Genomic DNA, 44,805 nt, shown 5'->3' on the forward strand with positions numbered 1-44,805 from the left:
CAGTACCGCCCCGACATCCTCGACGGATTCCTCGCCGGGACCGGCCTCTCCCTCGACCTCCCGCCGCCATCACCCTGAAGCGCCAATGTCAGTACTGGTGCTGCTCGGGCTGCTCGCGGCGATCCGGGTCTACCAGGCCCTCCGGTTCGGCAGCGCGCTGCCGGCGGCCGGACTCGTCCTGCCGCTGCTGGCCTACGGGCGGCTGCGCAAACCTGCGGTCCGCCGCTGGCTGGAGCAGGGCGCCGCGGACGGGCCCGCGACACAGCGCACAGCAGCCGGTCGGGCGCCGCTGCTGCGCCGATGGGTGGGGGCGCTGGGCGTGCTGGGTGTCACCGTCGCCGCGCTGGGCGTGCTGACCGGTGCGGGCGCCGCCGCCGCGCTGATGCCCTGCGCCTTCCCCACGCCCGCGGTGGGCGGATTGCAGCAGGACCAGACCACCGCAGCCACGAACGCCGACCCGACCGGGCGGGTCGCCGCGACCGACGGGGTGCCGCTCGCGTACCACGCGTACCTCCCCGCCGACCCGGTCGCGAGCCTGGTGTTCTACCACGGCTCGGGCGCCAACAGCGCGGCCGGGTACCTCCCGCTCGGCCGCGAACTCGCCGACGACCACCACATCGCGACGTACCTGGTGGACATTCGGGGCCACGGCGCCTCCGGCGGCCCGCGCGGTGACGCGCCGACGCCGGAACAGGTCTGGCAGGACACCCGGACCATGGTCGACTTCGTGCACCGGCAGCAGCCGAAACTGCCGCTCTTCGTCGGCGGCCACTCGGCCGGCGCCGGCCTGGTACTCAACAGCCTCGACCGGATCGACGACCAGGTAGCCGGCTACGTCCTCCTCGCCCCGGACTTCGGCCTGCACTCCGACACCGAACAGGTGAGCGGCGGCTCGAACTTCGCCACCGTCTGCCAGCGCGCCTTCGTGGTCAACGCGGTCAGCAACCACGTGCTCGACGGACACACCCCGGCGCTCGGGTTCGCGTACACGTCCCGGGAGGTCCAGTCAGCGAAGCTGGTCCCGCGCTACACGGTGAACATGGCACTGGCGCAGAACGCCGACGACAGCGCCGCCGTGCTGCGCGGCCTGACCAAGCCGCTCGGCGTGTGGATCGGCGCCCAGGACGAGGTGTTCAACCCGGCCCGGGTGATCGCCTACGCGGCACAAGCCGGCCGCCCGGCCGACGACACCTTCCAGACCGTGGCACATGACAACCACCTCGGCGTCCTGACGGACGGTGCCGCCTCGATCGGCCCGTGGATCGACCATCAGGCCGGCCTCCGCCAGCGGTGATCCCTCGACGGCGGGTCAGGGCCTCGGCAGACCGGCAGCAGAGGAACTCCGCCTCGCTGCCCGGGAGTTGCGATGACCCGCCGTCAGTCGTCGCGCCGGTCACCGGGGACCTCAGGACAACCCACGGCTTCGGGCGCCGACACCGCCCGAACAGCTGCCGCCCCACCGGCCGGTTCGCCACCTGGCCACCGCCGGGTGCTCGGACCGGACCAGCCGAGACGGGACGTCCCGGAAACATCGAATTCGCACACCTCATCGCCCCCGGACGGGCAGAGTGGGAACCCGATCTACCGAACAGTCGACCTGGAGGCTCCCGTGCTCGACCTCTCCCGCGAGGAACTACCGGAACGGCACCAGGAGTTGCTGGACGTCCTGGTGACACGGCATGACCTGGCCACCGAGCGCCACCGTAACACCTCGTTCGTACTCCTCGACCACGACGGACGTCGCTTCGCCGTCTGTGAGTACGGAGCGCACTGGTACGAGGAAGGCGTACCGGTGCACCTGGCAGTCGACCTGACCACGGGCAGCCATGTGTCGATCACCGCCTACCGCGCCTCCGCCATGTGGCCGGGAACGTTCTGGTCGTTCTTCGAACCCGGCCGCGTCCCCTCCGACGACCCGGTGCGGGCCTGGCTGGCGACCCCGGCGGCTGCCCCCGGGCCGCGCCCGAGCGTCGCCGTGGCGTGGCCGGACCAACTCGAACGGTTCTGCGCTGCGGAGCTGGTCCGCACCGACCAACCCGAACTGCTCGCACAGGCAGAGCTGGTCGCGGACCCGGAACTTCCCGAGGACCAGACCACACTGGTCCGACGGCACTCGGCGGCGGCACTGCCGTACGCCGTGCTGTTCCGCCACGAGGACGCGCTGAGCATCGTCAACAAGCTGATCGGCAGCGGCCGGGGCTGCCCGCTCCCCGAGCTCTGAGCTTGGCGTTCGTCGTCGCAGGTCGAGTGACCTGCGACGATAAACGCCAAGCTCAGAGCGGGAGCGGAACTCAGGGTCTACCAGTCGGTGCCGATGTTGGTGCGGTTGCCGAAGGTGCTCTGGCCGGTGCCGGGGTAGAAGTACATGTCACCCGTCGATCCCTGGGGGGCCTGGACGGCGGCGAGGTCGGTCCTGCCGTCGGCGTTGAAGTCACCGCCGATGAGGTCGCGCATGATGTTCCAGCCGGTACCGGCGTTGATCGGCGCCGCGAAGGAACCGGCGCCGTTGCCCGGATAGACGTACAGATTCCCGTCGCCAGTACCGACCGCCGCGATGTCCGACTTACCGTCACCATTGAAGTCACCGCCGGCGAACTTGCCCAGGGTGTTCCAGCCGGTACCGGCGTTGATCGGCGCCGCGAAGGAACCGGCGCCGTTGCCCGGATAGACGTACAGATTCCCGTCGCCAGTGCCGACCGCGGCGATATCCGACTTACCGTCACCATTGAAGTCACCTCCGATGAGGTGGTCCAGGTTGTTCCAGCCGGTACCTGCCGACCACGGCGCGCCGAACGCGCCGGCGCCATTGCCCGGATAGACGTACAGATTCCCGTTGGCGGTGTTCACCGCGGCGAGGTCGATCTTCCCGTCACCGTTGAAGTCACCCGGTGTCACATTGCTGACCGTGTCCCAACCGGTACCGATCAGACTCCGCTCACCGAACGTACCGACACCGGTCCCCGGGTACAGATACATCTTCCCCGTCGCCGCGTCCACCGCCGCCAGATCGGTCTTCCCGTCACCATTGAAGTCAGCCGACGCAAAACCCGTCATCCCCACCGGAGTAGCCGGCGGAGGCGTGGTGTTGTCTTCAACGACCTTGTTGAGACGGAGGGCCACGTAGCTGCTTGCCGGGTAGCTTGAGATGTTTCCGCTGTAGACGTTCCCGTTCCCATAGGTCACGTCGGTCCTCGGGTTCGACTGGTGGATGTAGGTGAAGTCCCCGGTCGCCTGGTTGTTCCACCTCACGAAGAGCACGACGTGGTCGCTGATGTTGTCCAGCGCGTCGCCGGGGCGGAGTTCACTCTTGTTGATGCGCGTGCTCAGCGATCGGCTGTCGAGGGTATTGGTGGTCGGCGAACCGAGCCCGGTGGCCGACAGGTGCCAAGCCATCGAGATGAATCCTGAACAGTCGGTGCGGTAGGTATGGCCGTCGCCGTCCCCGTACGTCGCGCCCTGGTTGTACTGGACGTTCTGGGCGTCCCAGTACTGGGCGCGCTGCAAGATCTCGGATCGGTTGACGGGGCCTCCGAGGGAGGAGCCGGCCTGGGCGGGCGGCGCGGTCAGGCCCGCGGCGGCCACGGCGGCGATTAACGGAACGAGAACGGACACGCGGCGGAAGCGGCTGTTCTTGGGCATGGCTGTCTACCTCGATCTGGTGAATGGTGTGTGCAGGCGACTGGGTTGGGGGGCGGCTACCAGCCGGTGCCGATGTTGGTGCGGTTGCCGAAGGTGCTCTGGCCGGTGCCGGGGTAGAAGTACATGTCACCCGTCGATCCCTGGGGGGCCTGGACGGCGGCGAGGTCGGTCCTGCCATCGGCGTTGAAGTCACCGCCGATGAGGTCGCGCATGATGTTCCAGCCGGTACCGGCGTTGATCGGCGCCGCGAAGGAACCGGCGCCGTTGCCCGGATAGACGTACAGATTCCCGTCAGCAGTGCCGACCGCGGCGATGTCCGACTTACCGTCACCATTGAAGTCACCGCCGGCGAACTTGCCCAGGGTGTTCCAGCCGGTACCGGCGTTGATCGGCGCCGCGAAGGAACCGGCGCCGTTGCCCGGATAGACGTACAGATTCCCGTCGCCAGTGCCGACCGCGGCGATATCCGACTTACCGTCACCATTGAAGTCACCTCCGATGAGGTGGTCCAGGTTGTTCCAGCCGGTACCTGCCGACCACGGCGCGCCGAACGCGCCGGCGCCATTGCCCGGATAGACGTACAGATTCCCGTTGGCGGTGTTCACCGCGGCGAGGTCGATCTTCCCGTCACCGTTGAAGTCACCCGGTGTCACGTTGCTGACCGTGTCCCAACCGGTACCGATCAGACTCCGCTCACCGAACGTACCGACACCGGTGCCCGGGTACAGATACATCTTCCCCGTCGCCGCGTCCACCGCCGCCAGGTCGGTCTTCCCGTCACCATTGAAGTCAGCCGACGCAAAACCCGTCATCCCCACCGGAGTTGCGGGGCTCTGGCCGATGGCGTTGACGATCTTCTGCGCGTCGGCCGCCTGAACCTGGTAGAGGTCGGGATAGGCCGACTGCTGGACGCCTTGGCAGACCTCGCCGATCGGCTTGCTCTGCCAAGTGTTGTTCGGATACGTCGAGAGCATCGCGCTGATGAACTTGCGGGTCGTCGTCGCCGGATCGAGCCGCTGCGCGGTGGTGCCCCACGAGGCCCGCTGCTGGAACAGGCCGACACTGTCGTGGTCCTCCATGTTCGGGTTGTTCCGCAGGGTGGATTCCACGATCGCCGTGGTGATCGCGATGACCTCGGCCTGCTGCGGTAGTCCGTTGGCCCGCACGGTGTTGACGATGGCCCGGGCGCAGGACATCCGGTACGCGTTCATCGCGTTCCGCAGGCTGCCGGTGAGCTGTTGGTTCAGTTGGGCGGCGGCGGTGGTGTCGGCGGAGGTGATCGTGCCGCAGGACACATCGGGCAGGGTCGCGTGCGCGGGGCTCGTCGCGGCCATCGCCCCGCCGGCCAGCACCGCACTCACCACGAGGAGTTGCAGGGCATTGCGCACAGCCTTCTTCATCGTGAAATGTTTCCTTCGTTCGCGGGTCGGATGTGTCGTCGCCAGAGATCCGGGCCACGACAGGTCTCGAGGGCACTGAGGGAATTCGCCTCGACCGTGCGCCGGACAGGGCATGGACGAGCCCGGTGTGCAACACGTGAGAGCAGAGTGAGAACGCCCCGGTCCGGCGACCGCCCCGGCCGCGCGGCGCCGTCACGGCGACGGACGCGGCGCCCGGGCCGGTGACGTGCGGGTGGGCCCGAAGTGGGCTGCTACTGCCGGCCCATGGTGTCGATGCTCACAAGGGGCGGCGTCGGAAGCGGGGTGGCGGTGACGAGCGGGGTGACGAGGGCGGCGACCGCGGCGGCCTTCGCGATGCGGGTGCGGATCATGGCAGGGCTCCTTCGGAACACACGCGCAACAGGAGGTGGTCCGGATCCGGTGCGTCCCGCGGTGACGCTGCCCCGGTTCCTTTCGGCTGCTTGTCGCTGCCGTTGGGTACGATCCTGCCCTCTGGCCAGTGGCCCAACTAGGGGTCCGCGCTGGCCTGAACCGGCATTGGCCCAAGCCGTCCACCGTGGTCGGATGCGGACGCCCAGTGCCTCGGGCCGGCGCATACGACGGCAGGGCGATCGACGTTCCGGAATGCGGCCGGTGACGGTTCGGAATGTGGCCTTGAACGTTCGATCGTCAGGCTCGGCAAGCTATCTGACTGTTCATCAGCTCCATGCGCGGGTGCTCGCGGCCAAGGCGTTGACACCCGCGCTGCGCGGCGAAGGCTGGGACGTGCAGACATGGGTCAGCAGCTTGTCCGGGTCCCGCTCGACGGCGGTGGATCCATCCTCGTCGAGGCCGTGGACGGAGCGGCCGACCCGGTGAAGGCGGGCCGGGCCGGTGCCGCGATCTACCGGTGGGGCTGTCCACGGTGCTGGGCCCGGTCACCGCGACGGCGAGCACCGTGCTGGCCCGGTTGCGCGAGGCGGAGCCGGCCGAGGTGGAGGTCGAGTTCGGCATCGATCTCGCGACCGAGGCCGGGGTCGTGATCTCCAGGGCCGCGGCCGACCGCCATCTGACGGTGAGGATGGTGTGGTGCCGGGGGCGACAACGGCCCTGCGGCTGTCGGGCGTCGGCGGACTGACCCGTGGACGCCGAACGCACCGCCTACGGGGTCGGATCCGGGCCGGGCCGGCCCGTGGCGGTCGCCCGGGAGCTCGGCCACGACGTCACCGATCCCCTTCGCGTCACCCGTCGGCTCGGGGGCCGACCCGTCGGTGTACCGCTCGACGGCCTTCCTGAGGTACGAGGGGCTCCAGGCCCCGACGGCCCCGCTGACGTCGACGGCCGCCACCCCACCGACGGCACGCTTGAGCGGCGGCAGGACCTCGTCCGAGTGGTTCGCCCGCTTCGGCCGGGTTCTCCGTTCGTGCCATGTCGCGTCGTGTCATGTCGCGCACTGGAGCTGCCGTCCCGGCCGAAGGGCTCGGGCGGGTGGGCGGTTTCTGACCGTCCGGGCCCCGCCCGAGCCGTTCGGGGTCAACGGCCGGCGGTCTCCGGCTCCAACACGAAGACAGGGATCACCCGGTCCGTCTTCGTCTGGTATTCGGCGTAGTCCGGCCAGACCTCGACCGCGCGGGACCACCACAGCTCCCGCTCCGCGCCCTCGACCTCGCGGGCCGTCATGTCCTGGCGCACGCCGCCGTCCTGGAGCTCGACCCGCGGATGCGCGACCAGGTTGTGGTACCAGGTCGGATTCTTGGGCGCGCCGCCCTGCGAGGCCACCAGGGCGTACGTCCCCTCGTGTTCCACCCGCATCAGCGGGTTCTTGCGGATCTTCCCGCTCTTGGCCCCCAGGCTGGTGAGGACGACCACCGGCACGCCCCGGAGCGTCGTGCCCTCGGTGCCCCCGGAGCCCTCGTACAACGCGACCTGGTCGCTGACCCACTTCTCCGGGCTCGGCTGGTATTCGCCGCTAAGAGGCATGCTGTTCCCATCCCACTCGATGAGGACCCCCGACGGCCGACCTGGTGCCGTCCGCCCGAGGCCCTCGCTCCGTTCGGCCGCCTCCATGATTCACCACGAGGCCGCCGCCCGATAGGAGGCGACGCAACGGCGGGGCGCAACGGCGGGGCGCAACGGCGGGGCGCGCCGCCGCGGACCGGACGGGTGGTGATCGACGGTCAACGGCGCGGCTGCGGCCGTGTGCGGTCAGGTGGCGGGCGATGGCCTGTCGTCGTCGAGGAGGGCCAAGCGGGCGATGACGTCGTCGGCCAGCCTCGCGAGCAATCGGCCCAGGTCCCCGCGGTCCTGGTCCGACCAGTGCGCCGTCGCGTCCGTGAACCAGCCGATCATGGACGTCGCGTAGGCGTTCGCGGCCCTCGTCCCTTCAGCGGTCGCCTCGATGAGGCTGGCACGCCGGTCGTGCGGGTCGCCGACGCGATGGACGAGGCCGCGCCGCTCCAGCGCCTGGACCTGTCGCGTGACGTGCGGGCCGACCACCTGCATCCGTTCGGCGATCTCCCCGATGCGCAGCGGCCGGTCCGCCATGTGCAGGGTCATGAGCGCGCTCAGTGCGGGGCGGTCCAGGGCGAGTCCCGCCGCCTCGGCCGCCCGTTCGGCCAGGCGGCCGCGGGTCATGGCGTTGCTCAGCTGGGCCAGCCGGGGCAGGGCCGCCCAGACGGCTGCCGCCTGCTCGTCCGCGCCGGGGTTGTCCGGCGAGTCCGCGGTCATCGGACCACCACCTCCACTTGAATACCTAACTTAGGTATCTATATCCTGGGGCTGCGCCCGCTCTCGCGGGTGCGCTGTGCCGTCCACAAAGATACCTAAGGTACGCATCTTCGGCGTGGCCGCCAGGATGCGACCGCCAGGAGGAGAGCACACCGTGAACAACCACTCCGCGAACCGCAAGGTCCTCATCTCGGGCGCGAGCATCGCCGGCCCGGCCCTCGCCTACTGGCTCGACCGCTACGGCTTCGACGTCACCGTCGTCGAGCGGGCGTCAGCCGTCCGGGGCGGCGGGTACGCCATCGACATCCGCGGCGCCGCCCGCGAGGTCGTCGACCGCATGGGGCTGCTCCCGCAACTGCGCGAGGCCCACGTGGACACGCGCAAGCTCTCGTTCGTGGACGCCGACGGGGCGCCCATCGGCTCCGTCGCCCCCGAAACCGTCAACGGAGGCGCCGCAGGCCTGGACCTGGAAGTACGGCGTGGCGACCTGGCGAGCGCCCTCTACGCTCCGCTCCGCCACCGGGTCGAATTCCTCTTCGGCGACTCCATCGCCACCCTGGACGACCGGGCGGACCGCGTCGACGTCACCTTCGACAGCGGCGCCCACCGCACCTTCGACCTGGTGATCGGTACGGACGGGCTGCACTCCAACACCCGCGGGCTGGTCTTCGGCCCCGAGGACGCGTTCCACCACTACCTCGGCCACGTCTTCGCCGGTTTCACCCTCGCGAACGACCTGGGCCTCGCCCACGAAGGGATCGTCTGGAACACGCCAGGCCGGGCGGCCGTCCTCTACGCCCACGAACCCGCCGACCGCGTACACGGGTTCCTCGTCCTCAAGCGGGAGGACGCCCCCGTCGACGCCTTCCGGGACCCGCAGGCGCAGCGCGAACTCGTCGCCGCCGCCTTCCCCGAGCGCGGCTGGCACATCCCGCGCCTGGTGAACGCGATGCGCGAGGCCGACGACCTGTTCTTCGACGTCGTCAGCCAGATCCACATGCCCACCTGGTCCCGCGGCCGCGTCGCCCTCGCCGGTGACGCGGCCCACGCGACCTCGTTCCTGTCCGGCCAGGGCTCCAGCGTCTCGCTCGTCGGCGCCTACCTCCTGGCCGGAGAACTGGCCGGCCACACCGACCACGCGGCCGCCTTCGCGGCCTACGAGCGCAAGGCACGCCCCTTCGTGGAGCGGAACCAGGCGCTGGCCGCCTCCGGCGGCACCACCCTCGTCCCCGGCACCCAGGACCTGCTCGACACCCGCAACGCGACCCTGCGCAACCCCACCAACCCGGCGGGCGCCGAGGGACGCGCCGCCCACAACGGCGTGATCCTGCCGGACTACGACCACGCCGGATGAGCGCGCCCGCGTGCCGGGCTCAGCGAGTTGGACGCGGTTCTGCCGCCCGGCGGCCACACCCTGCTTCGACGGTGCCGACCAGGTCGCCGTCCAGGTCGATGCCGAGCACGTCCTGGGTGAGGGGTGCGCCTGGTTGCTGGTGGCGCTAGAGGGTCACCCCTTGCAGGGACAGCACGATGGCCGCGCCGATGCCGCCCATCCCCAGGGCGACGGCCGCACTCCACCACCCGCCCTGGCCCCACCGGAACGAACGGTCCAGCGCCAGGCGTCCGGGTCCGATGGCGGAGACCGCGATCGCGATCAGCGCCAGGCACAGCGGGTACTCCATGCCGCCCTTGTCGGCCCACAGGCCGCCGCCCGAGCTGACGGACATCGCGTTGATCATCACCCCGATCACGGCGGCGGCGGCCAGCGGGGTGAACAGCCCGAGGGCGAGGCCCAGGCCGCCACCCAGCTCCGAGGCGCCGCCCAGCGCGGCGAAGAGCACACCGGGCCGGTAGCCCAGGGCCTCGAAGCCCTTGCCGGTCGCGCTCAGGCCGGCGCCGCCGAACAGTCCGAAGAGTTTCTGGGCACCGTGGCCGGCCAGCAGCAGGCCGGCGAGCCGGAGTACCAGCAGGCCGACGTCGGCGGCGGACACCGGCGGCGGATGCGTGGAGGTCGGAGCGGCACTGCGGACGGAGGTCCGCAGCCGCTCGGCGGTCAGTTTCATGGCGAAGGTCTCCTCCCGCGCGCCGCAACCGCCGCGAGCAGGATCGCCTCTCCCGAGACGAGGCGCCGACGCGCAGATCAGATCGGCCGGGCGCAACTCGCGCCGCCGTCGACCAAGTCCAGGAACGGCCGGACCGGCACCGCCTCACCGGAGGCATCCGTGCGTCTCACCGATGACCCTCCGAAAAGGGAAGCCGTGATCCAGCACTCTCTGTGTCCACTCTACGCGGCGGCAACCGGCGGCAGGACTCCTCGTGGCGGCTGATGCGGAGCTCAGCGGAGCTCAGCGGCTGCCGCGCGGAGTTGGTCGAACGCGGCTCGCGTGTGAGGCGCCAGCTCGCCGGGGTCCTCGTCGCGGCTGGGGTCGGCCCACCGGGCGTAGCCGAGCCTGAACGCGAGGACGCCGAGTTCGGCGGCCACCTGCGCCGTGGGTTCCGCGACGTTCCGTCGCTTCAGCGCGTCGACCATCGCCGTGGCCATGCCGATGCACTTCAGCACGTTGCGCGCCTGCAACTCCGCGTTCGCCTCGATCGCCGCGTGCAGCAGCGGGCTGAGCTCGCGGTTGAACGACGTCATCTCGCCCGATGCGCGTTCGAGTCCGGCCGCGACGGCCGTCATCGGCGTCGCGTCCGCAGGGGCGCCGTCGATGCCCTCGGCCAGCAGGCGGCTGAGCGCCGTCTGTCCCATGGTGAGGATCTCGCGCTTGTCGGTGAAGTGGCGGAAGAAGGTGCTCCGCGTGAGCCCTGCCCGCTCGGTGATCTGAGCGACGGTCGTTTCGTCGTAGCCCTGCTCGGCGAACAGGCCGAGCGCAGCCACGACCAGGCGTTGTCGGGCATCGGGTTTCCATCGCGGCATAGTGCCAGTCTAGATGACGGGACAAGTGTCGCATCGCGTCGTACAGTGATGGGACAACAGTCGCATCACTCCTCGGAGCTCACCATGCGCGTCTTCATCACCGGCGGCACAGGCCTGATCGGCTCCGCCGTCGTCGCCGAACTGCTCACCGCAGGCCACCTGGTCACCGCCCTCGCCCGATCCGACGCCTCCGCGGCCACCGCGAAAGCCGCCGGCGCCGACGTGCTCCGTGGCGGGCTCGCCGACCTCGACGTGCTGCGGACCGGCGCGGAACAGGCGGACGGCGTCATCCACCTCGCCTTCAGCAACGACTTCAGCTCGCCCGACGCACTCGCGCGAGGGATCGCCGAGGAGAGCGCCGCACTCGCGGCCCTCGGCGACACCCTCGTCGGCACGAACAGGCCGCTCGTCACCGCGTCCGGCACGCCCCTCGTGGTGGGACGCGCCTCGACCGAGGAAGACCCGCTGCCGCTGGACGGACCTGTCAGCGGACGCAGCCTGTCGGTGAACCGCACACTCGCACTCGCCTCACGAGGCGTACGCAGTTCGGCGGTACGACTGCCGCGCACGGTCCACAACCGGGGCCAGGGCGGGTTCGCCGGGCTGCTCACCGACATCGCCCGCGGCACCGGCGTCGCCGGCTACCCCGGAGACGGCGCGCAGCGCTGGCCCGCCGTCCACGCGCTCGACGCCGCCGTCCTGTTCCGGCTCGCCCTGGAGAAGGCCCCGGCCGGAAGCGCGTGGCACGCCGTCGCCGACGAAGGCGACGCGGTACGCGACATCGCCGCGGTCATCGGACGGCGGCTCGACCTTCCCGTCGAGCCGGTGCCGCAGGAGAGCTTCGGTCCCCTCGGCCCGATCTTCGCGGCCGACCAGCCTGCCTCCAGCGCTCACACCCGCACCGCCCTCCGCTGGGAGCCGACGCACCCGGGCCTGCTCGCGGACCTGGAGAACATCGAAGCCTGAGCTGTCTGCCTGTCTGTCTGCCTGCCTGCCTGCCGGACCGGCGGCCGCCAGGGGACCGGGCCCCGCTCGCCCGCCGAGCGGGGCCCGGGCCCGCTCCTCGATCCCGCTGAGCACTGTGCGGCCGCCACGCGGACCGGCCCGCGACCGGAGACCGGCTCTGCGGTGAACGGTGCTCTGCGACGGTTGGTGCTCAGCGGCGGAGCTCGGGCCAGCCGTCCGCGTTCGAGCAGGACTCGTAGTCGTAGCGGGTGAGGCGGTCCCACTCCGTCCCGGTCACAAGCTCGAACGCCTCCTCGTGCACGTAGAGCAGCGGTTCGCACTGTCGCGCGGTGAACGGAGCGAACCGTTCGGGATCGTGGAACACGCTCTCGTACACGTCGCGGCCCGCAGCCACGGCCGCAGCTTGCGCGTACAGGAAGTGGTCGCTCGACTGAGGGAACGGCGAGCCGTCGGGCAACACCGCCCCGGTGATCGGCAGCGTTCCGAACTGCTCCTGGTCCAGGCGGTGGAGCGCCTCGGCGAGACGCTCACCGAAGCCGATGCTCCGGCCCAGCGGCTCGCGTGCGAGAACTTCGGTCAGGCGGCGGACGGTCCGGCACTGCCCGCCTCCCCTCCGCCCGGCCCGTCCGCGTCCTCGAACGGCTCGTCACTCCACCGGAACCAAGCCCTGTCGTCCTGGATGTGCAGCAGGAACTCGGCGACCGGGCCCGAGGGCGAGAGCATCGACACGGTGCTCGCGATCTCGTCGTACGCGTCGTCGAAGGCCTCCCAGTCCTCCGCCTCGGACAGCGCGAGCGAACGGGCGAAGAGCGGCTGGACGGCGGGGAACGCCGTTCCCGGCACGAAGCGCCCGTGGAGCCATGGGAAGTCCGTCTCCTCGACCACGATCTCGCCCACCGGCTCTTCCCGGCGCACCAGACGCCAGACCCCGCCCTCAAAACCCATCGCACACAGCTCTTGCCACCCGTTGCCGTCCTCTTCCGTCCGGCAGCATGCCAGCTGGCACTGACAGGCGACGGGCGACGGGCGAGGCGCATCCCCCCGTGGGGTGGGTCGGTGACGGCCGGATCAGCTGAGTACGCCGGCCGTTACGCGGGGCGGGCGGCCGCCGAGATCTGGCCGACCAGGACGGCGAAGGGCATGTCGAGGGCGGCGTAGAGGTCGCCGGCCTCGGGGGCGGCGTTGTCGGCCAGGGCCTCGACCATGAGGGTGGCGTAGTCGGAGACGGTGACGCCCGCCTGCTGCATGCGCAGCAGTCCCGCCTCGCGCTTGGCCTGGCTGAAGGTGCCGGAGGCGTCCACGGCGACGTACGCGTGGTGCCCGGCGGCCGTCGCGGCGATCGCGGGCAGCGCCGCGCACACCTCCAGGGACACTCCGGCGAAGATCAGTTTCTGCCGCCCGGTGGCCTCGATGGCCTCGCGGACCCGGCCGTCGTGCCAGGCGTTGACCGTGCTGCGGTCGATGATCCGCTGTCCGGCCGGCAGGCCCTGGACCAGTTCCGGGGCGGTCGGCCCCCACATGCTGTCGGCCGCGGTGGTGGTGACGACCAGCGGGATGCCGAGCACGGTCGCCGCGCGCGCCAGCGCGACCACGTTGTGCTTCAGCTCGCCGAGCGGGATGTCCCGGACGCCGGACAGCAGGCCCACCTGGTGGTCGACCAGGACCACGGCGGCGTTCTCCCGGGTGACCGGCTCCAGGAACTTGCTGTGCTCGCTCATCGTGCGCTCCTTCGGGTTGAGCCACGGCTCCATTGGCCACTAGTAGTCACCGATATTGATAGTCAAGATTAGTGACTACTTTGACGCTATACCCCTGTCCCCCGGGGCGCAAGCACTGGTCAGGGCGGGGCGCCGAAACGCCTGGGGTGTCGCCCGAGCCCACCGGGCGGGCGACTAAAGTTGCTGGTCACAGGGCGGAGCGCGGGGCGGGCCCAGAGACGGCGGAAGCGGGAGACGCGTTGAGCGGACACCAGGCGGCGGAACCGGACCTCGGCGTGCTCGCCGCCCGGGTGCTCTTCTCCGTCCAGCGCGAGCTGTTCACCGTGCTCGCCGAGCAGGGCTTCGACGACATCCAGCCCCGCGCCGGCGCCGTGCTCGCCTACCTGCGTACCGACGGCATCCGCGCCAGCGAACTCGCCCGCGCCTCCGGACAGCACAAGCAGGTCATCGGGACCCTCGTCGACGACCTCGAACGCCTGGGTTACGTCGAACGCAGACCCGACCCCGCGGACCGCCGCGCCAAACTGATCCACCCCACCGAACGCGGCCTGCTCCAGATGGAGGCGGCCGCCGCCATCATGCGCTCGATCGAGGAGCGCCACGCGAAGGCGCTGGGCGCGCGGGAGTACGCCGCCTTCAAGACCGCCCTCCACCACGTGGCCGACCTCCAGCGCGAGACCCGGCGTGAGACCCGGCGCGAAAACTAGGCAGTGCCGCGCCCTGTCGATCGGCGCGACCTGACGCCTCCATGGTCACGGACTTCCGCGCCAGGAAAGGGATTCACGGAGCGGCCTGTCAGGAGGTGAGGACGGAGATCCCGTCTCCGAACAGTTTCAATCCGAGGACGAAGAACAGGACCGCCATCACGGCGACGTTGTGCTGGGCTGCCCAGTCCTTCCAGTTACCGAGCGTGGTCTGGGCTCGCTCTCCCCCGAGCACGAAGACTCCCAGGGGGGCCAACAGGCCGAGGGTGGCGATCACGACGAAGACCGCCAGTGAGGCGATCTGCTGCCCTACCGGCAGTCCGGCCGAGCCGATCGCGGCGCCCGCGGCGATGGTCAGCGGGGCGTTCTTGGCGTTGAGCGCGGACAGGGCCAGTCCGAGTGCGAGGACCTTGACCGGCGTGAGGCGGTCGATCGCGCTCATCCACTTCGGCAGCTGGGCCTGCGACGGATCCTTCGGGCGCCGGTGCCACTGCCGGGCGCCGAAGAGGACGAGGAGCAGGCCCAGAACGAGCTTGAGGACTCCCACCCAGGTGGCCGGGTGATCGTGGGCAGAGGCGCCTGCGGGGGAAGCGACCGCCAGCATCACCGCGCCCAGCGCCGAGAGCCCCAGGATCCAGCCGACGGCGAAGAGGACTCCGTTGAGGCGTCCCCGAGGCGTGGCGAGGATGAGGATGATGGCGATGATCGGCAGTGGGCTGATCGCGACGCCGGCTGCGAGACCCAGGACGTCACCGAGAACTTTGCCCATGATTGCCTCCAGACGGGAGTCAGAGCGCGTGACGACGAACCCGGCAGGCCCATGTTCCATGATCCTGCGCTCTGACGAAGCTGTCCTCGTGAGCTTCTCGGAGCTCTGAGGGCCTCGGCCTGCTCGTTGCCCGGTGGTGCCCCCGTCGCGCTCGGGTCAGGATGAAGAGGTGAGGGCGATGGCGCCTCATGTTCGGGCGGTTGGCGACCCTCGCACCGACCATGGCAGGAGGACGTCATGATGACCGCGACGACAGGCGCAACGCCATCGGCTCACCCCGAACGCCCGGGCAGGTCGGATGGGGTCTGCAGCGAGTTCACCGTCTTCACCAGGATCAAGCCGGGCCACGCGGATGCGCTGCGTGAGGACCTGGCCACGCTCGCCGACTCGGCGGACGACGAGAAGGTCCATGCGGCAGTGCGCCAGATCGGCACCTTGCACGACGCACGGCACGTGATCTTCGACAACGACACCCGGTTCATGTTCGCCAGCGTTTTCGACGGCTCCTGGGACACCTACATCGACGACTTCGCCCAGACGGTGGTCGGGTCCCGCTTCGACAGGATCTTCTCGCACAGCGAAGGGTTCCCCGGCGTCACCGATCCGGGGGCGAAGGACTGGTTCGTCGCCCACCAGGAGCCCGCGGGGGTCTTCGTCAGCGCCTATCCCGACCTCACCGTTCAGCAGATCTACAAGGACCACCGCGTGGACGACGCGTTCCAGGAGGTGCTGGACACCCCCCAGTTCCGGGCGGCGCTGGACAACCCGGCCAACGCGGAGTTGGTGGCCACGCCGGCGTTCCGGAAGCTGCTGGAGGAAGCCTCGGCATAGAACCCGGGCACGGCCGACGGTCGGAGCCCACCCACCATCGGTGGACCAACTCGGCCGGTGCGAGTCGGCCGTTGCCGGGCTGTCCAGGCAGAGACAGATGCAGAGACAGGTGTGGAGACAGGTATGGAGAGGCACAAGCGACCATGAACACAGCGGACGGCAGCAGCGCGGCGGGCGTGCGCGTCGAGATCGACGACGTCCAGAGCGGGGCCCTGCGTCCACGGCCCGTGCCCTACGAGGGAAGGTTCGTCTTCCTGCGCGTGGATGACCGCCACGTCGGGCGCGCCCTGCTGCGCCGGCTGCTCCCGTTGACCTCGGGCGGTCTGCCCAGCGTGGACCCGAGCCGGGATGCCTGGGTGACCGTGGCGTTCACCTACCAGGGGCTGAGGGCCCTGGGGGTGCCCCGGGAGTCGCTGGACAGCTTTCCGCGGGCGTTCCGCGAGGGCATGGCCGCTCGGGCCGGGCTGATCGGCGACGCGGGCGAGAGTGCACCGGCCCACTGGGAGGCACCGTTCGGAACCGGTGAGGTCCACATCGCGTTGAGCGCCCTCTCCTCCGACGCGGCGCAGCTGGAGAGGGAGCTGGCGCGGGCCCGTGTCGCCTACGAGGACACACCCGGTGTCCAGGTGATCTGGCAGCAGGAGGTCCACCAGCTCCCGACCGGGCGTACCACCTTCGGCTTCCGTGACGGCATCAGCCATCCGAACATCGAGGGCGTCGGGCTGCCCGGCTCCAACCCGCAGGAAGTTCCCATCAAGGCCGGCGAGTTCATCCTCGGCTACGCCGACGAAACCGGCAGCCTGCCGCCCATGCCGAGCCCCGACGTCCTGGGACGCAACGGGACCTACGTGGCCGTGCGCAAGATCCACACCAACGTGGCGGCCTGGCGCCGGTACCTGCGCGCGAACAGCTCCAGCGCCGAGGAGGAGGCACTGCTGGCGGCGAAGATGGTCGGGCGCTGGCCGAGCGGGGCGCCGCTGACGCTGGCGCCGGAGCACGATGATCCGGAGCTGGCGGCCGATCCGCGCCGCGTCAACGACTTCCTGTACCGGGAGAACGACGACCGCGGCTTCCGGTGCCCGGCCGGTGCGCACATCCGGCGCACCAACCCCCGTGATTCCACCATCATCGGCGACGCGCGGATGCACCGGCTCATCCGGCGCGGCACGACCTACGGCCCGCCGCTGCCCGAGGGCGTGCTGGAGGACGACGGCGCCGACCGCGGCCTGGTCGGAGTGTTCATGGGGGCCCATCTGGAACGGCAGTTCGAGTTCATCAAGGCCGAGTGGGTCAACGACGGCAACTTCATCGGCTACCCCGGCGAGAAGGACCCGGTGGCCGGGCATCACGGCGGAACCGGCAGCGTCACCATCCCCGAGAAGCCGGTCCGGCGTCGTCTGAGGAACCTGCCCAGCTTCGTGGTCACCCGCGGCGGCGAGTACTGCTTCCTGCCGGGTCTGCGCGCCCTGCGCTGGCTCGCCGAGCTGGAGGGCTGAGGGCGATTCCCACCCCCTGAGGTCCGGTCGCACTCTCCGAGGAGAGGTCGGAGTCATGACAGCACAGTTCGTCCGCTACACGCCCGACGTCGAAGACGACGACCCCCACTTCGACCGCGACGTGCAGACCGTGATCGAGAAGACCGAGAGCTACATCGCCGAGTCGGTCAAGGCCGGTGGCACCGGACGGGCCCTGCGCGACGCCCACGCCAAGGGCTACGGGCTGGTCCGAGGGGAAGTGGAGATCCTGGACGGGCTGCCCCCCGAGTACGCCCAGGGAATCTACGCGACTGCGGGAACCCACGACGCGCTGATCCGCTTCTCCAACGGCTCGCCCCACGCCGGAGCCGACGCGCGTCTGGGCGCCGCCACCGGACTGGCGCTGAAGATGTTCGACATCCCCGGCCCGACCCTGCTGGAGGACGAACCGGACACGGGCACGTTCGACTACGCCAACATCAACGGGCCGGTCTTCTTCTGCAACACGGTCGAGCACTACCTGTTCATCCAGGAACTGTTCCTGAACGCGCCGGCGTACTTCTCCCAGGGCCGACCCGGCGCACATCGGTTCTTCACCGAGTTCGTGACCGGAAAAGGAACGCTGGACCAGGACGACTGGGCCTGGGACGAGTTCCTGGCCTTCCTCCGCCTGTCGAAGACGCCTCCGGCGAACCTGCTGCTGTCCAGCTACTGGACGATGGGCGCGGTCCGGCACGGGGACTACATCGCCAAGGTGCGCATCACCCCCGACCCGGCCTTCGCCGCGGCGGTGGTCCGGCGCACCATCGACCCGGCCTCGGGGGCGGAGGTCTTCCGGCCGGCCCTGCAAGCCGAGCTCCAGGAGCGGCCCTACGCCTTCGACATCCAGGTCCAGCTCTGCACCGACCTGGAGCGCATGCCGGTGGAGGACACCACCGTGGAGTGGCCCGAGCAGCTCTCGCCGTCCGTCACCGTGGCCAAGCTGCGGCTGCCGCAGCAGGACATCTCCGGCCCCGGGAACCTGGAGAGGATGGACTCGCTGTCCTTCACGCCCTGGCGGGTCACCGCCGAGCACGCGCCCCTGGGCAACATCATGCGGGCCCGCAAGGAGGTCTACCGGCGGTCCTCCATCGCGCGCCACAAGCTCAACCAGCAGCCGCGCACGGAACCCCGCAGCGCCGACGACGTGCTCGGCGCCTGACCCGGCCCGCCATCGCGAAGATGCGCCGACCGGGGCGGTCGGCCCTGGCAGCCCGCTGCCGCCGGCGTGCCAGGGCCCGGCCGGTCACTTCAGGGTGACGATCTTGCGCATGCCCAGGCCGGCGTTCGGGACGCCCGTCCGCTCGTCGGGAATCATGCAGAGCAGGACGTACCGTCCGGGCTGCAGGCCGTGGGCCTGCACGGAGGCGGTGCGGTCGCCGGACATGGCGCCGAGGCCGGTGGCCGGCCCGGTGAACGGGGACCGGGCCGGCAGGCCGCCCAGCGCGACGTCCCTCAGGTACTCCCCGATCTGCTCGTCGGTGGTGTCCGCACCGATCGGCCGCAGCTGCATCTCGTGGATCTGCTCGGACCCGTCGTGCACCAGGTAGGCCAGGTGCGCGTGGTCGACGTCCTCGGTCTGGAAACGCGGGCCCTCGGCCGTGTCCTTCTCGATCACGATGCCGTCGTCGAAGCGGACCTGGTTGTCGTTCTGACCGTTCGTACCGACCAGGTTCAGCAGCCTGGAGACCGGGTGGGCCGGGTCCGCCCGGAACGCGGTGAGGTCCAGCAGGTAGACCGGCCCGGGGCTGACCTCCTCGGTGAACTGCTCGTGCACCTGCGAGGTGACCAGCGCCCCGCCCAGCAGGTCCGCCTCACCGTTCACCGCCCGGATCCCGGCGCTCGCGGTGGCCGGCGACGGGCTGACCGCGGCGGCGAGGTCCCGGATGACCTGGTCGATGGTCACTCCCCCGTGCGGACGCAGCAGCTGTAGCTGCCGGCCGTTCGGGTCGTCCGTCTTGACCCGGAAACTGACCAGGCCGCCCTTCGCGGTGTCCGGTGCTTGCAGACCGGAGGCTCCGATGCTCACCTCGACGGGGTGGTCCTCCGGCGAGGCGGCGCCGGCCGTACCACTCGCACCGACGCTCGTCGCCAGGGCGAGGGCCGAGACGGTCACCGTCCGTACCACGCGCGCGAACACGTGCTCCACCATGAAGAATCCTTTCTGTTGGTCGCCTCCGGCGCGGAACATCCCCCACCGCGCGCGGCAGACCACGCCCCGCGCCGGAAGGCGACCGGTTCGGACCATCGGGCAGCGGGGTCCGGTCACCGATGGCAACGGTGCCAGCCGGCGCGAAGGGGCGCCCGCAGCTCCGACCGGGCTCGGTTCGGCGGGTGCCGGGCGGATCGTTGCGGTCCTGTTGCGCGGGCAGTGGCGCAGCTCATAGTCGTTCCGGGTGGTTCGTGATCGCATCGGCTGATGCATCAGTTCGAGAACGCCGGGAATCACCTGACGGCCCGCCGGCCGGCTGCCGCGGTTGTGGTGGTCGCGGCCTGCGCGGCCCTGCTCGTGGGCTGCGCGGACGGGGCGACGGGGATTCCGGCGGCCTCCGGCAGTGCCGGGCCGTGCGGGGCGCCGTCGCCGTCGTCGTCCCGCGATGCGCAGGCGTCGCCCGGGCCCGCACAGGGCGGGGTGCGGATCACGGCCGCCAGTGCGGCCTGCGCCGAGTACGAGGTCACCAATCCGGAGGACCAGGCCTCTGATGTCACAGCGGTGTTCAGCCGGCTCTCGGCGGCCGGGGGTGCGCTGGACAACGTGACGCAGGTCGTCACCTCGCTCGCTCCGGGGGCCACCGCGAAGGGTCGGATCGAGCTGGACGGGCACGGGCAGGCGCGGCCGGGCGCCGGACCGCTGGTGAAGATCGTCCAGGTCCGCAGTGTGCCCAGCGCCGAGGCCTCGCGGCCGGGCGGCCCCTGCCCGGCCTCGGGCCTGCGGCTGTACGCGGATGACGGCGACGCCGCGATGGGCCTGCGCGCGGTCGGCCTGCACCTGCGCAACTGCGGGACGTCCGCGGTGTCCGTCAACGGCTACCCGAAGCTGCAACTGCTCGACGTGGGGCACCGGCCGGTCGACGGGGTCCGCTTCCTGTCCGGCGGCGCCGGGATCGCCGGCGGCACCGGCGCGGACGACCCGCCGCAGGAGATCGTGCTGCGCCCCGGAGAGGGCGCCCGTTCCACGCTGGTGTGGCGCAACACCGTGGAGGCGGGCAGCCCGGTGAACGCCCCGTACGTGCGGGTCCGAGCCACCCCCGACGCGGCCCCGGTGATGGTCGTCCCGGAGATCGACCTGGGTACCACGGGACGGCTCGGCGTCGGCGCCTGGACCAGGGAGGACAGCCGTCTGTGAGCGGGGTGTCTGAGCGGGGCGCCGGTGGTTCTCCCCGGCGTGCTCTCGTGCTGGGAGAATTTTCCACGGAAAATTCCGGTCTCCGACCGCACTGCCCGAGAGTGCCTCCACTCCCCCGGCAGGCCCCCGCAGCGGAGCCGGCCCGGCGCTGACCCGGTCATCGGCCCTCTCGGCCGGGTCAGCCGCCGGTCGGCCAGTCCGCCCGGTCAGCCCGGCCGGTCCGTCAGGTGCCGGGCCAGGTCGTTCACCAGGGTGTCGAGCCAGGAGCGCACGGTGTCCGGGTCGAACAGGTCGGCGTCGTACTCGGCCAGGCCCTCGTAGCCGTCCGCGTCCGGGGTGAGGAGCAGCAGGAGGTCGGAGCGGGCCGAGGGGCCCGGCACGTCCTCGACCTCGGCGGTCAGGCCGGGGAGGTCGAGGACGGCGGGCGGGGTGCTCTGCACGGTGAGCAGGACCTGCGGGTAGGCGTCCGGCAGCCGGACGCCGCGTTCGCGCAGCGGTTCGACCAGCAGGCCGAAGGGGACGGTGGCGTGGTCGAGGGCGGTGGCGATCGCCGTCGCGGCCGTGTCGACCGACGCCCCGAACCCGCCCGGGGAGCGGGTGGGCAGCCGGATCGGGAGGCCGAAGGTGAGCAGGCCGACGACCCCTTCGTCGGCCGGCCGGGTGCGGTTGGCGTGGGAGAGCACCACCAGGGTCTCCGCCGCGCCGCTCAGCTCGCCCAGCAGCCGCGCGTAGGCGGCGAGCAGGACGGCCGAGGCGGTGGTGGAGCGGGCGGCGGCGTAGCGGCCCACCGCCTCGGCCAGTGCCGAGGGGAGGCGGAAGGCGGCCGTGGCGCCCCGCCCGGAGCGCTGTGCGGGGCGGGGGCGGGCGGTGGGCAGGTCCACCGCCGACGCGACGCCGTCCAGGGTCTTGGCCCAGTGGTCGGCGGCCTCGGCGACAGCGGCGCGGGTGACCACGGTCCGCTCCCAGCAGGCGTGGTCGGTCATCCGGCCCGGGTCCTCCGGCAGCCGCCCGTCCGGGCGGTACAACGTGCCCAGATCGGCCAGCAGAGTGGCCAACGACCAGCCGTCGACCGCGATGTGATGGAGTGTCAGCAGCAGCACCCACGCGTCATCGGCGGGCCGCAGCAGCCGGGCGCGCAGCAGCGGGGCCGTGGCCAGGTCGAAGGGGCGGTCGCTCTCGGCCCGGGCGGCCTCGGCGAGCGCCGCGTCCCGCGCACCGGGCGTGAGCGTGCGCAGGTCGGCGACCGGGAGCCGCACCGGGGCGTTCGGCAGCACCTGCTGGAGCAGACCCAGGTCGGTGTCCCGGTAGCTGGTGCGCAGGCTCTCGTGGCGCCCGGTCAGCGCCGTCAGCGCGGCGGCCAGCCGCTCGGGCTCCAGCGGCCCGCGCAGGGCGATCCGCTGGGTGATGTTCCACACCGCCGGGTCCGCCGCCCGGTCGTGCGCCCGGTGCATCCGGCGCTGTGCCACCCCGGCGGGCGCGGCGGCGAGGGCCGTGCCGGCGCCGGTCAGGGTGGTCAGCAGCCGTTCCCGGTGGGCCCGGACGAGCCCGGTGGCCTCCTCGTCGAGCGCGCCGGGCGGGGCGAGGTAGCCGAGCCGGTCGCCGGTGGTGCGCAGGACGATCTCGCGCTCGTCGAGCAGCCGGACGAGCCGGTGCCAGCCATCGTCGATAGGGGTCGTCACAGCGTGCCCTCCTCGTAGGCCGGGGCCTGGCGGTCCTCGGTCTGCGGCTGCTGGGCGGCCATGGCCCGGATGGTCGGGCGGCGGAAGAAGTCCAGGACGCCGGTCCGGATCCCGGTGGCCTCGCGGACCCGGTTCAGCAGCCGGGTGGCGGCCAGCGAGTGCCCGCCGAGGTCGAAGAAGGAGGTCTCCACGCCTGCGGGGCGGCCGAGTTCCTCCTCCCACAGCCGTTGCACGGTGCGTTCCAGTTCGGTGGCCGGGGCGACGGCGGCCCGGCCCGCACCCAGCGGCAGCGGCTCCGGCAGGGCGGCGGCGTCCAGCTTGCCGTGCGCGGTGAAGGGCAGCGCCGCCACCGCGGCCCAGAGCCCCGGCACCATGTGCTCGGGCAGCAGGTCGGCCAGGTGGTCGCGGACCCGGGGCAGTTCGGCGGCGGCGCACTGCACGTACCCGGCCAGCGTGGTGCCCGTCTCGGTGCGGCGGGCCGTCACGGCCGCGCCGCGCACGCCCGGGACGGACTGCAGCACGGTCTCGACCTCGCCCGGCTCGATCCGGTAGCCGCGCACCTTGACCTGGCGGTCGGCGCGGCCGAGGTACTCCAGGGTGCCGTCGGGCCGCCAGCGGCCGAGGTCGCCGGTGCGGTAGCGGCGGCCGTCCGGGGTGTCGGTGAAGACGGCGGCGCTCTCCTGCTCCCGGCCGGGGTAGCCGAGCCCGACCTGGACGCCGAGCGCGTGGATCTCGCCGACCGCCCCGGGCGGGACGGGGCGCCCGGCGGCGTCCAGCAGCAGGATGCGGGTGCCCGGCACCGGGCGGCCGATCGCCGCGTGGTCCGGTCCGTCCGGGGCGACCTCGCCGGCCGTGACGGCGTGGGTCTCGGTGGGGCCGTAGTGGTTGATCAGCCGGCAGCCGGGGTTGCGGGCGAGGAAGGCCCGCAGCCCGGGGGTGAGCAGCAACTGCTCGCCGCCCGTGATCAGTTCGCGCAGGTGGGGCACCGGTTCGCCGCCGAGGGCGTCGACCAGCGCGGCCAGCGGGGTGTACGGCAGGTGCAGCCGCTCGGCCCGGGTCGCGCGGACCACGGCGGCCAGCGCCGTCACGTCGTAGCGGGTCTCCTCCTCGATCAGCAGCAGGGTGCCGCCGCCGGCCAGCGTGGTGAGCACCTCCTGGACGCTGACGTCGAACCCGCAGGAGGCGTACTGCAGCGTGCGGGCGGCCGGGTGCTCGGCGACGTTCCAGGCCAGCAGCGCGGACAGGCCGAGGGTGTGCATCAGCACGCCCTTGGGGCGGCCGGTGGAGCCGGAGGTGTACAGCAGGTACGCGGGGGCCTGCGCGGAGGGGGCGGGCAGCGGCGGCAGTTCGGCGGCGACGGCGACATCGGCCTCGGCATCGGAGTCCGTCAGGACCGTCGGCAGGGACAGGCCCATCAGGTCCGTGTCCGAGGCGGTGAGCAGCACGGCCGGTGCGCTGTCCGCGGCGATCAGCCGGCAGCGCTCCGGGCCCTGCAGCGGATCGATCGGCACGTGGACGGCGCCGAGGCGCAGCACGGCCAGCAGCGCGGCCACCTGGTCCACCGAGCGCGGCAGCAGCACGCCCACCCGGCTGCCCTCCCGCACCCCGGCGCCCAGCAGCCGGCCGGCCAGCTCGCCGGCCCGGGCGTGCAGCGTCCGGTAGTCGGTCCCGGTGCCGTCGGCGGCGACCACCGCGAGGGCGTCAGGACGGGCGGCCGCGACGGCGGCCACCGCCGCCAGCGGGTGCGCGGGCGCCGGCTGCGCCTCGGGCCCGCACTCCAGGGCGGGGTCGGCCGGGGTGGCCGTCAGTTCGGCGAGCGGGCGGGCCGGGTCGGCGACGGCGGCGGTGAGCAGCCGCTGGAAGGCGTCGAACAGCCGGTCCACCGTGGCCCGGTCGAACAGGGCCTCGGCGTACTCGACGTGGCAGCGGATGCCGTCCGGCAGGTTGGTGAGGAAGAGCGACAGGTCGAAGGCGGAGCGGTCCACCACGTGGTCCAGCGGGCGGGCCGTCACCCCGGGCAGGTCGAGTTCGAAGACGGCGTGGTTCTCGAACTCGACGAGGACCTGGAAGAGCGGGTTGCGGCTGGTGTCCCGCTGCGGGTTGAGCTCCTGGACCAGGACCTCGAAGGGCAGCTGCTGGTGCTCGTAGGCGTCCAGCGCGCTGGAGCGGACCCGGTCCAGCGCCTCGGCGAAGTCCGGCTCCCCGGACAGGTCCAGCCGCAGCGCCAGCGAGTTGACGAAGAATCCGACCAGGTCCTCGGTGCCCTCGGTCCGGTTGGCCACCGGGGTGCCCAGCACCACCTCGTCCTGGCCGCCGTAGCGCTGCAGCACCCCGGCGAAGGCGGTGAGCAGCACCATGAACAGGGTCGAGCGGCGGCTGCGGGCCAAGTCCCGCAGGCCGTCGGAGAGTTCGGCGGGAAGTTGGCGGACGTGGGAGCGGCCCCGGCCGTCCGGCACCGCCGGGCGCGGCCGGTCGGTCGGCAGGGCCAGCACCGGCAGGTCGCCGCCGAGCACCTTGCGCCAGTACGCGAGGCTCTCGTCGTACGCCCCGGCGGCCACCGCGGCCCGCTCCCGGGCGGCTTCGGCGGCCGGGGTGGTGGTGAGCACCGGCAGCCGGGCGGGGCGCTGCTCCCGGGCGGCCCGGTACAGCTCGCCCAGTTCCCGGGTGATCACCACGGTGGACAGGGTGTCGATCACGATGTGGTGCATCGACAGCACCAGGACCTGCCGGTCGGGCCCCGTCTCCAGCAGCCGGGCCCGGAACAGCGAGCCCTCGGTCAGGTCGAAGCGGTGGGTGCCCTCGGCGGCGACCAGCGCGGCCACCGCCTCGTGCTCGGGCCCGTCGGCCGCGACCCGCTCCAGCAGCGGGCCCTCGGGCACCGGGAGCACCTGCTGGAACGGTTCGCCGTCCTGCTCGCGGAAGGCACTGCGCAGCCCGACGTGCCGTTCGACCAGCGCGCGCAGCGCGGTGTCGAGTGCGGCCGGGTCGAGCGGGCCGTCCAGCTCGATGGCCTTGACCTCGTTGTACTGCCCGGTGTCGGGCAGCATCCGGTGCAGGAACCACATCCGCTGCTGCGCGTAGGACAGCGGGGCGCCGCGCTGGGCGGAGCGGCGCAGGGCGTCGATCTGCGGCAGGCCGGAGGCCACCAGGTCGGGGGCGAGCCCGAAGTCCACGAAGCAGGCGATCTCGTCCGCGCCGGCCGCCCGTAGCTCGGCCAGGACGGACCGCACGCTCTCCGGGGTGCCGATCAGCGCGCGGGAGGCGCAGTACCGCTCGTAGGCGCGCTCCAGCACGAACTCCAGGTCCTCCTCCGGGGTGTTCTCGAAGTCCAGGGTCAGGCCGAGGCTGTTGGCCATCTGCCCGAACAGCGAGAGCGAGGAGCGCAGGTAGTGGCAGAACGGGCGGTACGCCTGCTCGCGGGCGGTGGCGAGGTCGGCGCCCAGGTAGGTGTGGACGAGCACGACCACCCGGCCGGCCTCCGGGTCGAGGCCGTGCTCGGCCCGGGTGCGCCGGTAGAGCGCGACGTTCTCGGCGAGCTGGGCGACGTCCTGGGTCATCAGGTTGGTGATGATGCCCAGGTCGTGCCGGGCGGCCTCGCGGAAGCTGTCCGGGTTGCCGACGATCGCGGTGAACATGGGCGGCTGCTCCTGCAGCGGGCGCGGGTGCAGGGTCACCTCGATCGGCTCCCCCTTGCCGTTGCGGCCCCGGTAGGGCTCGCCGCGCCACAGCGCCCGGACGGTGTCGATCTGCTGGTGCATCAGCTCCTTGTGGCCGCCGTAGTTCTCGGGGAAGAACAGGAAGTCGTTGGGGTGCCAGCCGCTGGCGCAGCCCAGGCCGACCCGGCCACCGGACAGGTTGTCGACCACCGACCACTCCTCGGCCACCCGGACGGGGTGGTGCAGCGGCAGGACCGCGCAGCCCGCGTTGAGCCGGATCCGGGTGGTCTCCCGGGCCAGTGCGGCGGCCAGGACCGAGGGGTTGGGGAAGATCCCGCCGAAGGAGTGGAAGTGGCGCTCCGGCAGCCAGACGGCGTGGAAGTCGTGCCGGTCGGCGAAGCGGGCGCTCTCCAGGACGATGCGGTACTTCTCGTCCTCCGGGGAGTCCAGGGGGTAGTCGCCGAAGAAGTAGAGGCTGAAGTCGACCGGGCGCTGCGGGTCGCTGACCGGGTGGTACGGCGTCCCGGCGGGCTCGGTGTGGCCCGCGCCGGTGGTGCCGGTGGTGCCGGTGGTGCCGGTGGTGCCGGTGCTCGTACGGTCGTCCGCCGCGGGCTTCGGGAGTGCGGCCACCGGGCGCGGGGCCGGGAACCGTACCCCGGGCGAGGCCGGGAAGAAGCCGCCGTGCCGCAGGTCGCGCAGCGAGTCGCGGACCGCGTCGACCACGAACTCCAGGTCGCCGTCGGTGTGGGCGGTGGAGAGGAAGAAGTTGCGCCACTCCCACACGTAGACCCCGCGGGTCAGCAGCTGCGGGAAGAGCAGTTCCATGTCGGCCCGCGGCTCGAACCGGAACAGCGAGCCGAAGTGGGCCAGCCGCAGCGGGAACTCCTCCTCCTCGAAGAACCCGTTGAGGGTCGCGGCCAGCTCGTCGGTGCGGGCGTTCAGCCGCTCCTGCAAGCCGGGGCCGGACGCCTTGAGGTGGCGCAGCACGGCGCCCGCCGCGGTCATCGCCAGCGGGTGCTGGATGTAGGTGCCGCCGAAGAAGGTGGTGTCCCTGGGCGGGTAGCTGTCGTCCCCGTAGTCCCAGTGGCCGCCGTCGATCCCGTCCAGGATGTCGGCGCGCCCGGCGATCGCGCCGATCGGGTAGCCGCCGCCGAGCACCTTGCCGTAGGTGGAGACGTCCGGGGTCACGCCCCAGAAGCCCTCGGCGCCGCGCAGGTGCGGCCGGAAGCCGGTGAGCATCTGGTCGAAGACCAGCACGATGCCTCGGCGGGCGGTCAGTTCGCGCAGCGAGCGGACGAAGTCGACCGGCTGGCGCCCCGGGTGGCGGCTCTGGACGGGTTCGACCAGCACGGCGGCGATCCGGTCGCCGAGTTCCTCGATCACCTGGAGGCTCTCCGGATCGCCGTACCGCAGCACCACGAGGTCGGCGACCGCGCTGCCGGGGATGCCGATCGACACCGGGACGGTCTCCCGGTCGGCGCCGCGGCCCACGGTCCGGCCCAGGGTGTGGTCGAAGTGGCCGTGGTAGGAGCCCTCGAACATGACGATCTTGTCGCGGCCGGTGTACGCGCGGGCCAGCCGGATCGCCCCGGCGTTCGCCTCGGTGCCGGAGTTGGCGAACGCGACCCGCTCGGTGCCGGTCAGCTCTGCCAGCAGTTCGGCGGCCTCGCCGGTCTCCGGGCCGCGCGGGCCCAGCCGCAGTCCGCCGGCCAGGTGCTCGCGGACGGCGTCGGAGACGAACTCCGGGTCGTGGCCGAACAGCAGGACGCCGAAGCCCATGGTGATGTCGACGTACGTGTTGCCGTCGAGGTCCTCCAGGCGGGAGCCCCGGGCCCGGCGGGCGGCGAGCGGGTAGAGCATCTCCTTGGTCGCGGAGCGGAAGCCGACCACGGCGCGGCTGTCCGCGAGGGTGTGCCGGTGGCGGCGGGTGACCGCCTTGGAGGCGGCGGTCCGGGCGGTGAAGCGGGCGACCAGCTCGTCCACGTGGGCGCGCTGCTGGTCGGTCAGGCCGCCGGAGGCCATGCCGGACTCCCGGGAGACGGTCACCCGGGGGCCGTGCACCTGCGGGGCGGGCGGGGTGGCCGACGCGGGTGCGGCGGCGGCGGAGGTGACGGCGGAGGCAGCGGCGGCCGGGGTGACGGCAGCGACCTGGGCGACGGCCGGCGGCAGGGCGACGGGGGCGGCAGCCCCGGGGAGCGCGGGCGGCGCCGCCCCGGTCCCGGCCAGCAGGCCGAGCTGGTCGCGCATCAGGTCGGAGAACTGGCCGAGCAGGTCGAGCTGGCGCTCGATCAGACCGGCGCCGTCGGCCACCGGGGCGAGCGCGGGCGGTGACGCGGGCACGGACGGGACGGGCGGAGCGAGGTGGACGGGCGGAGCGGGGACGGCGGCTGCCGCGACCACCTGGGGCGGGGGTGCCGGAGCCGGTATCGGAGCCGGTATCGGGGCCGAGGCAGGGACGGAGGCAGGGACCGGTGCCGGAGCCGCCGCCGGCTCGGGCGCGGCGGCCGGTAGCAGCGCGTCCCGGACGGCGGGCTCCAGCCGGCCGGCGATCAGCCCGGCCAGCCGGGCCGGGGTGTCCGCCGCCTCGAACAGTTCGCGCATCGAGACCCGTACCCGGAAGGTCCGCTCCAGGTCCCGGATCATGTTGATCATCGAGAGCGAGTCGGCGCCGAGGTCGAAGAAGGGCTCGTCGGCTCCGACCGACCCCTCGTCGTGGCCGAGCTGGCGGGCCGTCTGCTCCAGCACCTGGCGCAGCACGGCCTCCTCGGCCAGTTGCTCGGGGCTCGCTGCGGGCGTCACTGCGGGCGCCACTGCGGCGGGTGCCGATACGACGGGCACCGGGCCGGGCGTCGATACGGCCTCGGGTATGGACGACGGCGGAACGGGCTGCCGGGGCGGCGGTGCCTGGTGCATGGCGGAGTCCTCGGTGGTCGGCCGGTCGGGGGCGGTGAACCAGTGGCGGCGGCGCTGGAAGACGGTGGTCGGCAGGGGAACGCGCCGGGCCGGGCCGTCCGGCCAGTCGCGGGCGGCGGCGAAGCGTGCCCAGTCGAGCGGGACGCCGTGGGACCACAACGCGGCGGCCGCGACGCCGAACTGCCGCTCCGGCGGTGCGCCGCGCCGGGCGCCGGCCACGAAGTGGCGGTGCGGCAGCTCCCGGCGGCCCATGCCGGTGAGCGTCGGGTGCGGGCCGAGCTCAAGGAAGAGCTCGCGGCCCTGCCCGTCCAGGGCGGCCAGGACCAGGTCGAAGCGCGCGGTCTCCCGGGTCTGCCGGACGAAGTAGTCGGGCGTGGGCACGGTGCCGGGAGCCAGCACCTCGCCGCCCAGGTTGCTCACCAGCGGTACGGTCAACGGCCGCAGGCGCAGCCGGGCGAGCTGCTCGCGGAACGGGTCGAGCACCGGGTCGAGCAGGCGGGAGTGGAAGGCCCGGTCGGTGGCGAGCCGTTCGGTGGTCACGCCGTCGGCGGCCAGCACGGCCTCGGCTGCCGCGATCTCGCGCGGCGCGCCGGCCAGCACGCACTGGCCGGCGCCGTTGACCACGGCCAGCTCCACCCCGGGCAGCCAGTCACCGAGTGCGGCGAGCCGCTGCGGGCCGGCCATCACCGCCGTCATGGCGCCGGGCTCGGTCGCCCGGTGCATCAGCCGCCCGCGCAACGCGGTGAGGAACATCCCGTCGGCGAGGTCGAGCGCACCCGCCGCGTGGAAGGCCGCGTACTCGCCGGCGCTGTGCCCGGCGACCGCGGCCGGACGGAGCCCGAGCTCCTGCCAGAGCCGCAGGTAGGCCGCTTGCAGGGCGAACAGCGCGGGCTGCGCCGCCTCGGTGGTCCAGGCGTCGTCGGCGCCCTCGGGCACGGCGTCGAGCAGCAGCGGCAGCAGCGGCTCGCCCCAGGCGTCGCGGTGCAGCCGGTCGCACTCGTCCAGCACGGCCCGGAAGACCGGGAAGGCGCGGTGGAGTTCGGCGGCCATGCCCCGGTACTGGGCGCCCTGGCCGGTGAAGAGCAGCACCGGCTGCACGTCGCCGCGCCGGGCCTCGCGGTGGACGGGTACGCCGCCGGAGGTGCGGCCCGTCACAGGTACGGCGCCGGAGGTGCGGCCCGCATCGGGTGCGACGCCGGAGGTGCGGCCCGCATCGGGTGCGACGCCGGAGGTGCGGCCCGCATCGGGTGCGACGCCGGAGGTGCGGCCCGCGAGGTGGGCCTCCAGGCCCCGGCGCAGCTCGTCGGGGTCGGCGCCGGTGACGGCGAGGCGGTGGCGCAGCGCGCGGCGGCCGCCGCCGAGGGTGAGCGGCAGGTCGCCGGGGGCGGGGGCGGGCCCGGTGGCCAGCCGGTCGCGGAGCAGGCCGGCCAGGGCGGTCAGGCCCTGCTCGGTGCGGGCGGACAGCGGCAGCACGGTCGGGGCGGGGCGCGGGTCGGCGATGCCGGGCGCGGCCGGCGCCTCCTCCAGCACCAGGTGGGCGTTGGTACCGCCGACGCCCAGCGCGCTGACCCCGGCCCGGCGCGGGGTGGGGCCGGCCGGCCAGTCCCGGCGCTCGGCGGAGAGCCGGAACGGGCTTCCGGCGAGCTCCAGCGCGGGGTTGGGGCGGCTGAAGTTGACCAGCGGCGGGATCGTGCCGTGCCGCAGCACCAGCAGGGCCTTGATCAGCCCCGCCATTCCCGCGCAGGTGTCCAGGTGGCCGATGTTGGGCTTCACCGAGCCGAGCGAGCAGAAGTCGGCGGCCTCGGTGCGGGCGCGGAACGCCTGGGACAGCGCCCGGAACTCGATCGGGTCGCCGAGCGGGGTGCCGGTGCCGTGCGCCTCGATGTAGCCGACGCTCTCGGCCGGCACCCCGGCCAGGTCCAGGGCCCGGCCGACCACGGCGGCCTGCCCGTCCACGCTGGGCGCGGTGTAGCCGACCTTGAGCCCGCCGTCGTTGTTGACGGCCGAGCCGAGGATCACGCCGTGCACGGTGTCGCCGTCCGCCAGCGCCCGGTCCAGGCGCTTGAGCAGGACGGCCGCGACGCCGTTGCCGCCGACCGTGCCGCCGGCCGCCGCGTCGAAGGCCCGGCAGGCGCCGTCCGGGGAGAGGATCGACCCCTCCTCGTAGCGGTATCCGGCGGCCTGCGGGATGTGCAGGGCGGCGGCCCCGGCCAGCGCCAGGTCGCAGTCGCCCGCCAGCAACGACTGCACCGCCAGGTGCACCGCGACGAGCGAGGTCGAGCAGGCCGTCTGCACGCCGATCGCCGGCCCGGTCAGGCCCAGCCGGTAGGCGACCCTGGTGGCGGCGAAATCGGCCTGGTTGCCGATCGCGGTCTGGAGCGCGGCCACCGGCTCGGCCGGGTCGGCGGTGGCGGCCAGGGTGTGCTGGTAGTAGTTGCGCAGCGCGTACAGGGTCATCCCGGTGCCGGCGAAGACCCCGACCCGGCGGCGCGGGTCGGGGGCGTCGTAGCCGCCGTTCTCCAGGGCCTGGCGGCAGATCTCCAGCAGCAGGCGCTGCTGGGGGTCCATCAGCGCCGCCTCGGTGCCGCTGATGCCGAAGGCCTCGGCGTCGAAGCGGTCGGTGTCGGGCAGCGCGCCGGTCACCGGGACGAAGTCGGGGTGGCGGTACTCCGCCGGGCGCAGGCCGGCCGCCGCCAGTTCGTCCTCGGTGAAGCGGGTGGTGCTGCGGACGCCGTCGACGATGTTGCGCCAGTACTGTTCGGGGGTGTCGGCGCCGGGGAAGCGCAGGGCCAGGCCGACGATGGCCACCCGGCGGTCGCCGCCGTCCGGGCCGCCGTCCCGGGCGGCGGGCGCGGCGGTGGCGGTCGTGGCGGCGGTGGACGCGGTGGGCGCTTCGGTCAGGTGCGCGATCAGGGCGTCCACGGTGGGGTGCCGGAACAGCTCGGTGGGCGCCGGGGGCGTCGGCAGGACGGCGCCGAGCGCGCCGTGCACCCGCATCAACTGGAGTGATCCGATGCCGAGTTCGGCGAGCGGGCGGCCCGGGTCGAGTGGGGTGTCGAGGACGGCCTCGAAGGCGTCCAGGACGGCCCGGCGCAACTCGGCGGCGGCAGGGGTGGCAGGGTGGACGGGGCCGGCGGGCCCGGTGGCGGCGGACGGTACGGCTGCGGGCGGCTCGGTGGCCCGCTGCGGGGCCCGCTCGTCGGTCGGCCGCGCGACGGGCGCTTCGCGGACCGGTCGCGGTGCGGTGGCCAGCAGGCGGCGGCGCGCGGCCGGAGCGCTCGGGTCGGGCCCGGCGTACCAGCGGCCCGGGGCGGCGGCCAGCAGCAGCGAGGCCAGTCGGCGGCCGTGCGCGGCGCTCAGCACGGCGATGCCCCGGTCGGCGGCGGCCTGCTCGTGGTCGGTGGCGCGGTTCATGCCGACCCCGCTCCACAGGCCCCAGGAGACCGTCCAGGCCGGGGCCCCGGTCTCCCGGTGCAGCCGTTCCACGGCGCTCTCCAGGTAGCGGTTGGCGGCGGCGTACGCCGTGGAGCCGACGGCCTCCTGGAAGCCGACCATCGAGGAGAAGCCGACGAACTGGGCGCCGGGCCGCTTCCGGACCAGCTCGACGAGGTGGTCCGTACCGGTCGTCTTGGCGCGCACCGCCTCGCGCCAGTCGTCGGGGCCGGTGTCGGCGAGCAGCGCGAGCCGGTAGCTGCCGGCGAGGTGGAGAACGCCGTCCAGCGGCGCCTGCCAGTCCCGTTCGGCCTCGGCGACCACCGCCGCCAGCTGCTCGGGGTCCGTCACGTCGGCGCGGCGGTAGTCGACCCGGCCGCCGTAGGAGGACAGCCGGTGCAGCGCGGCGCGGCGCTCGGCCGCCTCGGCGGTCGGCGCGTCCAGGTCGGTGCGGCCGATCACGAGCAGCCGGGAGCCGTGGTCGCGGAGCAGGCCGGGCAGCAGCTCGGCGGCGATCCCGCCGAGGCCGCCGGTGACCAGGTAGCGGGCGCCGGGGGTGAGCAGTGAGCAGCCCTCGGTTGCGGTCCCGGCGTCGGGGTCGGTGGCGGTCCCGGTCACGGTCCCGGCCGGTCCCAGCCGGGACACCCACGGGCGGCCCTCGCGCCAGGCGCACTCCGGCTCCGGCCGGGCCTCGGCCAGCAGGGCGAGCAGCGCAGCGGCCTGCTCGGCGGCCGGTGCGCCCGCCGGCAGGTCGATGTGCCGGGCGGCCGGCACCAGTTGCTCGGCCCGGGCTCCCGCGGTCAGCGCCGCCGTCAACTCCGCACTCGGGTCGGGGAGTTCACCGGGCAGCACGGCATGCAACCCGGCACTGACGGTGACCAGCTCGCCGATCGACGGCCGGCCGGCCAGGGCCCGCAGCAGGGCGAGCAGCGCTTCGTCCCGCGCAGCGGCGTCCGAGGGCCGCGGCGCGCCCTCGGGCCCCGCGCCCCACAGGTGCACCACCCGCGCGGGGCGCTCCTCGCCGAGCGCCCGCAACCACTCCCCCGGGTCGGTGGTCGGCGGCCGGTCCACCACCACGGCCTGCGGCAGGGCGGCGCGCAGCGCCTCGGCGAGGGTGCCGGGGCCGGCGGGGCCGAGCAGCAGGGTCGGCCCCGCCGGAGCCCCGTCGCCCGGGGCCGTTCCGGCCGCCGGGGCCTGCGGCACCGGACGGGGTTCCCAGGTGAGTCGGCGCACGCAGTCCGGCAGGGTCCGGGAGTTGGCCTCCGCCAGGTCCAGGGCCACGATGTGCTCGTCGAGTTCGCCGTCGAGCAGCCGTCGGCGCAGCGCGGTGCGCTGGATCTTGCCGCTGGTGGTGCGCGGGAACTCCGCCGGCGGCACCGGCAGCACCAGGGCGGGGGCGGGCTGTCGGCGGGCGGCCAGCAGCCGCCGGACCTCGGCGGCCACGGGCGGTGCGGGGGCGTCCTGGTCGTTCGGCACGTAGGCGACCACCAGCTGCTCGGTGCCGGTGCGGTCGTCCGGGACCCCGAAGGCGGCGACGTGCCCGGAGCGCACTCCCGCCACCGAGGCGACCACGTCCTCCAGCTCGTGGCAGAAGTAGTGCACCCCGTTGACGATGATGATCTCCTTGCGACGGCCGGTGAGCACCACCTCCCCGTCGGCCAGGAAGGCCAGGTCTCCGGTGTCGAACCAGCCGTCGCCGACGAAGGACTCCCGGTCGGCGGCCGGGTTGTTCAGGTAACCGGGGGTCACCCGGCCGGAGTTGACCTGGAGCCGGCCGACCCAGTGCTCGGGCAGGGCCCGGCCGTCCTCGCCCGCCACCCGCATCCGGGTGCCGGGCGCGGGACGCCCCATGCTGAGGAAGCCGGTGCCGCGCTCGCGCGAGGCGGGGTCGGCGGGCTCCAGCCGTCCGGTCAGCGAGTCGGTGCGCACCAGGCGGCGGGCGCCGTCCTCGTGGTAGCGCTTGTAGGTGATCACGGTGCAGGTCTCGGCCATGCCCCAGCCGAGCAGGACGTGGTCCGCGCGAACGCCGAACGGACCGGTGGCGGCGAGGAATTCGTCCAGCACCGCCTCGGTGCACTGCTCCCCGGCGTTGATCAGCGACTTGAGCGCGGAGAGGTCCCAGCGCCGGCCGGGGCCGGCGGCCCGGACCGCCTCGGCAACCAGCCGGAAGCCGAAGTTGGGCGACCAGGAGTGCGCGCCCCGGTAGCGCTCCAGCGTGTCCAGCCAGACCAGCGGGTCGGCGAGCACCAGTTCGGTGGGCACCTGCACCTGGTCGGCGGCCAGCGCCACGTCCCGCAGGTGGAACATCAGCAGCCCGGCGACGTGGTCCAGCGGTAGCCAGTTGACGGTGACGTCCTCGGGCGAGCTGCCCTGGGAGGTGGCTCCGGCCACGTACTCCAGGATGCCGCGGTGGGTGATCTGCACCGCCTTGGACCGGCCGGTGCTGCCGGAGGACAGCTGGAGGATCGCGACGTCGCCGGGGTCCGGGGCGTGCTCGGCGCCTGGCACGCCGATGGTGTCGAGCGCGGGGCCGGTGACGGTGGCGGCACCGGTATCGGCGGGCTGGTGGTCGACCGCGATGACCCGCAGCCCGGGCGCCGGGTAGAGCTCCCCGAGCCGTGCCAGGCCCGCCACGGCCGGGCCGCAGGCGAGTACCGGCGGCTCCTCCAGGGTCTGCCAGGCGTGCCAGAGCTTCTCCAGTACGGGGTTGCGCTCGTCGTAGGCCGGCGGGCGAGCCACCGTGACCGGCTGCACCCCGCCCAGCAGGCAGGCCCACAGGGTGGGGAAGTAGCGTTCCGGGTCGGGGACTTGGAGGATCACCCGGTCGCCCGCCCGCAGCCCGGCGGAGGTCAGCAGGGCGAGGGTCTCCCGGGCCTGCTCCAGCAGTCGGCGATAGGTCAGCCGGGTCGCCCCGCCGTCGGCCCGGACCAGGTGCAGGCCGCGCCCGGGGTGCCGCTCGGCGGCGCGCAGCAGCGCCTCGGGCAGCGTCCGGGGCGCGTCCGGCGCCGGGTCGGGCAGCGGGGCGCCGACCGCCTCGGTCCCGGCGCCCTCGGGGGCGGCCGTCGGGCCGTCCGGGGCGGGGCCCGTCGTCGTCCCGGTGTCGCCGAACGGCCGCCAGTGCGCGGTGAGTTCGCACAGGTGGCGCAGGGCGGGTCCGGGCTCGGCGGGTGGCCGGGCGGCGGCGGCCGCCAGTGCGGCGCGGTCGGGCTCGCCCTGCGAGGTGCGGACGATGCCGTCCAGGAGGTGCACCTCGGCGCTCGGGTCGGCGTCCAGCAGGGCAGCGGCGGCCCGGCGGCGCAGCGCGGCGGTGTCGGTGTCGGCGGCGGGCACCAGGTAGGCCAGCAGCCCGCGGCGGCCGTCGGCGCGCTCGACCGGCAGCAGCGCGCAGTCGGCGACCTCGGGACGCAGCAGCAGCCGGGCCTCCAGGGCACGCAGCCGGGCGCGGTCGGGACCGGTGGAGCTCATCAGGTACGGCACCTTTCGGATCGGTGCCGGGGCGCGCGGGTACGGACCGCCCCGGGGTACGGAGGGTGAGCGGATCGGGCTGGTGCCTGCGGCGCGGTGGCGCCGGCGGATCCGGTGGCGCGGTGCTTGTGGTGGGGTGTGGTGGGGTGCGGTGGGGTGACTGCGGCGGGGTGGAGGGTTCAGCGTTTGCGGGACCGGGCGACCACGACCAGGAAGCCGAGCGCCAGCACGATCGGAACGGCGTGCGAGACGCCGACCACCGTCAGCGGGCTGAGCAGCGCCAGCAGCGATCCGCTCAGCAGCATCCCGGTGCCCATGCCGACGTTCTCGGCGGAGGTCAGCAGCCCGAAGGCCTGGCCGCGCCGTTCGTCGGCGAGGGCCTGGATCCGGGTGGTGTACGAGATCTCGGTGAAGCCGTCGCCGAGCCCGGCACCGATCGCCGCCAGCAGGAACAGCGGGGTCGGCAGTCCGGTGAAGACCAGGATGAAACAGCCGGACATCAGACAGGTGCCCAGGGCGAAGGCGCGCTCGCCCGGTTCGATGCCCCGGCGCAGCAGGAGCCGGGAGACCAGTTGCTGGGCGCCGAGGTTGCCGACCGCCCAGGTGGCCCAGAACATGCCCAGCAGCGCGGCCGGGTTGCCGGGAGAGTGCTGGTTGGCGAAGACCGGCAGGCTGATGTTGTGCGCGGCCGAGCCGAAGGCGTCCAGCAGCCGGATCGCCGCCATCGCGCCGACCACCGGGGCGGCCCGCAGGACGATCAGCGCCTGCCACCGGCTCCCGCGCCGCTTCGCCCCCGCGGCGGGACCGGCGGGATCAGCCGGTTCTGTGGCGGGCTGCTCGGCGGGCTCGGCCCGGGTGCGCAGCGGCAGCCGGAGCACCACCGCCGCGAACACCAGGAAGCTGGACGCGTCGATGAGCAGCGCCGCGCGGAACCCGGCCCAGGCCACCACCACGCCGGCGGAGGCGAAGCCGAGCACCATGGCGGCCGAACGGCAGCTGGCCATCAGGCTGTTGGCACGGGCCCTGCGTTCGGAGCCGACCATCTCCGGGATGCTGGTCCGCAGCGCGACGGCGCACACCGCGGCCGCGCCGCCGAAGACCAGCGCGAGCGAGTAGAGCACCGGGATGCGTGCCGGGACGGGCGCGAGGGCCACCACGACCAGGGCCAGCGCCTGGGCCAGCGCGCAGCCCGTCATCAGCCGCCGCCGGTCGGTCCGGGCCACCAGGCGCCCGGAGACCAGGCCGCCGACGAGGCCGCCGGCCAGTCGGATGATCAGGTATCCGGCCGTGCCGAGCGCGTTCCCGGCCGCCTCGTAGGCGAACAGGCTGAGCGCCACCAGGTCGAGCTGGCTCCCGTACGTGGACAGGGCGTCGCCCAGTGCCAGCCGGTAGAACACCCGGGGCAGCTTGTCGGCGCTCTGGTGCGGTACTTGCTGTGCAGTGTCCGGCACCGGTCCCCCAGGCACGCCGTGTCGGTCGGTTCAGTGTGACATTGCACTGCAATCTAAGGGTGACCCCTCAGCAGATCAAGACCTTGATCGCCTGCTTGTCCGAAAGATCGCAAGTTCGGCCGACCCGGAACCATCTTTCCAGCCAGACTGGCGAGTTGGTGCCGGTACGCCCTACCGCCCGACGGCCGCGCGGGTGCCGGGCGGGAGGCCCGCCGGTGGACGACGGAGGACGAGGAGGCGAGTTGGGCCAGGAGCAGGAGCAGGGCCAGGACCAGGACCGGGCCGGAACGGCAACGAGCGTCGAGGCAGAACCTGCCCGCCCGTCAGCCCCGCACGGGTGGGAGGGTATGACCATCGCATTCGCACAACGGAGGAGACCCCCGGCATGTCCGTCATCCACCAGACCACCCTCCAGCCGAGCAAGCTGGAGCTGCTCGCCTCCTGGCTCCCCTCCCGCCCCTGGTACCGCGGCGGCGCGGGCGCCCCGGACCTGGCCAAGGCCGGCGGCTTCCGGCTGGACGACCCCCAGGGCGAGGTCGGGATCGAGTTCATGGTGGTCACCGACACCTCGGGCCCCGCCCCCGCCACCTACTTCGTCCCGCTCACCTACCGCGGCGCCCCGCTCGACGGGGCGGAGCACGCGCTCGTCGGCACCATGGAGCACGGCGAGCTGGGGCGGCGCTGGGCCTACGACGGCTGCCACGACCCGGTGCTGGTCGCCCAGTTGTCGGCCCTGATCGAGGGCCGGGTCCAAGCCCAGGACCAGAACATCAGCGACACCCCCGACCTGGAGGTCACCCGCTCCTACCGCGGCGACACCCCCCTGAGCCCCACCGCCGCCGCCGACGACCAGGAGGGCACCGAGCTGTCGGCACCCCGGGGCGCGACCCTGCGCCTGCACCGGGTGCTGCACCCCGCCGCGGACGACGCGGCCCTCCCGGCCCCGGAGACGGCCGGCCACCTCGGCGGCCTCTGGCAGCTGCCCGACGGCACACGCGCACGGGGCCTGTTCGCCGTCCTGCACACCGCCCCGCGCGCCTGACCGGTGCTCTGACCACCCACGTTCCCCTGGCCGATCCGCCGAGCCGGGGCCGGACCGCCCGGGGCGCGGCCCTGCGCCGGGAGGCGCCGGCAGCGGCTCCCGCCGATACTGGCCGGGATGCCCGGGCCACGTACGACCTGCGGGACGCGGCATGGACCACGGTCGCGGCGTCCGGCTCGACCGCCCTTCCGGCGGGCGGTCGAAACGGTCGCCGCCGCCCTCGACTCGCTGCGGGCCCGACCGGCCCGGACCCGACCCCTGGGAGGTCGCCGTGAACGGTCCCGTCACCGTGAACGGTCCCGTCGTCGCGGGCTTCGACGGTTCGCCGGAGAGCCTCGCCGCCACCGCGTGGGCCGCCCGGGAGGCGCTGCGCCGCGGGCTCGCCCTCGAACTCCTCCAGGCCTGGCCCTGGCCCAAGCGGGACTCGGTCGGCACCAGCGAGGTGTACAACCGCAGCCGGGACGCCCTGGCCGCCCGCGAGGCGGAGCTGCGCGCCACGCACACCGGCCTCCAGGTCTCCTCCCGCCAGGTCCCCGACGACCCGGCCAAGGCACTGGAGACCGCCGGCCGGACCTCCGCCGTGCTCGTGCTCGGCTCCCGGGGGCTGGGGCCCGTGCGCGGCTTCCTGGTCGGCTCGGTGAGCCAGGAGGTGCTGCGCCGGGCCACCTGCCCGGTGGTGCTGGTCCGGGCCGGTGAGGGCGAGCGGGGCGCCGCCACCGACCCCGTCCTGGTGGGCGTCGACCTCGCGCATCCGCCGGACGACGTCCTCGCGTTCGCCTTCGAGGCGGCCGCCCACCGCTCGGCACCCCTGCGGATCGTCCACGTCTGGGCGCCGCCGGCCGGCAGCGAGTACATGGCGTTCGACGCCATCGGAGGGCTGGAGAAGGAGCTGTCCGCCTCCGAGCGGAAGCGGTTCGCCGACGCCCTGGCCCTCTGGCTGGCCCGCTACCCTCAGGTGACCGTGACGTCCGAGCTCGTCCGGGGCAACGCCGCCATCGTCCTGGTGGAAGCGTCGGAGGCGGCCCGGCTGGTCGTCCTCGGCCGCCACGTCCGGCGGATGCCTCTCGGCGCCCACCTCGGCCCGGTGGCGCACGCCGCGATCCACCACGTCCGCTGCCCGGTCGCCGTCGTCCCGGACACCTGACCGCTCGCGAGGGCCGCCGTCCGCTCCGGCCCTCCGACGACAGAGCAGACCCGATGAATACCGACGATCGCCCTTGACCAGTCGCCGGGGAGGACGCGCGATGAGAGCGCGAGGTCAGGCGGAGGTGCCGGGCCGCGGGATGGGAGAGGGATGAGCTTCCGAGCCGGAGATCATGGTCCCGATCCATCGTCGCGGCCCAGCCGGCCAGCAGGTTCAGGGCGTCGCACGCGGGTGTGGCGGGTTCGGCGCCGTAGGCCATGAGGGTCAGTCCGGTGTCGCGGCGAGTTCCAGGGCCTCGTAGCCGAGGGTGAGTTCACGGTGGGGGGAGTGAGGGCGGCAGCCTTTCGGAGCAGGTGCACACGTCCACGTCACCGGGGAAGAGGAGTACGCCATGGAGTACACGCGTTTGGGAACGTCGGGGCTCAGGATCAGCCGGATCGCCCTGGGCTGCATGAGCTTCGGCGACCCGGCCGGGAGGACGACCTGGGCGCTCGACGACGACGCGGCCGAGCCGGTCTTCCGCCAGGCCGTCGAACTCGGCATCACGTTCTGGGACACCGCGAACATCTACGGTCTGGGCACCTCGGAGGAGGTCGTCGGGCGGGCGCTGCGCAAGTACACCCGGCGTGAGGACATCGTCGTGGCCACCAAGCTGTGGGCGCCGATGCACCAGGGACCGGGCGGGTCGGGGCTGTCCCGCAAGGCCGTCATGGAACAGATCGACGCCTCGCTGCGGCGCCTGGACACCGACTACGTCGACGTCTACCAGATCCACCGCTTCGACCCGCAGACGCCGGTCGAGGAGACGATGGAGGCGCTGCACGATGTGGTCAAGGCGGGCAAGGCCCGCTACATCGGTGCCTCGTCGATGTGGGCCTGGCAGTTCGCCAAGATGCAGCATGCCGCGCAGGCCCACGGGTGGACCCGGTTCGTCTCCATGCAGGACCAGTACAGCCTGATCCACCGCGAGGAGGAGCGCGAGATGTTCGGCCTGCTCGCCGACCAGGGCGTGGGAAGCAATCCGTGGAGCCCCCTGGGCGGGGGGCTGGTCACCCGGCCCTGGGGCGAACGCTCCACGCCACGTGCGGAGCTCAACCGGACAGTCGATCAGCAGGACCGGCCGATCTTCCTGGACAGCGACCGGGCCGTCGTCGAGGCTGTCCAGCGCATCGCCCTGGCCCGCGGTGTGTCGATGGCACAGGTCGCGATGGCCTGGGTGTTGAAGAACCCGGTCGTCTCCGCCCCGATCGTGGGCGCGACCAAGCCGCACCACCTCGCCGACGCCGTCGCCGCGCTCGACCTGACGCTCACCGCCGAGGAGACCGACTCCCTCGAAGAGCCCTACGTCCCGCGCCGGCCCACGTTCTTCTAGCCTCGCGCGCTCACGGCCTCGGCCCTCCTGCCGCATCGTGCGACGGCCGGGAGGGCCGGGCCGTACGGTCCGAGAGGGACCGCCGAGGAGGCGGTCCTCGTACCGGTCACAGTCCGGTGACACCCTCGACGACGAGGAGCACGCCGATCACGGCCAGGACCAGGGCGGTGACGGCGCTGTTGTGGGTCTCCAACCACGTCCTGGCCCTGCCCAGCGGAGTGAGGACCCGCTCCCCCGCCGCGATGTGGAGCAGCAGGGGAAGCCCGACGGTGGAAACGGCGATCGCGGTGAACACCGCCACGGCGGCGACGCCACGGGACGGACCCAGTTCGGCGGAGCCGATGGTCAGCCCCGCCGCCGCGGACAGCAGGATGTTCTTCGGGTTGGCTGCCGACAGCAGGAGGCCCAGCCGCAGGGCCTTGGCCGGCGTGGCATCCGTGAGGCTCCGCATCCAGGCCGGGGTCCCCGTCTTGGAGCGGGAGCGCCACTGCCGCCCGGCGAGCAGGACGAGGACCACGCCGAGGCCGGCCTTCGTCCAGGACGCCCAGGTGGGTGTCTCCTCGCGGGTCTCGATGACGGCCGCGAGGGCCGTGGACACCGACGCCACCACGAGGATCCCGGCCGCCCACCCGGCCAGGAAGGCTCCGCCCGTCGCCCTGGGCCGAGGAGTGAACAGCAGGAAGAGCGCCGGAACGATCGGCAGCGGCGACAGCGCGATGGCCAGGGCGAGCGGCGTCACCTCGCTCAACACGACGTTCACGGACCACCTTCCTCCCGCCGCCGCACACGGCCCGGGTACCACAGTCCAGCCCAGGCCCGGGGGCGACCGGGCCTCGACATGGCCCGGTCCGGGTCCGGGACGTCGTCTCGCGCGTGCTCCATGGTCTCCATGTCTACCGCGCGGCCGCTCCGCGCCCGTCGCGACAGGCCAGGACCCGGGAACGGGTGCGGGCCTCGGGCCCGGGCGGCCGGGTCGGCCCGGGACACGGCCGTGGCGGTGTCACCCGTGCGCGACCGCGGCTCGCTCCGTCAGCGGTGATCGGACGGCCATCCGAGGGCACGGAAGACGGCGACGGGGTCGAGGTAGTCGCGCCAGTGCGTCACCCGGCGGTCCTTGACGGTGATCACTGAGACGAAGTGGTTGTCGTAGCGGAGCCCGGTGTGGACGGCGTGCCCGTGCACGGCGTACTCCAGGACGACCACGGACGTGTCGGGGTCCCGGTGGACGGCCAGTTCGTCCGCGCCGGTCAGGACCATCGCGTCGCCGTAGCCCCGGTACAGGTCGGCGACCGCCTGGCGGCCCTGGACTCGGCGCGGGTAGCCGGGGACGGAGACCACGTACTCGACGACGACGTCCTCGGCCAGGAGGTCGAAGAAGTGGCCGCCGTCGACCAGACCGGCGAGGCCTTCCTGAACGATCCGGAAGAACGGATCCAGCGCCGCGAAGTCCTCGAGGTTCCCGATGGTCATGGTCACGCACCCGCCTTTGCCGTCCAGGCGTGGGCGTCGCGCTGCGCGAACTCCCGGAACGCGGTCGGCATGCAACCGGTGGTGCGGCCGGTGCCGCCGAGAACGAGCGTGGTGTGCGGTGATCCGGTCATGGCTCCATGGTGAGGGGCCCGGGAGCGGACGCTCGCCATTGAGTTCTTCGGGGTGGTTGGGGTCACCCCGTCAGAGGGCCGGTGTGGCCGCGCCGCCGACGCCGACACCGGCGCCGACCGCCGGCCACCTGCCGCCGGGCCCGGGGCGGACTCGGGCTCACCCGCCTCGCGGTGATGGCCTCCTACCGGCCGCCCCGGGGCGCAGGCAGCCTGCGAGCGGGCGGTCAGGCCGCCGGCCAGTTGCGCAGCAGTGCGTCGAGGGCGTCGAGGATGCGCGCCCAGGTGTCCTCCGTGCCGCGCGGGGTGTGCTGGAAGCTCCCGGCCCGTTCCAGGGCCACGTAACCGTGGAAGGTGCTGCCGAGCAGCCGGACGGCGTCGGTCTCGTCGGGTTCCGCGAGGTCGTAGCCGCGCAGGATCGCGCGCGTCATCTGCGAGTGCCGGACGCCGGCGCTGGCGCGCGCGGTCTCGGGGTCGAGTTCGAGCTGCGCGGCGGCGTAGCGACCGGGGTGTTCGCGGGCGTAGTCGCGGTAGGCGTTGGCGAAGGCGGCCAGGGCGTCCTTGCCGGCGCGTCCGGCCAGGGCGGCGGCGACCCGGTCGGCGAGTTCCTCGAGTGCGAGCAGGGCGATCCTGGTCTTGAGGTCCTGGGAGTTCTTGACGTGCGAGTACAGGCTCGCGTCCTTGACGCCGAAGTGTCGTGCCAGCGCCGAGACCGTGACCTTGTCGAAGCCGACCTCGTCGGCCAGTTCCGCTCCCGCCCGGGTGAGTCGTTCCGCGTTCAGTCCTACGCGCGCCATGGCCTTCCCTCCGATCGACTGAGGCCATTATACATTTGCCTAATAGTCCTAGGTAATTTACGTTGGCTCCTATGAAGCCGTTGACCGACCAAGAGATCCGTGCCGCCTTCGTGAACTGCACCAAGGGCGAGGCGAAGCGACTGCACATCCCCCGCGACCTGGCCGAACAGCCCTGGGACGACCTGGACTTCCTCGGGTGGCGCGACCCGCAGGCGCCCGATCGCGCCTACCTCGCGGCCGAGTCGGACGGCCGCGCGGTGGCGGTCGCGCTGCGCTCCTCCGGTGCCGCCTCCTGGCAGGCCCGCCGCAGCATCTGTTCGCTCTGCGTGACCACCCACACCGGGGGCGTCTCGCTGCTGGTCGCACCCCTGGCCGGGAAGGCCGGCAAGCAGGGCAACTCCGTCGGCGCCTACATGTGCAGCGACCTCGCCTGCTCGCTCTACGTGCGCGGCAAGCGGGAGACCGGTACCCGGCTGCACGAGTCGCTCACCGTCGAGGAGAAGATCCGGCGCACCGTGGCCAACGTCGCCGGCTTCGTCGCCAAGGTCACCGCGTCACCCGTGTGACCCGCGTGGCCCATGGCGGGCATCGCCCCGGTTCGCGGTAACACGCGCGGGTTCCCGGAATCCTGAGCGCCGAGGAGCCGGAACCCGCACGTCAGCCGGTGGCCGCGGTGGGTCCCGGGTACGGGTTCGCCCAGACGTCCGACGCAAAACGCCCGCGCCGTGACCGAGAAGGTCGGCCGGGTTGGCGTTGACGAGATCGGAGACGGCAAGCGGCTCGTCGGCGCCGACTGCCGGTCGCTCTGTCACACCCTGCTGACATGATCGTCCGAACAGTGGGACGAAAAGGGTGGGTGTGGACCTGACGGTGGAACAGGCGGCGCGGCAGATCACGGCGGAGGTCGTCGCACAGGCGCCGGAGGGCTGGACGAAGTGCGTGCTGCGCGGGCACGGGAGCCGAGGGAGCGTCGGCCTGTCCGGCGGCGGGTACGTGGTGCCGAGCCGTCCGGGCTCCTTCTTCCGGACAACAGCGGCCCGCGCTACGTCGCCTCCTCCGTCACCGCCTGGCTCGGCCAGATCCTGGGCCAGCCCGATCCGCACGCCCCGCAGCAGTCCGGGGACGACTCGCGCCAGCTGGTGGCCTCAGCCCTGGACGAACGGCTCACGCCGGGCGTCCAGGCGATCCACCTCAATGACGCCCCGTCACCCGTCGACCTCGCCCCGCTGCGCACCCTCCCCGGACTGCGTTCCCTCGACCTGTCCCGTTGCCCCACCGCGGACTTGGCGTTGCTGGCCGATCTCCCCGGCCTGCGCTACCTCGCCCTCTCCGCCACCCAGTGGACAGCCCTGATCGCCGCCGACCGCCTCCCCACCCACCTTGCAGCCGCTCGCCTGGCCGGAGCCCCACCCCTCACCGTCGTCCTCGACCTGCTCGCCGCCCTCGGCGTCGACACCTCCACCGCCCACCGCCTCTCCGACACCGTCGAGGAGGCCTCCTGACACTGTGGCCACCTACGTCCACCAGGTCGGTGCCGGCGCGACCTCGGCCGGTTGAATGTCGTGAGGCGTTCCCCCCGGAAGGGGCGCGACGGCAGAGCCGGTCAGGTCAGGATCCGCAGGCTCACGCTGCCCCACCCCTGGGCCGGGGGGGGGGGGGGGGGGGCGCGGCGGCCCACCCCCCCCCTCGGGGGGGGGGGGGGGGGTGGGGGGGGGGGGAGGGGGGAGGGGGAGGGGGGGGGGTGGG

At 73.1% G+C, this 44,805-nt stretch carries 33 protein-coding genes; 15 read left to right on the forward strand and 18 right to left on the reverse strand.

Going from position 1 to position 44,805, the window contains the following annotated elements; genetic code table 11:
• Positions 1–85: 85 nt before the first annotated feature.
• Together AC07AL_RS33510 and AC07AL_RS33515 are read left to right on the forward strand one after the other, a co-directional pair.
• Entirely contained in the window at positions 86–1,294 is a 1,209-nt protein-coding gene (locus AC07AL_RS33510; RefSeq protein ID WP_478319242.1) for an alpha/beta hydrolase, read from the forward strand.
• Between the two features lie 315 nt (positions 1,295–1,609).
• Positions 1,610–2,221 (forward strand): hypothetical protein, encoded by a 612-nt coding sequence (locus tag AC07AL_RS33515; protein WP_478319243.1) that lies wholly within the window; start codon positions 1,610–1,612, stop codon positions 2,219–2,221.
• Between the two features lie 77 nt (positions 2,222–2,298).
• On the opposite strand, the gene AC07AL_RS33520 is transcribed toward AC07AL_RS33515, so the two are convergent.
• Together AC07AL_RS33520 and AC07AL_RS33525 are read right to left on the reverse strand one after the other, a co-directional pair.
• Positions 2,299–3,639: a C40 family peptidase gene (locus AC07AL_RS33520; protein ID WP_400810701.1), complete on the reverse strand. Its 1,341-nt coding sequence runs from the start codon at positions 3,637–3,639 to the stop codon at positions 2,299–2,301.
• A gap of 56 nt (positions 3,640–3,695) precedes the next feature.
• Entirely contained in the window at positions 3,696–5,039 is a 1,344-nt protein-coding gene (locus tag AC07AL_RS33525) for an FG-GAP repeat domain-containing protein (RefSeq protein ID WP_400810700.1), read from the reverse strand.
• Between the two features lie 889 nt (positions 5,040–5,928).
• Here AC07AL_RS33525 and AC07AL_RS33530 point away from each other — a divergent pair.
• Positions 5,929–6,156, forward strand: coding sequence for a CU044_2847 family protein (locus tag AC07AL_RS33530; RefSeq protein ID WP_478319244.1), 228 nt, complete (start codon positions 5,929–5,931; stop codon positions 6,154–6,156).
• A gap of 395 nt (positions 6,157–6,551) precedes the next feature.
• Here the strand turns inward: AC07AL_RS33530 and AC07AL_RS33535 are convergent, their stop codons facing one another.
• The gene (locus tag AC07AL_RS33535; RefSeq protein ID WP_400810696.1) at positions 6,552–6,998 is read right to left on the reverse strand and encodes a nitroreductase family deazaflavin-dependent oxidoreductase; all 447 of its coding nucleotides are present in this window, start codon (positions 6,996–6,998) and stop codon (positions 6,552–6,554) included.
• 225 nt (positions 6,999–7,223) lie between these two features.
• The gene (locus AC07AL_RS33540) at positions 7,224–7,745 is read right to left on the reverse strand and encodes a MarR family winged helix-turn-helix transcriptional regulator (protein ID WP_400810694.1); all 522 of its coding nucleotides are present in this window, start codon (positions 7,743–7,745) and stop codon (positions 7,224–7,226) included.
• Positions 7,746–7,872: 127 nt separating this feature from the next.
• On the opposite strand from AC07AL_RS33540, the gene AC07AL_RS33545 reads away from it, so the two are divergent.
• Complete coding sequence (locus tag AC07AL_RS33545; protein ID WP_478319255.1) at positions 7,873–9,099, forward strand: FAD-dependent monooxygenase; 1,227 nt, start codon at positions 7,873–7,875, stop codon at positions 9,097–9,099.
• A 145-nt stretch (positions 9,100–9,244) separates the two neighbouring features.
• Here the strand turns inward: AC07AL_RS33545 and AC07AL_RS33550 are convergent, their stop codons facing one another.
• Positions 9,245–9,808, reverse strand: coding sequence for a DoxX family protein (locus AC07AL_RS33550; protein ID WP_363632200.1), 564 nt, complete (start codon positions 9,806–9,808; stop codon positions 9,245–9,247).
• 272 nt (positions 9,809–10,080) lie between these two features.
• Positions 10,081–10,662, reverse strand: a complete 582-nt coding sequence (locus AC07AL_RS33555; protein ID WP_363586637.1) for a TetR/AcrR family transcriptional regulator — start codon at positions 10,660–10,662, stop codon at positions 10,081–10,083.
• Between the two features lie 84 nt (positions 10,663–10,746).
• Between AC07AL_RS33555 and AC07AL_RS33560 the strand changes: the two genes are divergently transcribed.
• Entirely contained in the window at positions 10,747–11,628 is an 882-nt protein-coding gene (locus AC07AL_RS33560) for an SDR family oxidoreductase (RefSeq protein WP_363586638.1), read from the forward strand.
• Positions 11,629–11,818: 190 nt separating this feature from the next.
• Here the strand turns inward: AC07AL_RS33560 and AC07AL_RS33565 are convergent, their stop codons facing one another.
• From AC07AL_RS33565 to AC07AL_RS33575, 3 genes are all read right to left on the reverse strand, one after another.
• Positions 11,819–12,208 carry a DUF4240 domain-containing protein gene (locus AC07AL_RS33565; RefSeq protein ID WP_478319256.1) on the reverse strand — a complete coding sequence of 130 codons (390 nt, stop codon included), beginning with the start codon at positions 12,206–12,208 and terminating at the stop codon, positions 11,819–11,821.
• The gene (locus tag AC07AL_RS33570; RefSeq protein ID WP_400810691.1) at positions 12,205–12,525 is read right to left on the reverse strand and encodes a hypothetical protein; all 321 of its coding nucleotides are present in this window, start codon (positions 12,523–12,525) and stop codon (positions 12,205–12,207) included. Before AC07AL_RS33570 ends, AC07AL_RS33565 begins: the two co-directional genes overlap by 4 nt.
• A 191-nt stretch (positions 12,526–12,716) precedes the next feature.
• The gene (locus tag AC07AL_RS33575; protein ID WP_478319245.1) at positions 12,717–13,346 is read right to left on the reverse strand and encodes an isochorismatase family protein; all 630 of its coding nucleotides are present in this window, start codon (positions 13,344–13,346) and stop codon (positions 12,717–12,719) included.
• A 239-nt stretch (positions 13,347–13,585) separates the two neighbouring features.
• Between AC07AL_RS33575 and AC07AL_RS33580 the strand changes: the two genes are divergently transcribed.
• Complete coding sequence (locus AC07AL_RS33580; RefSeq protein ID WP_363586641.1) at positions 13,586–14,053, forward strand: MarR family winged helix-turn-helix transcriptional regulator; 468 nt, start codon at positions 13,586–13,588, stop codon at positions 14,051–14,053.
• 88 nt (positions 14,054–14,141) lie between these two features.
• Here AC07AL_RS33580 and AC07AL_RS33585 read toward each other — a convergent pair whose 3' ends face one another.
• On the reverse strand, positions 14,142–14,819 hold the full coding sequence (locus tag AC07AL_RS33585) for a GAP family protein (RefSeq protein ID WP_363620737.1): 678 nt from the start codon (positions 14,817–14,819) through the stop codon (positions 14,142–14,144).
• A gap of 240 nt (positions 14,820–15,059) precedes the next feature.
• On the opposite strand from AC07AL_RS33585, the gene AC07AL_RS33590 reads away from it, so the two are divergent.
• From AC07AL_RS33590 to AC07AL_RS33600, 3 genes are all read left to right on the forward strand, one after another.
• The gene (locus AC07AL_RS33590) at positions 15,060–15,650 is read left to right on the forward strand and encodes a hypothetical protein (protein WP_400987609.1); all 591 of its coding nucleotides are present in this window, start codon (positions 15,060–15,062) and stop codon (positions 15,648–15,650) included.
• Between the two features lie 143 nt (positions 15,651–15,793).
• Positions 15,794–17,146, forward strand: coding sequence for a Dyp-type peroxidase (locus AC07AL_RS33595; protein ID WP_400987607.1), 1,353 nt, complete (start codon positions 15,794–15,796; stop codon positions 17,144–17,146).
• Positions 17,147–17,201: 55 nt separating this feature from the next.
• Positions 17,202–18,326: a catalase family protein gene (locus AC07AL_RS33600; protein ID WP_400810679.1), complete on the forward strand. Its 1,125-nt coding sequence runs from the start codon at positions 17,202–17,204 to the stop codon at positions 18,324–18,326.
• An 84-nt stretch (positions 18,327–18,410) separates the two neighbouring features.
• Here the strand turns inward: AC07AL_RS33600 and AC07AL_RS33605 are convergent, their stop codons facing one another.
• Positions 18,411–19,316 carry a hypothetical protein gene (locus AC07AL_RS33605; protein WP_478319246.1) on the reverse strand — a complete coding sequence of 302 codons (906 nt, stop codon included), beginning with the start codon at positions 19,314–19,316 and terminating at the stop codon, positions 18,411–18,413.
• Between the two features lie 267 nt (positions 19,317–19,583).
• Here AC07AL_RS33605 and AC07AL_RS33610 point away from each other — a divergent pair, with 267 nt between their 5' ends.
• On the forward strand, positions 19,584–20,510 hold the full coding sequence (locus AC07AL_RS33610) for a DUF4232 domain-containing protein (RefSeq protein ID WP_478319247.1): 927 nt from the start codon (positions 19,584–19,586) through the stop codon (positions 20,508–20,510).
• Between the two features lie 206 nt (positions 20,511–20,716).
• Here AC07AL_RS33610 and AC07AL_RS33615 read toward each other — a convergent pair whose 3' ends face one another.
• The 3 genes from AC07AL_RS33615 to AC07AL_RS33625 all read right to left on the reverse strand — a co-directional run bounded on the left by AC07AL_RS33615 (position 20,717) and on the right by AC07AL_RS33625 (position 37,106).
• Positions 20,717–22,189 (reverse strand): condensation domain-containing protein, encoded by a 1,473-nt coding sequence (locus AC07AL_RS33615; RefSeq protein WP_478319248.1) that lies wholly within the window; start codon positions 22,187–22,189, stop codon positions 20,717–20,719.
• Entirely contained in the window at positions 22,186–35,655 is a 13,470-nt protein-coding gene (locus tag AC07AL_RS33620; RefSeq protein WP_478319249.1) for a MupA/Atu3671 family FMN-dependent luciferase-like monooxygenase, read from the reverse strand. Before AC07AL_RS33620 ends, AC07AL_RS33615 begins: the two co-directional genes overlap by 4 nt.
• Before the next feature lie 179 nt (positions 35,656–35,834).
• Positions 35,835–37,106 (reverse strand): MFS transporter, encoded by a 1,272-nt coding sequence (locus AC07AL_RS33625; protein WP_400810671.1) that lies wholly within the window; start codon positions 37,104–37,106, stop codon positions 35,835–35,837.
• A gap of 385 nt (positions 37,107–37,491) precedes the next feature.
• Between AC07AL_RS33625 and AC07AL_RS33630 the strand changes: the two genes are divergently transcribed.
• The 3 genes from AC07AL_RS33630 to AC07AL_RS33640 all read left to right on the forward strand — a co-directional run bounded on the left by AC07AL_RS33630 (position 37,492) and on the right by AC07AL_RS33640 (position 40,664).
• Entirely contained in the window at positions 37,492–38,148 is a 657-nt protein-coding gene (locus tag AC07AL_RS33630) for a maltokinase N-terminal cap-like domain-containing protein (protein WP_363586651.1), read from the forward strand.
• Positions 38,149–38,419: 271 nt separating this feature from the next.
• The gene (locus AC07AL_RS33635; RefSeq protein WP_478319250.1) at positions 38,420–39,292 is read left to right on the forward strand and encodes a universal stress protein; all 873 of its coding nucleotides are present in this window, start codon (positions 38,420–38,422) and stop codon (positions 39,290–39,292) included.
• A 391-nt stretch (positions 39,293–39,683) separates the two neighbouring features.
• Complete coding sequence (locus AC07AL_RS33640) at positions 39,684–40,664, forward strand: aldo/keto reductase (protein ID WP_478319251.1); 981 nt, start codon at positions 39,684–39,686, stop codon at positions 40,662–40,664.
• Positions 40,665–40,770: 106 nt separating this feature from the next.
• On the opposite strand, the gene AC07AL_RS33645 is transcribed toward AC07AL_RS33640, so the two are convergent.
• The 4 genes from AC07AL_RS33645 to AC07AL_RS33660 all read right to left on the reverse strand — a co-directional run bounded on the left by AC07AL_RS33645 (position 40,771) and on the right by AC07AL_RS33660 (position 43,059).
• Positions 40,771–41,424, reverse strand: a complete 654-nt coding sequence (locus AC07AL_RS33645; RefSeq protein WP_478319252.1) for a GAP family protein — start codon at positions 41,422–41,424, stop codon at positions 40,771–40,773.
• A gap of 269 nt (positions 41,425–41,693) precedes the next feature.
• A complete protein-coding gene (locus tag AC07AL_RS33650; protein ID WP_363620758.1) occupies positions 41,694–42,134 on the reverse strand; it encodes a nuclear transport factor 2 family protein in 441 nt (146 codons plus the stop codon).
• 2 nt (positions 42,135–42,136) lie between these two features.
• Positions 42,137–42,265, reverse strand: a complete 129-nt coding sequence (locus AC07AL_RS33655) for a hypothetical protein (protein WP_363620760.1) — start codon at positions 42,263–42,265, stop codon at positions 42,137–42,139.
• A gap of 224 nt (positions 42,266–42,489) precedes the next feature.
• Positions 42,490–43,059 carry a TetR/AcrR family transcriptional regulator gene (locus AC07AL_RS33660; protein WP_063351909.1) on the reverse strand — a complete coding sequence of 190 codons (570 nt, stop codon included), beginning with the start codon at positions 43,057–43,059 and terminating at the stop codon, positions 42,490–42,492.
• A 71-nt stretch (positions 43,060–43,130) separates the two neighbouring features.
• Between AC07AL_RS33660 and AC07AL_RS33665 the strand changes: the two genes are divergently transcribed.
• Positions 43,131–43,625: an FBP domain-containing protein gene (locus AC07AL_RS33665; RefSeq protein ID WP_478319253.1), complete on the forward strand. Its 495-nt coding sequence runs from the start codon at positions 43,131–43,133 to the stop codon at positions 43,623–43,625.
• 369 nt (positions 43,626–43,994) lie between these two features.
• Positions 43,995–44,561: a hypothetical protein gene (locus AC07AL_RS33670; protein WP_478319254.1), complete on the forward strand. Its 567-nt coding sequence runs from the start codon at positions 43,995–43,997 to the stop codon at positions 44,559–44,561.
• Positions 44,562–44,805 lie beyond the last annotated feature (244 nt).

It is taken from the genome of Kitasatospora sp. NPDC043949 (assembly GCF_056435365.1).

Bases quoted from the DNA above. Each gene is read 5' to 3' on its own strand.
- AC07AL_RS33510 (WP_478319242.1), top strand. From the start codon at position 86: ATGTCAGTACTGGTGCTGCTCGGGCTGCTCGCGGCGATCCGGGTCTAC.
- AC07AL_RS33520 (WP_400810701.1), bottom strand. From the start codon at position 3,639: ATGCCCAAGAACAGCCGCTTCCGCCGCGTGTCCGTTCTCGTTCCGTTA.
- AC07AL_RS33525 (WP_400810700.1), bottom strand. From the start codon at position 5,039: ATGAAGAAGGCTGTGCGCAATGCCCTGCAACTCCTCGTGGTGAGTGCG.
- AC07AL_RS33535 (WP_400810696.1), bottom strand. From the start codon at position 6,998: ATGCCTCTTAGCGGCGAATACCAGCCGAGCCCGGAGAAGTGGGTCAGC.
- AC07AL_RS33540 (WP_400810694.1), bottom strand. From the start codon at position 7,745: ATGACCGCGGACTCGCCGGACAACCCCGGCGCGGACGAGCAGGCGGCA.
- AC07AL_RS33545 (WP_478319255.1), top strand. From the start codon at position 7,873: ATGCGACCGCCAGGAGGAGAGCACACCGTGAACAACCACTCCGCGAAC.
- AC07AL_RS33550 (WP_363632200.1), bottom strand. From the start codon at position 9,808: ATGAAACTGACCGCCGAGCGGCTGCGGACCTCCGTCCGCAGTGCCGCT.
- AC07AL_RS33555 (WP_363586637.1), bottom strand. From the start codon at position 10,662: ATGCCGCGATGGAAACCCGATGCCCGACAACGCCTGGTCGTGGCTGCG.
- AC07AL_RS33560 (WP_363586638.1), top strand. From the start codon at position 10,747: ATGCGCGTCTTCATCACCGGCGGCACAGGCCTGATCGGCTCCGCCGTC.
- AC07AL_RS33575 (WP_478319245.1), bottom strand. From the start codon at position 13,346: ATGAGCGAGCACAGCAAGTTCCTGGAGCCGGTCACCCGGGAGAACGCC.
- AC07AL_RS33585 (WP_363620737.1), bottom strand. From the start codon at position 14,819: ATGGGCAAAGTTCTCGGTGACGTCCTGGGTCTCGCAGCCGGCGTCGCG.
- AC07AL_RS33590 (WP_400987609.1), top strand. From the start codon at position 15,060: ATGACCGCGACGACAGGCGCAACGCCATCGGCTCACCCCGAACGCCCG.
- AC07AL_RS33595 (WP_400987607.1), top strand. From the start codon at position 15,794: ATGAACACAGCGGACGGCAGCAGCGCGGCGGGCGTGCGCGTCGAGATC.
- AC07AL_RS33600 (WP_400810679.1), top strand. From the start codon at position 17,202: ATGACAGCACAGTTCGTCCGCTACACGCCCGACGTCGAAGACGACGAC.
- AC07AL_RS33605 (WP_478319246.1), bottom strand. From the start codon at position 19,316: ATGGTGGAGCACGTGTTCGCGCGCGTGGTACGGACGGTGACCGTCTCG.
- AC07AL_RS33610 (WP_478319247.1), top strand. From the start codon at position 19,584: ATGCATCAGTTCGAGAACGCCGGGAATCACCTGACGGCCCGCCGGCCG.
- AC07AL_RS33620 (WP_478319249.1), bottom strand. From the start codon at position 35,655: ATGAGCTCCACCGGTCCCGACCGCGCCCGGCTGCGTGCCCTGGAGGCC.
- AC07AL_RS33630 (WP_363586651.1), top strand. From the start codon at position 37,492: ATGTCCGTCATCCACCAGACCACCCTCCAGCCGAGCAAGCTGGAGCTG.
- AC07AL_RS33640 (WP_478319251.1), top strand. From the start codon at position 39,684: ATGGAGTACACGCGTTTGGGAACGTCGGGGCTCAGGATCAGCCGGATC.
- AC07AL_RS33650 (WP_363620758.1), bottom strand. From the start codon at position 42,134: ATGACCATCGGGAACCTCGAGGACTTCGCGGCGCTGGATCCGTTCTTC.
- AC07AL_RS33655 (WP_363620760.1), bottom strand. From the start codon at position 42,265: ATGACCGGATCACCGCACACCACGCTCGTTCTCGGCGGCACCGGCCGC.
- AC07AL_RS33660 (WP_063351909.1), bottom strand. From the start codon at position 43,059: ATGGCGCGCGTAGGACTGAACGCGGAACGACTCACCCGGGCGGGAGCG.
- AC07AL_RS33665 (WP_478319253.1), top strand. From the start codon at position 43,131: ATGAAGCCGTTGACCGACCAAGAGATCCGTGCCGCCTTCGTGAACTGC.